The organism is Cyclobacterium plantarum, from assembly GCF_011290685.1.
Taxonomy (GTDB): domain Bacteria; phylum Bacteroidota; class Bacteroidia; order Cytophagales; family Cyclobacteriaceae; genus Cyclobacterium; species Cyclobacterium plantarum.
The window spans coordinates 173015-230685 of record NZ_JAANYN010000002.1 but is presented as its reverse complement, the minus strand read 5'-3'; the positions used below and the strand labels follow the sequence as shown (position 1 = coordinate 230685).

Here is a 57671-nt window from a genome sequence, read left to right as displayed (position 1 = left end):
TGGTATTTAGGACGTGATGGATTGGAGGATTGGCCCAGTCCTGATGGGATCACTCATTTTGAAACCAGCAAAACGCCGGGATGGTCATTGGATGGAGATTTTGATGATCCCAGGACCTGGCCCTATGGACCAATTCCAAAAAAGCAAGCGCATTACAAGGGGCTTTATATCAATGGCGATAAGGTTCTTTTTTCCTATTCGGTTGGTAATAGCGATGTTCTCGAATTACCTGGATTCGAGCTGGTTGATGGTCATCCTGTGTTTACCCGAACCCTAAATTTGAGTCCCACTAAGGAAACGATCTCCTTGCGGGTACTACAGGTACCGGAAAATGCAGCAATGGAGATCGTTTCGGTTGCTGATTCAAAGGAACATATCAGCTTAAAGGTAGGCAACAATACCCGTGTCGTAGGTTTGCAAGGCATTTTTGATGTTAAACCAACATGGAGGGTAGCCAATCGTCACCTTATTTTGGATCTTCCTGTGTTACAACAAGCCGTAAAATTCAAGCTTTCAATCGGCCCGGTACTTTTCGGCCAGGGATCGACTTATATGGCCTCCTACCTGGATCAGGCCAGGATTGTATCCGATTTGTCCAATTTTAAATCCCCTGGGCCTGATCAGTGGGAACCCGTACAAACGGAAGCAATGATGGGAGAGGAAGAAGGACCATTTAAGGTAGATCAGCTCACCATTCCTTCAGATAATCCCTGGAAATCTTTTATCCGCTTGATGGACGTAGATTTTCTTCCCGATGGGCGTGCCGTAGTGGTTTCACTGAGTGGAGATGTATGGTTGGTCGATGGAATAAAGGAAGAGTTAGGCACATTAGAATGGCACCGGTTCGCAACCGGTTTGTTTCAGCCCAGCGGCGTAAAAGTAGTGGATGGGCAGATTTATGTGATCGGGCGTGATCAAATTACCAGGCTTCATGATGTAAATGATGATGGATTTGCAGATTATTATGAGAATTTTAATAATGAGCTCATGGCTTCCACCAATTTTCATGCGTTCACATTAAATCTGGAAACCGACGCAGAGGGAAATTTTTATTTTGCCAAATCAACTCCCTGGCCACCCTACCTCAGGGGAGAAGGGCCCGCTAAAAATGCAGAAATAACGCCCCATCACGGCGTGCTTTTTAAATTATCTCCGGATGGAGAGCAACTGGAAATTATTGCAAGAGGACTTCGTAATCCCAATGGAATGGATGTGGGCCCTGATGGTGAGCTGATTTACGCAGATAATGAAGGCAATTGGGTACCTACAAGCAAGGTGCACCGGATTAAACAAGGGGGCTTCCACGGATTTGTACCATCCGCCCATCAGACTGAAACTCCTGATTCCTTTGAGCCCCCTGTTGTTTGGACGCCCCATTATATGGACAATTCTCCAGCAAAACCCATGTTTATCACAAGCGACAAATGGCCGGAAGAACTCAGGGATGACCTCTTATTGGCTTCCTATGGTCGTGGAAACCTCTCCCTGATTCTAAAGGAAGAGGTGAATGGTGTGTGGCAGGGGGCCCATTTAAACCTGCCGCTTTTGTTTAAATCAGGTCTGGAGCGAGGCCGTTTTCACGATGACGGACATTTATACATGGCAGGGATGACCAGTTGGCAATCCATTGGTGAAGACTGGGGTTCTTTTCACCGGGTTAGGTATACCGGGCAGGCATTAAATGTGCCCATAGCCGTGCAAACCAAAGCAGGAGGTATTGAAATAAAATTTTCACAAGAATTAGATTCTAAACTTGCTGTTGATATAGAAAATTACCAATTGCAAAAATGGACCTATCCCTGGACAAGTCAATATGGTACGCGGGGTAAGCAATATTCCGTGGACAATCCCGGAGAAACCAAACCCGACCAGGTACAGATTGAAGCAATTCGCTTATCCGATGATAAAAAATCAGTATTTATAGAAATTCCTGCCTTGAAACCAGGTGCGGTAAATACCTCGCTTGGTACACTTGAAGCCTTGCCCGATATGATTGACGCTTCATTGGGATTGGTCATGTCAATAAGTTATCAGATTACTACAGCAAAAGGGGAGGAGTTAAATCACATGATTCATAAAACCATTCACAAAGTACCTGCTGAAGAATTTGAAAATTAGGTTAAAGATGCACTACTTCAATAATTTTGACCCATTTATTCCTTGGTTCATTAAACTGAGCATGATGATAGCTTCACGCAAGTGGATGTCCCGGCAACTACCTGGACAAAATGTAAGCCCCTCACCAAAGTGTGGGATGGGCTATACCACTATTCGGTGCGGGCAAATTGTGGTTTTAAAAAAAAATACAAGCACATGAAAATTCGGATTTTAGTTTTAAGCCTGTTTTTATTGGCTGCCTGTGGACAAGCTGCGCATCAAGAAAATGCTGAAAAGGGTAGCGTGGAAAATGTTCTGGTGATTGAAGCGAAGCAATTCGACTATGTGACATGGAAGATCAATGCGGCAAATGGCACCTGGCACTTTGAAAAAAGACATGCCGAAACGGGAGCTCCATCGACAGGATTTAATTCAGCGATCGATGAGCAAGGCCTGGATTGGATTAGCAATAACTGTGTGGATAAGCGGGAATGGAGAGGGTGGCCCAACTTTGCTTCAGATGGTTTCGGGCATCCTTGCCGTGGAGGAGGGGGATCCTCCTACTGGATTGGCGAGGATGGAAAACCAATCGATTTTGCAGATACGCTTCAAGGACGCCATATGGTATTGGCATCAAGCAATGAAAAATATAAGATTCGCTACCATTTCTTCCCGAGCCATGCTGCCATCGAAGTTTTGGAGGCGAATGATTTATTCGCCTTCCTTTGGGAAGGGCCTGTTGGTGGGGAAATGGATATTGATCAGCAGTATTATGTATTAGAAGATGGGGTTCACCGAAAATTTGAACACGGTAAAGGGCTTGGTTATCTAAACCCGGATTTTGGCAACAACTTCCCTTCTCCATTCTTTTATTTTGTAGATGAAGATGCCGATCACATTTTATATGTAGGTGCCAAAGGAGTAAGTGAAGGCGGAGACGAAGGATGGGTACAACCTGATAACATGGCCATATTTAGCTTTGGAAGGGATGATGATAAACACGCCCTGAGTAATACAGAGGCTGTCGCTGTTTTTGGTTTTTTAGATAAGGAGATGGGACATGAAAAAATCAGTAGTTTTATCAAGGATCGCCTCGCCGACCCTTTTAAACCAATAGAAAATCTTTAAACGCACGATAAACGGTAAAATTTAATTTTAAAATATTCCGATGAATCCTGGTATTAAATATCTTATACTCTTTCAGCTTTTCCTTATAAATGTTTATTGTTTACAAGGAAAACCAGGTATTGATAGATACATCTGCGAGGATAATAAAAGACTTCCTGAGGATACGCTAAAAGTGAGGGGAAATGTAGTATTCCCGGGAGAGAAATGGGAGGTAACCACACCGGAATCACAGGGTCTAAGTTCTTCTAAGTTAAAAGAGGCGATTCAACTTTTAGAAGATAATTCCGGGCATGACGGTGTAAAGGAGGTGATGATCATTCGGAATGGGTACCTCATTTGGGAAGGTGAGGATGTGGACAAAGTTCATGGGGTGTGGTCAGTAACCAAATCTTTTACCAGTACCGCTTTAGGCCTGTTGATAAGTGACGGTAAGGCCAGCCTCAATACACCGGTAAGTGATATTGTACCTGAAATGCGAGAAAATTATCCCGATTTGACTTTGAGACATTTTACCACCATGACCTCCGGGTACAGGGCTCAGGGTGACGAGGCCAGGGGAAATTATACCCATGGTCCAAGTGCTACCCCCTTTATTCCCGGAGCACCCTTGTTTAGACCACCAGGTTCAAAATATGCCTATTGGGATTCAGCCATGAATCAATTCGCCTTTATTTTGACCTTGATTGCAGAAGAGCCTTTGGAGGATCTTCTTAAAAATCGCGTACTGGATCCGATTGGAATCAACCCCAAAAAGTGGCAATGGGGTGATTTTGGTGATCACAAGGGCTACAAAATCAATGGAGGTGCAGGCAATAATAGTAACCACATTTTCATTTCAGCACGAGAAATCGCCCGTTTTGGATACCTATTTTTAAATCAAGGTAATTGGGACGGTAAACAGTTAATCCCAAAAGATTGGGTTCTCCAGGCAAGTGCTGTTCAGGTACCAAGCTCAATTCCTTTGGGTCATTTTGATAGTGGATTGCAAGGCAGTGGGGTATATGGATTCAACTGGTGGGTAAACGGGATCCTACCTAACGGGGAGCGGAAATGGCCTGATGCCCCACCTGGCACCTTTGGAGCATGGGGCCATAACAACAACAATATATTCATTATCCCTGAATGGAACATGGTGATTGTAAGATTGGGCCTTGATCAAAGCGATGGGGAAATTACCGATAAAATTAAAAGTCAATTTATTAAAAAAATTAGTGAGTCGTTTAATTAATGAATACAAGTGAGAGGAATACAAACCAAAATAACCTAAACCCAAAAAACATGAAGAAATCAACATTGGTATTAATTTTAGTGCTTACACTTTTGACCAGTCCGAATTTATTATTTGCCCAGGCAAATGTTTCTGTAGATGGAGAGTTAAAAAAATGGCACCCGGTCACACTCACTTTCGATGGACCTGAGGCCAGCGAAACCGATGAATACAATCCCTTCAGTGGCTACAGGTTAAATGTTACCTTCAGGCATGAAGATGGAACGGATGCTTTGGTCGTACCGGGGTACTTTGCCGCAGACGGAAATGCCGCAGAAACAAGTGCTACTTCCGGAAACAAATGGAGAGTGCATTTTACCCCACCTAAAACCGGTCAATGGACTTACACGGCATCCTTCAGAATGGGAGAAAATATTGCAGTGAGTACCAGTTCCAGTGCGGGAGAACCCGTTTCTTTTAATGGAGCAAGTGGAACAATCTCTATTTCCGACACGGACAAAAGCGGGGCAGACCACAGGGCAAAAGGAATGCTCAGATACGTGGGAGAGCATTATTTGCGATTCGATAACGGGGAATGGTTTATGAAAGGCGGAGCCGATGCTCCGGAAACGTTATTGGGGTATGCTGATTTTGATGGCACTTATACCCATTCCGGCCTTACAAAAGATTATGGCGACAATTTGATTTGGGGAAGCACTCAGCATAAAGATGGCCGTGGAGCCACTCCATTGAAAAAGTATGAAGCACATATTCAGGATTGGAAAGCGGGAGATCCTACATGGAAAGACAACAAGGGGAAGGGGCTTATTGGTGCCCTGAATTACCTGAATGCCAAAGGGATGAATGCTTTTTCATTTTTGACTTTATCGGCAGGTGGAGATGGCAAAAATATTTGGCCCTGGATCAATCATCAGGAGGTGGACCGCTATGATGTCTCCAAGTTGGCCCAATGGGAAATGGTCTTTACCCATGGAGATCACTTGGGCATGTTCCTTCATTTCAAAACCCATGAAAATGAAAATGACCAGTTGCTAAATGGCGGGAAATTGGGACCTGAGAGAAAACTTTATTACCGGGAACTGATTGCCAGATTTTCCCACCATCATGCCCTAAACTGGAACCTGGGAGAGGAACACGATCTTTGGGAAGAATTGAATGACCCGGATCAGTTGAATGCCAAGTCAGATGCCCAGTATATTCATAGCCTGGACCCCTACGATCACCCTGTAGTTACACATACTTTCCCAGGCCAATATCAACAGGCCTATACTCCCTTATTAGGATTTGAATATTTTGAAGGCCCCTCCATCCAGACCAATAGCATGCGTCCCTGGCATAATTTTGATGTGATTTCTTATTGGGTCAATGCCTCCCGTCGTGCAGGAAGAAAGTGGAATGTGTCTATGGATGAAGCCGGTACCGGAGGTCTTGGTGTGACTACTGATGACTACGATGATAACTATAACCAGGATGAGGCCAGAGCCACTTATTGGGCCACCATCGCTGCCGGAGGAGATGGGGTAGAATGGTATTTTGGTTATTCCGAAGAACAAAATGACCTGAATATGGAAGATTGGCGGAGCCGGGATGCCCTGTGGGACTATACCCGTCATGCCATGGATTTTTACAAAAACAACAATATTCCCTTTTGGGAGATGGAAAATGCCAATGGTCTGACCCGTAGTGAAAAAGATTTCGTGTTCACCGACAATGGTGAACTGTATGTCATTTATCTCCCCGCAGGAGGTGGGGCATCACTTAACTTGCAGGGCAGTAACGGTACCTATACGGTGGACTGGTACAACCCCAGAACAGGGGGTGAACTTCAAAAAGGAAAGGAAATGATAATCGAAGAAACCTATTCCCGTGAACCGGCTTCGGTGCTTTCAGCACTGCCTAATATCAAAAAGCCAAGGATACAGGGAGGCAATGTCACGGAGGTCACCGGTCCCGGATGGGTAAACCTGGGCATGCCGCCTGAGGATGTGAAGGAAGATTGGGTGATTTTGGTACGGAAAAAGTAAAGAATTGGATTTGTAAAATTCCATAAAAATCCCTGATAGCAAAGGGAATACGTAAAAATAATGCTATTGAAGTTCCTTATCCCTTTAAATTAAATATCATGAAAACACCACATTATTTCACACTGACGCTTATTATCACCTGTTTGACTGGGTTTTTGGCCACACAATCCATCGCACAAAATACGGTTGTTACGATAAAGGGAGAGGCCTTTTACGTGAATGGAAAGCCTACCTACGAAGGCCGGACCTGGAAAGGCAACAAAATAGAGGGGCTACTGATGAATTCCCGCATGGTGCAGGGGATTTTTGATGACCTGAATCCGGAAACCAGAAAACTTTTTGGTTATCCGGATACAGGAGAATGGGATCCGGATAGAAATACTGCTGAATTTGTGGCGGCCATGGATGAGTGGAAATCATATGGAATGAATGCATTTACCATCAATATGCAAGGGGGAAGTCCTACCGGTTATGGGAATAAGGAATGGTACAATTCACCTTTCCATCCGGACGGTGAATTGAGACCGGCCTATATGGATCGGTTAAAGCGCGTCCTGGACAAAGCCGATGACCTGGAAATGGTGGTCATGTTGGGTATTTTCTATTTTGGGCAGGACCAAAATCTGGAAAATGAACAAGCGGTGATCAATGCGGTAAAAAATACGGTAAACTGGGTTTTAAAGGAGGGATACAGAAACGTGTTGATAGAGGTTAACAATGAGTGCAATGTCAAAGCATATGTGCACGAAATTCTCATGCCGGACAGGGTACATGAGCTCATTGAACTGGTAAAAACCATGGAGAGCAATGGGTATCGGCTTCTTGTAAGTACCAGTTATGGAGGAAATACCGTTCCCAATCCCAATGTCGTCAAAGCTTCTGATTATATCTTAATTCATGGCAATGGTGTGAATACACCGGAAAAAATGGAGACCCTGATCAAAAATACCAGGAAGGTAGAAGGGTACCGCCCCATGCCGGTGGTGGTCAACGAAGACGATCATTATGATTTTGACAAAGAGAGAAACAATTTCACCGTGGCAGTAGAACATTATGTTTCCTGGGGATTTTTTGATTACAGAAGAGATGGAGAGCCTTATGAAGAGGGATATCAAAGTGTGCCTGTTGACTGGGGCATCAACTCCGAGCGTAAACAAGGTTTTTTTGACCTGGTGAAGGAAATAACCGGGGGAAAATTTTAATGTAGATTTGACTCCGTTTATGTATTTGACATACTATAGAAATTTTATATGAAATCTTTTATCATTTATTCCATAATAGCAAATGTTTGTTTGTTTTCAGGAATAACGGACAATTTTCATTCTGCTCTTGGGAAGCAAACAGACTCGCAGGAGGCATTTGATGCTGCATTGGTTGCGCAGCTGCATGGTTGGCATTCAGGTTTGGAATACGAATGTCAAAGGAGTCTGCCTCTTCAAGAACCGGCAGCATGGGACCTTTCAGTAGAAGGGTTTTCCCCTGCTTACTACGACAAAGCCAGAAATGCCATCGCAGTAAATACTGTGGAGCAACCTACTGACCAATGGGCAGCGGCCACCACTACCTTTAAACAGCCTTCTGGAGTATACTCTATCCATTTTACCTCTCTGTTGGAATCGGATGGGGAATGTTTCTATGTTTTAAAAATTGGGGGCAAAAAGGTAATGAATTTTCAGAATCCCAGCATTTATGGAAAGGATATTGAAGAGTACGCACCGCATGTAGTGGAGGTAAAGAACATTACCATAGAAAAGGGAAGTTTAATCCAGGTGGAGTTCCTTCCACATTCCAATGGAAAGGTACCCGAGGGTGACGGCTTTGGTTTTGCACGGGGCAGGTGGAAAAGCCAAATAGGGTTTATACCCCAACAATAATAATTAGTTAAAAAAAAGAATTAAATCAGTAATACAATAAATTAATTTTATGAAAACGTATCGATTAGCAATAGTCCCAGGCGATGGCATCGGCCATGAGATTATACCTGCAGCACTTAAAGTCTTGGAGGCGGCTGCCAAAAAATTTGATTTTAAACTGGATTACACTTTTTTTGACTGGGGAGCAGGAAGGTATCTCAAAGAGGGTGCGTTTATGCCGGAAGATGGTTTGGACACCCTAAAAGCATTTGATGCTGTATTTTTTGGTGCTGTCGGTCTTACAGAAGTAGATGATACCTTGCCGGCAAAGTTGTACACTTTTAAAGTGAGGACAGCATTTCAACAATATGTAAACTTCAGACCGGTCAAACTTTTTAAGGGTTTGGAGAGTCCGTTAAGGAATAAGACTTCCAAAGAGATCGATTTTGTCGTCATCAGGGAAAACAACGAGGGGGAATTTGTGCAGTCAGGAGCTTTCTTTAGACCTGAAAGCCCGGAAGGCTTGGCTACGGACACCAGTATCTTTACCCGCAAGGGAATCGAGCGGGTAGCCCATTTTGCGTTTAAACTGGCTCAAAAGAGAAGAAAAAAGGTCACAAATGTCACCAAATCAAATACCTTGATTCATAGCCTGAAATATTGGGATGCAGTAATCAGCGAGGTATCGGAGAAATACCAGGATGTAAAGTTGGAAAAAATGTATATCGATAACGCCAGTGCCAATTTTATCCTGCACCCTGAATATTTTGATGTCATCCTCACCACCAACCTGTTTGGAGACATACTGAGTGACCTGGGAGGCGGAATAATGGGAAGTCTCGGTTTGGGTGGAAGTGGCAATATCAACCCCGAAAAGGAATTTCCTTCCATGTTTGAGCCCATTCATGGCTCAGCGCCGGATATTGCGGGAAAAGGTATTGCCAACCCGGTGGGTACCATTTGGTCCGGTGCCATCTTGCTGGAAAATCTTGGTGAAACAGCGGCAGCAGGCCAAATAGTGGATGCTATTGAAACTGTATTTCAGCAGGGGGTAAAAACCATAGATCTTGGAGGTACTGCCAGGACAGAGGACTTTGCTGCTGGAGTGATTAAAGCACTGAATGCATAAACATGGATTGGATAGACCTTACACAGACCATTGATGCCTCCATGCCCGGAGTTCAGATCCGGGAAGCCAAAAATCTTGAGAAGGACGGTTGGAATGCGGTTAATATTGACATGTATAGTCATTCCGGGACCCATGTGGATGCTCCAATACATTTTGGGGTAGAGGGTCCTACCATTGACTTAATGCCTTTGAGCAGATTGATTTGTAAGGCCGCCATATTGGATTTGACGGGGGTTCAGCCTTCCTATCAAATTGATGTCCATGATTTGGGCAATTTAAAAGATGATTGGATTAAGGGCGAGGGTTTAATCATTAAAACCGGTTGGAGCAAATTTTCAATTTCAGATCCCCATAAATACAGGAATCAGTTGCCCCGGATCAGCGAAAACCTAGCCCAATGGCTGGTAGATATGGGTTTGAATTTATTGGCCGTAGAACCGCCCTCCGTTGCCAATGTCAATGATTTGAAGGAAGTGACCCTGATTCACCGCATCCTGTTTTCAGGCCGGGTCATTATAGTGGAAGGGATTTGCAATTTAGATGAAATAAAAACAGAAAAAGTGGAATTAATGGTATTGCCACTGAAAATAGGGGGTGGAGATGGTGCTCCAGCCAGGGTTTTGGCAAGACCATTGGAAAATACATAACGCATGACGGAAAGCAACAATCCCCTGGACAGACCTTACGAGAAGGAGATAAGGAAGCTGTTTTATGAGCAGCAACTAACATTGGTAATTGTGGATGACGACCCTACAGGCACCCAAACGGCTCATGATGTACCGGTGCTGGGGCATTGGACTGAGCAGGCATTTTTGGATGAATTTATGAATAAAACGCCATTGTTTTTTGTTCTGGCCAATACCAGGAGCCTTACCCAACGGGAGGCGACAGCAAGGGCCAGGGAAATCGGGCAAAATTTACGGAAAGCCGCTGAACATACAGGACGCAGGTTTTTGGTAATCAGCAGAAGTGATTCCACCCTGAGGGGTTATTACCCATCTGAAGTGGAGGCTTTGAGCCATGGCGCAGGAGCTGGCAATCTGCCTACCCTGCTGATTCCTGCTTTTTTTGAAGGAGGGCGGATTACCGAAGACAATGTCCATTATATTGTGGAAAAAGGTGAGAAAATACCTGTGTCTGAGACGGTATTTGCTCAGGACAAAAGTTTCGGATATTCGAATGCCGACCTGACCAAATGGGTAGAAGAGAAAACCGGAGGAAGAATACCTCAAGAAGCGGTTAAAAGTTTGTCCATATCGGATATTGAACAGGGCGAAAAGGCCATTTTTGATAGGTTGGATGCGCTTGGTGAGGATGATGTAATGGTGATCAACAATACGACCTATCGGCAACTGGAAAAAACCTGTTTGGCGCTTCACCGGTTAATTAAGAAAGGCAAGGGCTTTAACTTCAGAACAGCCGCTTCTTTTGTTTCTGCTTTTTCGGGTATGGGACCTTTGGCCTGGCATCCTCAAAACAGACCGTCATTTTCTGGTTTGGGAGGTTTGATCATTGTAGGCTCCTATGTAAAAAAATCTACTTCGCAGCTTGAGCAGCTCCTGAAAAAGCAAGGGATTAAAGCCATTCCTGTTGCTGTAGAGAAAATCATTGCAGCAGTAATTTCAAATGAAGCCTATCTGCAGGAGCTGGTGAAAAATATTGAGACTTGTTTGACTTCCGGAATTCATCCGGTGGTGTATACCTCCCGAAACCTGATCTCAGGAGATAGCCCGGAGGAAAGCCTGGCCATAGGAGAAAAGGTTACCGGGTTTCTGGTGAATCTTGTCAAAAATATCAACATACAACCGGCATTCTTTATTGCCAAGGGCGGCATTACCTCCAATGACATCGCCGTGAAGGGTTTACATATGAAAAAAGGCATGGTGTTGGGCCAAATCATCGCCGGGGTGCCTGTATGGGAGATGGGAGAAGAAACCAGGTTTCCAGGAATGCCTTATGTGGTATATCCCGGGAACGTGGGAGATGCGGAGAGCCTGGCCCGGGTTTATGATTTGTTTACTGCAAACCCGACAAAATGATGAAGAAACTAAAAGGGGTAATTGTAGGCGCTGGATATTTCAGTCAATTCCATGGGGATGCCTGGTCCAGGATGGAAAAGGTTGAACTAATGGCAATATGTGACAAGGACATTCAAAAGGCCAGGTTATATGCAAAAAACTTCAAGATTCCAGGAGTGTACGCTGATTTGGAAACCATGCTGGACAAGGAAAAGCCAGATTTTATTGACATTGTAACCCCTCCGGTGACTCATAGGGCCATCATTGAAAAAGCCATATCCAGGGGGATTCACATCATATGTCAAAAACCACTCGCTGATACCTACAAAGAAGCCAGGGAAATCAGGAATCTGGTAAAAAATGCAGAAGTCCGCTTTATGGTGCACGAAAATTGGCGTTTTCAGCCATGGTATAGAGAAATAAAATCATTGATTAAAGCGGGTAAAATTGGAAAAAAAATATTTCAGTATACCTTCAAAATGAGGCTTGGAGATGGCTGGGGGGAAAATGCCTATCTGGACAGGCAGCCCTATTTCAGGACCATGCCCAGGTTACTGATTCATGAGACAGGGGTACATTTTGTGGATACCTTTCGTTTTCTTGAAGGAGAAGTGAGCGAGGTTTTCGCCAACCTGAAAACCCTCAATCCCATCATTCAGGGAGAAGATACCGGAATGGTTTTTTTCCGTTTTAAATCTGGGTGTACTGCCCTTTTTGATGCCAATCGGTACAATGAGCCCTTACACGAAAATGCCCGATTTACCTTTGGAGAAATGTTGGTGGAAGGGGATCAGGGAAGCATCATCCTGCACACCAATGGAGAAATATCCATCAAACCTCTGGGAATGCCGGTGCATAAACTCTCTTTTAAGCCTACTGAGACTGGATTTTCCGGAGACAGTGTGTATGCCTGTCAGGAACATTTTATCAATGGAATTATCAACAATACACCCTTTGAAACGGGAATTGAGGATTATCTCAAAACCCTGAAGGTGGTTGAAGCCATCTACCAGTCAAACCGTACAAAAACTAATTTTCCGGTAAGCCAGATAAAATGAGCATAAATTCCTATTTTAGTATTTTGTATACTGTATACTAAAAACATTTATAGCTTATCAAAACCTTAAGAAAATGCTGAAAAACGATGAATTGGGCATTCAAGCCTACCGGGAGCTTCGAAAAATGATTATAAACGGGAAGCTGGCTCCCGGTCAGAAAATTATTCAGGAAAAACTGGCTGCGCAAATGGGCATCAGTAGGACACCGCTTCGCGTCGCCCTGCACATGCTTGAATCCGAAAACCTTATTGAACCCAAGAATAAAACAGGATTTAAAGTCAAAACCATAGACAATAAAGAAATACTTGAAATTTTTGATTGCAGGATAGCACTGGAATCCACAGCTGCCGGTATTCTGGCGAAAAATATTACCCCTGCCGATGCCCAAAAGCTCAGACAATTTTTTCAACCCTATGAAAACAGCAAAAAGGGAGAATATGAAAGTTACAAAAAAACCGATACCCAGTTTCATGATTTCATTGTCGAAAAGTGCCGGAACAGGTACTTGTACAAACTGTTCAAGCAAGGCAATCTGATCACTTATATTGAGAGGATAGGCTTGATCCGCCCCCCTGAACATACCCTTCAGGACCATTTGGATATCGTTGCCGCAATTCTGGATGGAAACCCCGATGCAGCCGAAAAGGCCATGAAATCTCATCTGATCAAGTCCAAAGAAGTCATTGAAAAAAAACTGAAGGAGGAATTGAAAGCATGAGGGATTAACCATTAATAATATCAGGACGCTAAGTGCTGCTATTTAAACTGAGTACAGTCATTTTACAAAAAACCCAAAATTAAAGTGAGTAATCTAAAACAAAAACCAATCATCCCAAGCCGGTATTTTATGGTGGGGGGAACATTTCTGTTATCCATGCTGGTCTACGTAGACCGGATTGGCATCTCGGTGGCCAAAGAGCCCATGACAGATGCTTTGCAATTAAGTGATAAACAATTTGGTTGGGTATTGTCCATGTTTGCATTGGGATATGCTCTTTTTCAAACCCCTTTGGGCATTTTATCCGACAGATTTGGTCCCAGGAGGGCATTGGCTGCTGTGGTTAGTTTATGGTCTCTTTTTACCGCCTTGACGGGTGCAGTCACCAATTTTATCAGCTTGTTTTTTATCCGGTTTTTCTTTGGTGTAGGGGAGGCCGGAGCTTATCCCGGCATATCCAAGGCGGTTTATCATTGGATACCTATCAGCGAAAGGGGCATTGTCAATGGGATCAATTTTTCCGGGGGAAGGTTTGGTGCTGCATTTGCTCTGCCTTTGATAGCCATTGTTATTGATTCGCTCGGATGGAGGAACACTTTTTTTACGCTGGGGCTTCTGGGCATAGTATGGGCACTTGCCTGGTATTTTCTGTTCAGGGACAATCCCGAAGACCATCCCCTGGTATCTGAATATGAAAAGGAGGAAATTGTGCTGCAAAGGTCAAGGCAGCAAAAGGAAGAAATTTCCGCATTCTCCGTCCTATCCCTGGTCAGGTCCAGGAATTTGTGGCTGGCCATGGGACAATATTTTGCCAGTAATTTCACGTTTTTCTTTTGCCTTACCTGGTTGTTTCCTCATGTCAAGGAGCAATTTATGCTGGACAATATCGAGGCCGGCCTCTATTCTTCCCTGCCCCTGGTGGCAGGAGCTTTTGGCAACATGTTTTCCGGATGGCTCGTGGACCGGATTTACAAAAGTGGCCGGTTCAAGTGGTCCAGAACCATCCCGGCAGTTATAGGATTCGGTCTGGCTGCATTTGGGCTGTTGGCCAGCTTGTATTCCGGAAACATCATGTCTTCTATCTTCTTTTTGTCCGTTGCTATTTTTGGAGCAGACATGACCATCAGTCCCTCCTGGACCTTATGCAATGATATTGGAAAATTACATTCCGGAGCTGTTTCAGGTACCATGAACATGGCTGGAAATATAGGTTCCTTTATCACCGCATTGGCCTTTCCCTATCTAAGGGATTGGACCGGATCCGTTACTCCATTTTTTATCATTGGAGCCCTGTTAAATATCCTGGCCATTTTCATGTGGTTGAAGATTAATCCTGATAAAACCATAGTTTTTAAGCCTTTAAGAAGCAATTGACACCAAGGTTTTAAAGGAAATTACTGCTAAAGCAGGCATTTTCATGGCGAGGCTTGTCTGGCGGGTTCCAATGTAGAACAGATGGATTGTTTACAAACATTTAAGCCGGATAGCATTTAATTCGATTTTTGAGTTAATTCAATGATGATTAAATGTTAATTTCAATTTAATAAAAATATATCCTGGCATCTAATTCTAAATAGTTCTACTAAAAATAAGCGTACTTTGCTAAAAATCAGATAAATAGTGGTTTATTTAGAATAAAGTTTTGTTTATAGTTTAATTTTTGTTTTAGGTAAAATTTTGTATCGCTATAAATTGTTTTTACTTTTGCAGAGCAAAATGAAAGGTTACAGTTTAAAAAAATACAGACCCACTCCGCCTTAACCAAAGGTAATTTGCTGCGTTTTTTATTTTATCGCCCGAGATATCCTTTTACGATCTTTCCCCTTATTTACGATTTATTCACCAAAAAATCAGCGTAGCTTATGACGCAAATGTTTTACCGTTTATTTCGGCCCAAGCAATACAATTTAAAAGATGAAGTATTGTCAGGATTAACTGTTGCCTTGGCTTTGGTGCCAGAAGCGGTTGCTTTTTCAATTATTGCGGGCGTTAGTCCTCTGGTAGGCTTGTATACTGCTTTTATAATTGGTCTTGTTACATCAATTTTAGGGGGCAGGCCGGGCATGATTTCAGGAGCTACTGGGGCAGTTGCAGTGATTGTTGTGGCTTTGGTAATTAATCATGGGATAGAGTATCTTTTTGCGGCTGCCGTTTTGATGGGTTTGATCCAGATAGTGGTGGGTTTGCTCAAACTGGGCAAGCTCATTCGCCTGGTGCCTCACCCTGTGATATTTGGATTTGTAAATGGTCTTGCCATTATCATATTCATGTCTCAATTTAGTCAGTTTAAGGAAATCAATGCATCGGGAACACTGGTATGGATCAGCGGAAGCAAGTTGTATGTGATGCTTGGACTGGTATTGCTGACCATGTTCATCATCAAGTTTTTGCCAAAGCTGACTAAAGCTGTACCATCATCCCTTACGGCAATTTTGGTAATCTCGGTCATTGTTATTTTTGGCGGAGTAGATACAAAGACCGTAGGCGATATTGCCTCCATCAAAGGAAGCTTGCCGCAGTTCCATATCCCAATGATTCCTTTTACCTGGGAGACTTTATTGATTATATTTCCCTACTCTGCCATCATGGCCGGAGTAGGGTTGATTGAATCCCTGCTTTCCCTTACCTTGATTGATGAGATAACAGAGACCCGGGGCCATGGCAACAAAGAATGTGTAGCCCAGGGCATCGGTAATGTTGCAACCGGATTCTTCGGCGGTATGGGAGGCTGTGCCATGCTGGGACAAAGTCTGATCAATGTAAACGCCGGGGGGAGAAGCAGGATTTCGAGCGGGTTGGCCGCAGTAACCTTATTGTTGTTTATCCTCTTTTTTTCCGAATACATAGAGATGGTACCCATGGCCGCTTTGGTGGGGTTGATGTTTATGGTGGCCATCGGAACATTTGAATGGGCCTCTTTGAAAGTATTTGGGAAAGTACCAAAACCCGATATGCTCGTTATGGTGCTGGTCACCCTGATCACGGTAATATTGCATAATCTTGCGCTCGCAGTGCTGGTTGGTGTCATCGTTTCTGCTTTGGTTTATTCCTGGGAAAATTCCAAAAGGATACGTGCAAGGAAAAGGGTTGATGAAAACGGGGTAAAACACTACGAAATGTACGGTCCTTTGTTTTTTGCTTCAGCTACCACCTTCAGCGAAAAATTTGACCCCATCAATGATCCGGATGAGATTATTATTGACTTCAGAGAAAGCAGGGTAGTGGACCATTCCGGAATAGAGGCTATTAACAAGGTTACAGAGCGTTATGACAAACTCGGAAAAACAGTGTATATCCGACACCTGACCAATAGCAGCAAAATTCTGCTGGAAAACGCAAAAAAAATCATCAATGTCAATTATGCGGATGATGATCCGAGCTATAAGGTTGTACTAGAGAAGAATTGATTTTGGCGTTGGTATAAGTACCTCCTTTAGAAGCCATTTATTTTACTAGTCACTCCTTGCAATAGGGAATTTTTTGGGTTTCCTTATTTAACGAATACAAGGTTTAATTATTCATTCATTATTGGATATGGTGAAAATCCGGATTACTTTTCCCATAAATTAAACAGCTACTTTTATGGAAAGCCCCATCCCTGAGGATGAATTCAACAGGCTATTGCAATTGGCCGATTATGACCTGGATAACAGCGAGTTGGAGAACAGCCTGAAAGACCTGACCAAATTGGCAGGGAAAGTGGCCGGAACAGATATCTCCCTGGTCAATCTGGTAGATTCTTTTACCCAATGGACCGTGGCCAGTGAAGGTATTTCTTTGAAACAAATGCCAAGGGAGGATTCGGTTTGCCAATATACCATTATGGGCAACCAACCCTTTGAAATTAAGGATTTGACCAAGGACGAAAGATTCAAAGACAAATTTTATGTGACCGACGACCCCAACCTCAGATACTATTGGGGGGTCCCCTTAAAAAATGAATCTGGTTTTAACCTGGGTGCTCTTTGCGTTATGGACAAGGAGACCAAATACATCAGCCCTGAAAAGGTGGAGTTGTTGGAAATAATTGCTGATGAAATCGTTAACAGGTTGAAAGTCATCAAGGCTCTAACCTTACTGAAGGCGGAAGTTAAATCCGCCAAAGAAAAGCAAAAGCAAGTGGCTCATGATATCAGGGGCCCTATTGGGGGCATTATTGGTCTGGCCCAGATCATCAAGGAAAAAGGAAATACCAACCAACTGGAGGATGTGTTGGATTTTATCAAAATCATCCAGAAAAGTGGTAAATCATTACTGGAATTGGCAGATGAAATTCTGTCCTCCCGGGAGGAAGATAAGAAGGAGCTTCGCTTAAATCCCGATAACGAATACAATCTGATGACCCTGAAGGAGAAAATCATCAATCTGTATGGTGTGCAGGCTGAACAAAAAAAGGTGACACTGGAGGTATTGGTAGAAGGGAATCATAAGGAAAAGCCATTTCCAAAAGCAAAATTGCTTCAGATTTTGGGTAATTTGATCTCAAACGCCATCAAATTCACAGCTTCAGGAGGAAAAGTCTATATTAGCCTTAACCTGGCCGAGAAATCTCAAAATAAGGAATTGCTGTTGGTGGTTAAAGATACTGGTGCCGGAATGACTGCTGAACAAATAGAAGCTATCATGAAAGGCGAAGGCCAAACTACCCAGGGAAGTGCCGGGGAAAAAGGGTATGGCTTTGGTCTGCCACTGGTCAAACACCTGGTTGATGGCATGAATGGTGTTCTGAAAATTGATTCCAAATTAGGAGAATACGCGAGGTTTGAGCTGCGGTTGCCGGTTTGATTTTTTGGGTTTTTAGTTTGATTTTGGCAACAAAATTCCTTTTTTTGACGGATAAAATAACAGGATATAGCCATGGAAAAATATGTATTGCCCCACAGTTCGTTGGAAATTTCCCGATTGATTTTTGGCTGCTGGGCCGTTGTGGGGGGCTTCAACTGGGGTCCACAGGATAAAAGAGATTCCCTGGCAGCGTTAAAAAAGGCTTATGATCAAGGGATTACTACCTTTGATACAGCTGAAGCGTATGGAGCAGGGGCTTCTGAAAACCTGCTGGCAGAAGCCTTGGGAGCCGAAAGAAAGCAGATAGAAATTGCTTCCAAGGTGGGTCCCGGAGATTTTTTGCCGCAAGACCTTATCCGGGCCTGCGAAAGAGGATTGAAAAATCTCCAAACGGATTATATAGACCTGTACCAGTTGCACTGGCCCAATCCGGAGGTTCCCCTTGAAGACACCTTGGGAGCACTGCAACAACTCAGGGAACAAGGTAAAATCAGGGCTTATGGGGTGTCTAACTTTGGTGTGAAAAGCCTGGAAACCTGTAAACAATCGAAATATCGTATCAGTAGCAATCAGATGGCTTATAATCTGCTTTTCAGGGCCATTGAGTATAGCATTTTACCCAAATGCATTGAAGATGAGGTGCCGGTACTTTGCTATTCCCCCATCATGCAGGGGCTCCTTACCGGAAAATTTTCCGCTGAAAATGACGTGCCCGATGACAGGGCCAGGACCAGGCATTTTACCAAAGAAAGATCCCAATCCAGACATCAGGACAAGGGTTGCGAGGCATTAACTTTTGAGGTTATCGGACAAATCAAGGCTTTTGCCGATGAGCTGAATATCCCTATGGGCAACCTGAGCCTGGCCTGGCTACTAGAGCAGCAGGGTGTGGCAGCTACCATTGTAGGTGGCAGAAATGCGGAGCAGGTAAAGAAAAACATGGGTGCCCTGGAGGTCAAGCTTACTCCGGATATGGTCAGCAGACTCAATAAAATCACCGATCCGCTAAAGAAGGAACTCGGGGCCAATGCAGATCTTTGGCAGACGGAGAGCAGGGTGTTATGAGGGGTCCTTTAATTGTGCTGAGGTTTTTCCTATTTATTGTTGTAATGTTTTGAGATTGAAGGGGGGGATGATTCCGAGTTCGGTACTTTCTTGGTGTAAACAACCTTTCCCACCCTATTAATGTGGTCTTTAAGTGCTGTATTGGTGATTTGGAGAAAGTTGACCAAATCAAAATTGTAAAGCAATTGCAAGTCCTCCAAGGCAGCTTCAATATCCAATAAATCATTTAGAGCTAAATTATCCCCTTTTACTGCCAGATCAATATCCGAACCTTCCCTAAAATTTCCCATTGCCCGTGACCCAAATAGGATTACCTGATTTATTTTAGAAAAATTTTCGAAAACGTCAGAGATTTCATTCCAAACTTCTCCTGGTATTCCTGTTTTCATGAGAATAAATTTCCTGTCTTTCCGCTTTTAAGCTTGTCTAGTTTCTCCCAAAGAAACGTAAATAGACCATAATATTCTTTGATGATAGCATCTGCAATGATCTTGGCAGTTTTACTGTCGTAAGTATGAGATGTCAGCTCCCTGCTTTTTTTCAATCTTCTCCAGCTTTGTGGATTGTTAATCAGACCCATTTCAAACGCTTGATTTAAAACCTGACCAGGACCGTTTATTTCCGTATAGCCTTGCTGCTTGATAAAATCCTGAAGCGTTTTCCAAGCTAACTCATAAGTGTATTCAAATCGCTGGATCAATCCTTCAACCTCCAATTCTGAAAGTCCCTTATCCCCTGCCTGAGTCACAGCTTGGGACAGTTTGTTTAATGCCTTATCATAATTTGAAAATCTTTGCTCCCAACGAATATCTTCAGTCATTAGTTAGTTTTTAATAAATATAAGGAGTTACAAGCATCAAAGTAAATTTTTTCAAACTTTTTAATCGTTGGAAAATTTCCTTCAAAAAAAGATAGAAATCCTTGAGTTTTCCATTCGTCTGCAAATCGATAGCTTGGATCATGTCTAATTTCAGTAGAAATTATAAGTTTCATTAAAGTACCGATGCAAGTAAATACTGGCATCATTTATGGTAGAAATTGGAGGAATTGATTCCATTTTTTAAATTTCTAAACTTATAAAAATCATGTTTGAATTGGGAAAAAACGAAATCAAATTTCTTTACAACAGCAATAAATTAGAAGACAGGGAAGCCTATGCCTATGTTTTGACGCTTCACAAGCATGTGATCAATGAATTGGATATTTCCAAAAATGACATGACCCCAACGCAGGTTTTAGAGTTGGCAAAGAAACTAAACAAAAACATAATTGATCTCTTTGATAAGGGGTCTCAATATTTCAAGGAAAACATCCAGGGAAAAAAAATAGAGGAAACAGATCTGTTGACATTACTTGTCAAAGAAAAATCCGCTTTAAAAACGCCTATTTTGGTTTCAAAAAATAAGACACTGGTTTTGGAATACCCAAGGGATACCATTAAAATAGACATGGTGTTCAATGAAATAAAAGAGGATTAGCCAATTCCCTTATGCCTTATACTAAATGGTTTTTAAAGATTTAGAGATTTCTCTTCCTGAGGTAATTTTTTTCAAACACCTGAATAGCAATAAAAGGCAAAAAATTTCAAATACGGTTAATATCACCAACCCGGGTAAAGCCAGTACAACACTGAGAAAAGAAAGGCCCGTAGCCACTCCCAGGATGCCACATGCCAGGGCAAGTTGTCCTAGTACAGATTGATATTTTAGCAGTCCGATACCAAAAATCAGGTATAAAGCACCCATTCCAATAGATTGACTAACTAGTATAATTTCGACAGAGGCTTCAATTTGCTGAAACCAATACAGGTCTGTGGCTATACATATCACCGTTCCTATTCCCAATAGGGCAGATCCAAATTTGATCCATTCGTTACTCCAAATTCGTGAAATCAAATAAAATCCAGATATAAAAACACCAAAGAACAAGATTACGAAAATTTTTACCAGATAATAAGTGATGGCAGGCACATCCCTTTCCCCAGATGTCCAAAGGGAATAGTCCAATATCCCTTCCCAAAATGCCAATATCAAGTAAATTAGTCCGCTTAGTATAGCTGCCATCATCCAATATCCTGATTTAGAATCAATTGATAAATTGATTAACCCTGGATCAGGTTTTTCTTCCTTATAGTCCAGAGCTGAAAAAATAGCCCTGATGGTATAGCTTCTGGGGCTTACTTCCCCGGCTTCAATTCGCTGAATTGTGCGCACATTTAATGCGCACTTTTCTACCAGTTCTTCTTGAGTGAGTCCCCTGGCCTTTCTAAGTTCAAGGATTTTTTGGCCCAATGCAGGTTGTTTCATAGCTGATTTTTGATTTGATTTCTCAGGCAATAAACAGCGTTTTTTTTAATTCGGCTTGAATAAATCTTGATTTTTTCCCGACATTCACCCGACATTTAATGTTTAAAACCGAGCATATCGTCTTCAGACCATTAATAACTGTTGCCTATCAAAACATGTATTTTTTGTTCATCCAAAATCTTCAAACGAAAAATTGTTGTCATATATTTCAAAATTACGGCCAAGCATATTTCAAAATTTTCAGTAAATTATGAGTAGTTTATTTTCAATCGCTCATATTTTTTATATATTTGAAAATGTATTTCAAATCCTTAAAAATGAAATACAAAATAAAACTACCCAAATTCAATTAACTAACTGAGAATCAGATTTATTTCATTTCCAGTGTACCAACCGCTGGTTTTGAAAATGGGTTGATTCTTTTTGGTGATGAAGCCCTACAAGAAGATTGGAGGAAATGTCGCATAACCAAGGTGCTGTATTTCAACCCCAATATAATCCTATTCTGGGATTTGTTTTCTCTTCTTTCACTTTATTGATTTAGCGCAATGATAAAACCAACCACCGCCTTATTTTGCTTGTTACTAACCGCTTGTTCCACCAGTTATCCAATCTTAGAACCGGAAGCTAAAGTCTTTAAAAAGCAGGGCAATGATGTCATGTTTATCTTTAACGAACACCAGGGCAAACGAACGGGATACCAATGGTTTAGAGTAGACAACCCGGAGGATTATAAAATTGATTCTGTCTATTATTTAAGTCCAAAAATGCAAAATAGAGCTTTGAAATAAATTTAGATTTAACCTGATTAAATGGTGCAAAAACAAAAAAATTTCAAACGGGATGCTATTTTTCCTGTGGCTTTGTCAAGATAATGTAATCTGCCAATGGCTTAATCGCTTTAAAATCCGGGTTTTGGAAATCCTGTGAAGGGTAGGAGGATATGGTCATAATGCTTAGATTTTTTTTTCTTTGTTTTAATTCATTGACCGTTCCTAACCCCTCATCGCTATGGAATCTGCCGGTAAGGTGCAGGATTTTAATTCTTCGGTTTTTGCGCCAGGATTGAAGGATGCTTGTCGCCATGGTAGCATCCCTGAGCAGTTGGGCATGAAAATATTGGGGTCCCATATGCTGACCGTGGCCACCCATGGCATCATTGAATTTCTTTAAATAGGGATCATCTTCTTTAGGAAGACTAAAAGTGGAGTAATAATCTGCTGCTTTTCGGTCCAATAGTTCCAAGGTACCCAATCCTTTCCTGCTGACCATATTGGCATACCTTCCCGGCACATTGGAAGCCAACACTGCCTGGCCTTCCTCCTTCGCAAGGTACAGCAAGGGGGCATAATCCGGGTAATTGCTCCATGCCCGGCCCTCTTCAATCAGCTTATCTTCTGAAATCAACCCGGAAAGGTATTCATCCATGATGAGCTGTACATCTCTTTCAAACATTTCCAGACTAAGGGTTGCATCTCCGTATTTTTCGATCATTCCCCTGTAAAGCTTTTCCTGCACCACATGGGCAATGCTGTCATTGTGCTCCTCTCCAAATACCAAAAGTTGAACCTCATTTATCGCTTTCAGGACTGCGGGAATATCAGTGGTTTCTCCGGAAGATGTTTCAATTATTTTCCAGGGATAATTGTTATCCTCCTGTGCAAAACTAAGAGAAGGAAAAATAAAAGTGAGTAGTATAATAATTGATTTTTTCATGTGTCTATAATTGTTTTTTATTTGCCACATGGAAGCTCGCATGGTTGTTAGTCATCCCACTGTGTGACGGCTACGTCATGCTCGATTTCATATCATGTACCCCTGTTAATGTCCGAAATTTAAGCATTCTGTCATGTATTAACCGAAAGCCTGGATCTTTTTAAAGGAATAAAGTTTAAATCATAAACCCACTTGACTAAATTAGCAGCCATGTGTCCATATCTTATGAGCAACAAACCATTTAGCAGGCAAATAAAGCAGCTGCATCCTGAAAAGGACCATGAAAAAATAGCCTTTTTGCTATCTTTTCACTGTTTTCCCTGGGATATGGAAAAAGCCCTGGAATTTGCCCTCTTCAGGACTTTTGCTGTGCCTTCTATTTCAAGGCTACTGGTTGCGACCGGTGAATTTACAAAAAGGACCCGTAAACGCTATGACGATACCGAATTGATCTTGTACGAGATTTTGGAAAATGGAAAGGCTAGTGAAAGAGGGAAAGCGGCCATTGGCCGCATGAATGCCATGCATGGCCGTTTTCATATTCCCAATCAGGACTACCTCTATGTATTGTCTACTTTTATTTTTGAACCCATTAGGTGGATGGATAATTGGGGCTGGAGACCATTTACCTCGAAGGAAAAAGAGGCAATTTTTATCAATTACAGGGAGTTGGCCAGGCTTATGGGGATAAAGGACGTTCCTGATACCCTTTCCGAATTTGAATCTTTCAACATGTCCTACGAAAAGGAACATTTTGCATTTCACCCGCACAATAGGCTTCTGGGGCAAAAAACACTGGATTTGTTATTGGGCTTTTACCTTCCGCATTGGTTATTTGTGCCAGGAAGGCATGTCGCTTTCTGTCTGATGGATGCGCCGCTAAGGAAGGCCATGGGCTTCCCTGATCCACCAAGGGCATTACAACTACTGGTAAGGACAGGATTGAAAATCAGGGCTTTTGGTTTAAGCATAATGCCGGAAAGGAAAGTACCACGCTTAGGAACCCAAAGAAAACGGGATACCTATCCGAAGGGATACCAAATACCAGATTTAGGAACTTTTAATTCTTCCAAATAATTCCTATTACTCTTTTTCTTTCTTTATTTCCCGGTATGGACAGTTCCTGCAGGCATTGTTGCAGCAATAGCCCCTGAGCAAGTGGTACTCCCTTGTAAAAACCATAAAAGGACCCTCATAATAATAGTGAATACCTTCCTGTAGTAAATGAGCTGGTGGAATACGGTTTTTGCTGCCCATCGCTATTTGATACGGTAGTCCAGTTTCATGGTTATGGAGGCAGTTTTAGCTTTTGAAGAAGTATTAAAAGTACCTCCCCAGGAATAATCTTCTCCAGAATTTTGTCCCGTAATCTGAAAAATTCCCATATTGGCGGTGATAAGACCTCCCAGGGTAGTACCGGAATTTTCAGCGATTTTTTCAGCCCTTAACCGGGCATCTTCAGTCGCCTTTGAAATCAATTCAATTTTCAGGTCCGCCAATTGGGTAAAATAATACCGGGGGGCCTGGGAATAAAATTGTATCTCCTTATTGAGCAATTCGGTGATTTCACGGGCCATTTTTTCCACCTTTTCTACCTCTTTGGATTCTATGCTGATATTTTGGCTTAAAATATACCCCAGAAATGTTTCCCCCATATACCTTCCCTCATTGTTGTACTCCGCACGGGTATTTTGCCGGGTCTGTACGGCACTGAATACGATTTCTTCAGAGGCAATCCCTTTGGAATTGAGGTATTCTGTAACGGCTTTTCTGTCCTGTTCCAAACCCGAATAGGCTTCTCCTAAAGAATTGGCTTGCTTTTCGAAAAGACCTTCCCATACAATGAGGTCAGAAATAAAATCTGTCTCACCCAGTCCGGTAACGGAAATTTTGGTCTCTTCAAGGCTTCTTTTCCAGTAAGCATTGCCCAAAACAATTGCAGATCCCAGAATGGCCAGGGCGAAGATGATAGCTGTAAGGTGTTGTTTCATTTGCGAAAACAGTTTTTTGTAAATCTCGATAAAAACTAACGTATTTGGAATTTTTTCCCGGAATTAAATCTCTCTGAGGGAATTAGGAACTTCCTTTTGAATATAACATGACATTTATCATGTTTGAGCCTAACCATATATCACTATTCTCTTTCTTCCCGTGATATAGATTTGTAAAAAAAAGGAAGGGCTCATGCAAACAAAGCTGGACACACAATTTTCTTTCCCCGGTGAAATCATTACCCCACATACTCACCTCCCTATGGGTCAGAACTTTGAAGCGGATATGGTAAAGGAACTTGTGGGGAAAAAATTAATACCCAATAGTTCTATTCAATTGTATACGGCTCATTTACCCAAAGTATTGGATTGGCTACATGGTTTGGATCATCCCAAAGCTCTGGAAAATGAACCCTGTGAAGTTCCTGTGCTCCTTTATGACCGGGAATTGTCTTTTGAACGCCTGCTTTTTCATTATGACGGAAGTCCGGCCTCGGCAAAGATCATCAGGCATTTTTTGACGCTTTTTGAAAATAATATCAAAAAAAGCAAGGCTACAATTATCTCACCGGCTTTTATCCCCAAATCCAAACAGAAAGAGGAGCAGGAAATCATACAGGAAGTAAATACCCATACTTCAGAAACCTCCTTTATCAAGTTTAACTTCAATAGAATAGGAGATTTTTGGTCTTACGCCGTCAAGCACCAATGCACCATTTTGGTCACCTCAAAAAATAATCAGGCGGATCTGGCCAAAGTACTGTTCCATTTTTACAAGGGAGGCATGTGGTATGACAGGCTTTCATTTTATTTGGCCATTTAAATCACTATATTAAATGATCTTTGTCATGTTTTTAGCTTTGAAGGTGAACTAAATTGCCGCCAAATGGAGAATACCTCTACCGAAAAGGAAAAAAAGCAACAAACAACCTGCTATCATTGTGGAGAACCCTGCGATAATGATGGACTTTACCATGATGGGAAGGATTTCTGTTGTTCCGGATGCAGGACGGTCTATGATGTACTGTCCGAAAACGATCTTTGTGATTACTACAATCTGGCAAATACTCCGGGCAACAATCAAAAAAACCGGGCAACAAGAGATAACCGCTTTGATTATCTGGATGATAAGGAGATTTCAGAGAAATTGATTGATTTCCGGGACGAGGACCAAACCCATGTCACTTTTTATGTACCCATGGTCCATTGTGCCTCCTGCATATGGCTGCTTGAAAATCTTAACCGTCTGGATCAGGGAATCATTTCCTCCAGAGTGGATTTTATCAAAAAAAAGGTGCAGGTCAAATTTCAGCAGGAATATATTGGACTGAAAGATATTGTGGCCCTTATGGCAGGAATAGGTTATGAGCCAGCAATAAATCTCTCTGACCTGAATGTAGGAAAAAGACCAAAAATGGACCGGAAGCTGATTTATAAATTGGCTGTAGCTGGTTTCTGTTTTGGCAACATGATGTTTTTCAGTCTTCCGGAATATTTTTCGGAGGCAGAACTATTGGGGCCTGGTTTCAAGAATCTATTTCGTTACCTGAATGTATTGCTTAGCTTACCGGTCTTTTTTTACGCGGCTACCGATTATTACCAATCTGCCTGGCTGGCGTTTAAAAACCGAACAGTAAATATGGATGTGCCCATAGCCATGGGAATCATTACCCTATTTGTATACAGTCTGGTTGGAATTTTCCTATTGGGCCAGGAAGGCTATTTAGATACCCTGGGAGGCTTACTTTTTTTCCTTTTGCTTGGAAAATGGTACCAGCAGAAGACTTTTGATACCCTTTCATTTGACAGGGATTATACCGCTTATTTTCCCATTGCGGTGACCAGATTAAAAAAGGATCAGGAGGAAGTAATTCCCCTTACAAAGGTTCAAGTGGGTGATATCATCAGGGTCAGAAATGAGGAGTTGGTGCCGGCCGATAGTATTCTATTAAACGAAGAGGCATCAATAGATTATAGTTTTGTAACAGGTGAGGAGGTGCCTGTCGGCCTGAAAAAAGGCTCACTGATTTATGCTGGAGGAAGGCAAAAGGGTCCTGCGATCAACCTTGCGGTGCAGAAATCCCCTTCCCAGGGTTATTTGACGGATTTGTGGAACCACGAAGCTTTTTCCAAGAGGGAGCAAAAAGATTCCCTTGCCTCTTTGGCCAACCGAATCAGTGGTAAATTTACCTTTACCGTATTGTTGATTGCCTTCAGCACTTTGCTGTATTGGAGCATGTATGACTTTTCCATGGGGATCAGGGCTTTTACAGCTGTTTTGATCATTACCTGTCCCTGCGCATTGGCCATGTCAACGCCATTCACATTGGGAAATATCATGCGTATTTTTGGAAAAAGTAGTTTTTATCTGAAAAATTCACAGGTAATCGAAAAACTTGCTGCGGTGGATACACTGGTTTTTGATAAAACAGGAACCCTCACTTCACCTGCCAATGCCAAAATAAGGTATGAAGGGGAAAAGCTTTCAGATGAAACACGAGGGGTTTTGAAAGCTTTGGTGAGTTATTCGGTTCACCCTTTGAGCAACCGGATAAACCGTTACCTGGGGCAGGTAAGCCCTGCTGATTTGGAGAAGGTGGAAGAAATTCCCGGTAAAGGCCTGACGGCCACCTATAAATCTCAGAGCATAGCGCTGGGAGCGGCGTCCTTAATGGAACTAAAGCCCGACGACGCTGTAAATTCCAGGGGCAATAAAGTTTACTTTTTTGTTGAAGGCGTTCATTTGGGCACCTTCTTTATAGACAGCGGTATCAGGAATGGTATGGGTAAAATGGTGCAGGAGTTAAAGAACAGATTCGACCTGCACCTGCTTTCAGGAGACCTGGACCATGAAAGACAAATCCTGGAAAGGGAGTTGGGCAATGAAATCCATATGTATTTTCAACAAAGCCCTGCTGATAAGCTGAGCCATATTGAACGTCTGCAACATTCCAGTAAGCAGGTGTTGATGGTAGGAGATGGATTAAATGATGCCGGAGCACTAAGGGTAAGCCAGGTGGGTATTGCCGTCACCGATAATATTTCCCATTTCAGTCCGGCCAGCGATGCCATTCTGGATGGAAAAAAACTCAGCCTTTTGCCTCAATTTCTGGATTTTGCGGATACCGGCAGGAAAGTTATAAAAGCCAGTTTTGTGCTTAGTTTTGCTTACAATGCGGTAGGTATTTACTATGCTGTTCAGGGTTTGGTAAGTCCTGTATTATGTGCTATTTTAATGCCTGCAAGCAGTATATCAGTGGTGTTGTTTACCACGGTGGTGACCAACTTGCTGGCATTCAGGAGAGGTATGAACCAAAAAGCCACTGAAAAATGGAAGTGATTTTTATATTGATAGGAATAAGTTTAGTAATGGCCGGATGTTTTTTATGGTTGTTTTTTAAAGCAATGAAAGGAGGTCAGTTTGACGACCAGCATACCCCGGCCATACGGATATTGTTTGAGAACAAAACAAAAAATAAAACAAATAAAAAAACACCTAATAAATCGGAGTGATATGTCAGGAACACTTGAACAATTTAGTTACGATAACAAGATCGTAAAGTACTTTGGTGCAGCTACCATAATATGGGGATTAGCAGGAATGCTGATCGGTGTGCTTGCTGCCACGCAGCTATTTCTGCCTGAGGCCAACCTGGGGAATCCCTACACAACTTTTGGCAGGCTCAGGCCATTGCACACAAATGCTGTGATTTTTGCATTTGTTGGGAATGCCATTTTTGCCGGTGTTTATTATTCCATGCCCCGGCTTCTGAAGGCTCCCATGTGGAACAAAACCCTGAGTTGGTTTCATTTTTGGGGCTGGCAGGCCATTATTCTTTCAGCGGTCATCACTCTTCCTTTGGGATTGACTTCTTCCAAGGAGTATGCAGAACTTGAATGGCCCATTGATATTGCCATTACCGTTGTCTGGGTGGCTTTTGGTGCCAATATGATTGGTACATTGATCAAGCGCCGGGAAAAGCACATGTATGTGGCCATTTGGTTTTACCTGGCTTCCTTCGTAACGGTGGCAGTGCTGCATATTTTCAATTCACTTGCCTTACCAGTCTCGCTATTCAAAAGTTATTCTGCCTATGCGGGTGTACAGGACGCTTTGGTACAATGGTGGTATGGACACAATGCCGTTGCGTTTTTCCTGACTACTCCCTTCCTGGGACTTATGTATTATTATCTCCCAAAGGCAGCAAACAGGCCGGTTTATTCCTACAAGCTTTCCATCATACATTTTTGGTCCCTGATTTTTATTTATATCTGGGCAGGTCCCCATCATTTGCTTTACACGGCCTTGCCGGAATGGGCGCAGGTATTGGGTGTGGCCTTTTCAATCATGTTGATAGCTCCTTCCTGGGGAGGTATGGTGAATGGACTCTTGACCCTTAGAGGGGCTTGGGACAAGGTCAGGGTAGACCCGGTATTGAAATTTATGGTGGTAGCCGTTACGGCTTATGGTATGGCGACCTTTGAAGGCCCCCTGCTTTCCCTTAAAAATGTCAATGCCATTGCCCACTATACCGATTGGATAGTAGCCCATGTGCACATTGGTGGATTGGGCTGGAATGGTTTTCTGACTTTTTCCATGCTGTATTGGTTATGGCCAAAAATGTGGAAAACCAATTTGTATTCTGTCAAATTGGCCAATACCCATTTCTGGTTAGGTACCATGGGCATCCTTTTTTATGCGCTGCCCATGTATGTGGCTGCATTAACACAAAGTTTGATGTGGAAAGAGTTTGGAGATGCGGGTCGGTTGGCTTATCCCAATTTTCTGGAAACAGTCATTCAAATTGTTCCGATGTATATGCTACGTGCTTTTGGGGGACTCCTTTATTTATCAGGTGCCATTTTGATGGTTTACAATTTGGTCAAAACGGCCGCATCCGGTTCCTTCCAGGAAGAAGAGGCCGATGAAGCGCCTGCCCTGGCCAGGCACGTTTCCACTAAGGGTGAGTTTTGGCACAGGGCCTGGGAAAGAAAGCCTGTGTTTTTTACCATCCTGGCAACCGTTGCGATTCTTATTGGCGGAGTAGTGGAAATCATTCCAACGATTCTGATCAAATCCAATGTGCCTACCATTAGTAGTGTTACACCTTATACACCATTAGAACTGCAGGGGAGGGATTTGTATATCTCCAATGGTTGTGTGGGCTGTCATTCTCAAATGATCCGGCCATTTCGATCTGAAACGGAGCGTTACGGAGAATACTCCAAAGCGGGTGAATTCGTATATGACAGGCCGTTTCTATGGGGTTCAAAACGTACTGGTCCTGATTTACACCGGGTAGGAGGTAAATATCCGGACAGCTGGCATTACCACCACATGGTGGACCCAAGGACCATGTCACCAGGATCCCTAATGCCTCCCTATCCATGGATGACCACCAATATCATGGATCACAGTAATATCGGCGCAAAGATCAGGACCATGCAAAAATTAGGTGTGCCCTACCCTGAAGGATATGATGAAACGGCCATCAATGATCTTCAGCAGCAGGCCGGCGAGATTGTAGCAGGCCTTCAGGAATCAGGAGTGGAAGTATTGCCTGATTCCGAAATTGTAGCCCTTATTGCTTATTTACAGCGGCTGGGTACAGATATCAGTAAAAGCACAGCCACAAATCCTTAAACCTTAATTATCATGCAAAAAGAAATTTTAAGATCTATAGAAAACATTGAAATCTATCCGATCATCTCCCTGCTGATATTCGTGATTTTCTTTGTCAGTATGTTTTGGTGGGTAATTCGCGCAGACAAGGGATACATTGACAAAATGAAAGAGATGCCTTTAAAAGATGAACATCAAAAAGATAAAAGCTATGAAAACGTTTAAATGGATTGGAGCTACTTTGACAGGCATGCTTTTGTCTTTTCCCGGTTTGGCTCAGGAAGCAGAAGGAAGCTGGACTGCCCAGATGCAGCAACTGGATAGTAGCCAAATGACATTGTTACTGATTATCGGCGTGGTGCTGTTGTTGATTGTCATCATCATGGGGGTCATGCTGTACTTACTTTCTTTTTTAATGACTGTTATCAGGCAGGACAATCCTGCACTGGCGGCACAACCTTCCTGGTGGGATAATTTTAAGGAAAAATTTGTCACCGGCAAAATGAAGCCCATTGAGCAGGAAGCAGATATACAGCTGGATCACAGTTATGACGGAATTGTAGAACTCGATAATTTTATGCCTCCATGGCTGGCCTATGTATTCTATTTAAGCATTGGTTTTGCGATAATTTATTTTGTCAACTACTCCGTCCTGGGAATAGGCAAAACACAAATGGAAGAATATGAAGAAGAGTTGGCCATTGCCGCCATGGAAGAAGAGGCCAGGGGAGAATCCATGTTGGCTTCCATTGATGAAAATACCGTAGAATTTGATGCCACTACATCCAGCATTGAAGCCGGAGCAGAATTGTATGCCGGTAATTGTTCCGCCTGCCATGCCATGGATGGAGGAGGAGGAGTAGGCCCAAATCTGACAGATGAGTATTGGATTCATGGAGGAGACATCAAGGATATATTTTCAGTGGTAAAATACGGCGTGGTGGAAAAGGGCATGATCCCCTGGCAGGACCAGCTGAGCCCGGAACAAATGCAGCAGGTATCAAGCTATATACTTACCCTTAAAGGCACCACACCGGCCAATCCCAAAGAGCCGCAGGGAGAAAAATATGAACCTGTCATAGAGGAGCCGCTGGACGCGCTTGGAGAAGATGAACTGGGTGCAGAACCTGCAGAATAATGATTAAACCGCTGGACCAGCGTTTAAAAACCTGATCCAGCGGTTACCTTCAATGTTGAAATTGCGTTAAATAAAATGGCAAATAAGAACGAAAATCTCCAACCGGAAAAATTCAGAGATTCCCTGGGTACTGTCAATAAAGAAGGCGGTCGAAACTGGGTATATCCCAAGAAGGTTTCCGGTAAATTTTACCAATGGAGAACGTATTTTTCCTGGTTGTTGCTGGGTATTTTATTTGCTGGGCCATTTATTCAGGTAAATGGTCGACCCTGGTTGTTGTTCAATATATTTGAGCGTAAGTTTATTATTTTTGGTGCCGTCTTCTGGCCTCAGGATACCTATCTGCTGATTTTTTTACTGCTGATCTTTGTGGTCTTTATCATTTTATTTACCGTGGTATTTGGTCGTGTGTTTTGTGGCTGGGCCTGCCCGCAAACCCTGTTTATGGAGATGGTTTTCCGCAAAATCGAATATTGGATAGAAGGAGATGCCAACCAACAGCGGAAACTTAATGCCATGCCCTGGAATGGCGAAAAGGTCAGGAAGAAATCCCTGAAAATGTCCATTTTCATTTTGATTTCACTGCTCATTTCCCATACTGTGATGGCCTATCTGATCGGTATAGATCAGGTGAAGGAAATTGTCATGCAGCCTCCCACAGAAAACCTGGCGGGTTTTTTAGGTCTGATAGCTTTTACGGGGATATTTCTTTTTGTCTTCTCCTGGTTCCGGGAGCAGGCCTGTATCGTGGTATGTCCCTATGGCAGGCTGCAGGGGGTCATGCTGGACAACCAATCCATCAATGTAAGCTATGATTATGTAAGGGGTGAACCAAGAGGACCAATAAGGAAAAACAAACAAGAAGACCAGGCATTGGGAGATTGCATAGACTGTACCCTATGTGTTCAGGTTTGCCCCACAGGTATAGATATAAGGAATGGTGTACAAATGGAATGTGTCAACTGTACCGCATGTATGGATGCCTGTGATGAGGTAATGGAAAAGGTGGAGCGACCAAAGGGTTTGATCCGCTATGCTTCAGAAAACAGCATACAAAAAGGAACTTCTAAATTGATAACGGGAAGGGTAAAGGCTTATTCAGCCATATTGCTCTTATTGATCTCCGGATTTGTTGGATTGCTAAGTACCAGGACCGATCTTGGTGCCACAGTGACCCGATTCAGAGGAATGACCTATCAGGAGCGGGAAGGTGATAAAATCAGTAATCTCTATGAACTGACGCTGATCAATAAAACCTTTGAGCAACAAGCGGTGGACCTGGTACCAGAAGATCCAACCATTACCCTGGAGAGAGTAGGGGATACCGACTGGAATCTGGAAGGACAGACCAAATTTGAAGGGCGGTTTTTTCTGGTCAAAGCTCAGGCTGACATGCAGGTGCCCCAGGAAAGTATCGTGCTTTTACTACAGCAAAATGGAGAAACCATAGATGAAATTGAAACCAATTTTATGGGGCCCGTAAAAAAATAGTTTAACTAAAAACCAAACAAAATGAATTGGGGAAATGGAATAGTATTGGTCTTTGTAGTATTTGTAGCGATCATGGCAACCATGGTGACCATCTGCATGAAGCAAGATGACCTGCACCTGGTTACAGAGAATTATTACGAAGAAGAAATAAAATACCAGGAACATATAGATAAAGTCAGTAATTCTCTGGAGTCCTCCAAGGAGGCCATGAGCTTTGATGCCCAGGCAAAAATGCTGGATTTAAACCTTCCGGTAGGAGCAAAAGGAGAACTTCACTTGTTCAGGCCTTCCGATGCCAGAATGGATAAGAAGATAGATGTCAATATTAAGGATACCGAAGTCAATACCGTGGATTTAAACAGCCTTTCTCCGGGTTACTGGAGGGTTAAATTAAGTTGGGAAAGGGATGGAGTTGGTTTTTTTGAAGAAAAGAAAATAGACCTGTAGCATGCTTTGGACAGCCTTTTTATGGGGTTTTTTGGGGTCTTTTCACTGCATAGGTATGTGTGGTCCCATCGCTTTGGCATTGGCTGGCAAAGACAGGAACAAATACCTGCTCAACAAACTCCTTTACAACTCAGGCAGGACCCTTACTTATTCTTTATTAGGAGGATTGGTAGGTTTGCTTGGTTTTTCCCTTGCCCTGGCAGGAATCCAACAATGGCTCTCTATTCTTATGGGGGCGGTGATTATTGGGATGGCTTTTTTTTACAGAAAATCTGAAAAATGGGTCTCAGGTTCATGGCTTGCCGCTGGCATGATTCGGTTGAAATCCAGGCTAGGAAGCTCCATTAAAAGAGGAGGCCCCAAAGCATTTTTTATTTCCGGTATTCTGAATGGTTTTTTGCCCTGTGGTATGGTTTATATGGCTTTACTCGCCTCCCTGGCCATGCAGGGTCCGGTTTCGGGTATGGTTTACATGTTGTTTTTTGGATTGGGCACTATTCCTGTAATGGTGCTTTTGATGCTGTCCAAAAACATATTTTCTTTTGGATTCAGACTGAAAATGAATCGGCTTCTACCTTATTTTGCGCTGTTTATTGGTGTTCTATTTGTCATCAGAGGAATGGGTTGGGGCATACCTTTTTTAAGCCCTGCTTTGGGTTTTCCCAAAACGGAAGTTACAGAAATGCTTGATGGCAATATCACACATTGCGACTGATATTTGATTCATTACCAAATATTAACCTTGTCATCGGGTCCCTTCTCATTTTTTCTAAACAGGTGATAGACCAGTGCAAATTCATGGGTTTGTCCCGGTAGCAAGTAACTCCGGTTTGCCGGGAATTCAAAAATATATCCAAGCCGGATTCTATCAAATAACACTCCAAATTGAAGGTTACTGGCATAATCAAACCGATGTCCTCCTCCAATCCAGATTTTATCCATGAGTAAGGTCTTGACGTTAAATTCAAGGTTATCCGGTAAACCTTCCTGGCTGCGATAAAATCCATTTATAATTAGGGATGCCTGAGGAGATAATGCTTCCCTAAACCCAGCCTGAATGATATAAACCACTGGTTTTCCATCCATGAACTCTTCACCCCCTGAAATGCGACCCTTATTCACATTGTGCATCGCATAGGAGAGATAATAGGATTTATGGGTCAATGCCAAACCCAAATTAAAATCGAAAATCTGCATGTCCGAAAACCCGCCCAGATACTGACCAATCAAAGGATCCCCTGCTTGTTCACTGGTTAGCGCATTGCCATCCAGCCGGATGGTTTGATAATTCAAACCCGCACCTAATCTCAACTGATGACTGGATGTCAGTCTTACCCTGCTGGCATAGGCTGCTAAAAATTCAGTTTCTTTGAATGCCCCATAAGTATCGTGCAATAGATTAATGCTGTAAGCATTCTTGCCCATTAGAGCGGGATCCTCTATTCCTTTCCCTTCAGAAAAATCCATTTCAGCACTGATGAAATAGGTCTTTGGCGCTCCTTCCATACCCGACCACTGGTTTCGGACATAACTCCTGATGGTACTACCTTCATATCCAGTCAATCCGGGGTTGAAATAACTTTGAAAATGACTGAACTGACTGATGTATTTTCTCGATTGTGCCTGTAGCTGTAATGTTTGTGAAAATAGGAAAACAAATGTCAGGTAAGCTATGGACTTCATTTGAATCTTACTCATAATTGACTTGGTTAATCTCTAAAAATAGTTAATACACCCCTACGTACTTCGCCGGATTCTCCGGTACTGATTACCCAGAAATAAGTACCTGTCGGCAATGCATTGCCGAAAAATGTACCATCCCACAATTCATCCGGATTTTCAGTATAAAAGACCCTTTTACCACTTCTTTCATAAACGGCTACTTTCCCGCCCTTAAAGTATCTCAAACCTTTTATTCCCCATGAATCGTTGAAACCATCTCCGTTTGGAGTAAAGGTGTTTGGCACGTTGATTTCCCTGAGGGCAACCCGAAGTCGGTTCAAAGTGAAGGTTTCGTAAATAATATTTCCAGCGCGGTCCGTACTGCTTACTTCCACGGTAAATGTGGTTTTTCCCGGTAAGGCATCCTGACTGTTCCAATAAAGCTCATTACCTGAAATACCGAAGTACTGGTTATCGGCTGCTGAGCCCGACAACCCATACACATGCACATTGTCCTGTGGATCCTGGGTGCTTAAAGTGCCAACGGCTGTGCCCGGTTCAATATTGGCTGGAAAATCTTCCGTCGAAATATTAATCCCCAACGGAAAGGCTTTGTCTTCCACCAGAATGCTAAGGCTCGGCTCCAATTGATTAGGGTTTTGAATATTGCCCAGTTCAAGGCTGCCTTTGTACTGGAACAATCCTGCTACCCTGGTATCCAATACAGGAATGATCCATTCAACCGGAATAGTTACTTCCTGCCCGTTACTCAGGTGGACGGCAATTTCTTCCGGTAATGCCAGGCTTTCCAACGGGCTGTTCCAGGGGATGGATATCAGGTCCGGATCATCAATCGCCAACAGATTTAAATCTAAAAGATTGATTTCAAATCCGGTACTACTTTCATTGCCTTCGGCATCTGTTGCCAGCAATTGCACCTGTATCTTTTCCGCCTGGTCAAACCTTGTTCCGGCAGCGGGAGATTGAATAAACCGGACCAAACTACAATTATCCTGGGCGGTTGCCACCTGGGTAAAATCCGGCAATTGGTAGGAGCCGTTCAAATATACGGTTTCGTCTTCAGGAACCCCTTCAATAATGGGGGATGTGTTGTCTTTGATGATTACTTCCTGCGTCTGGCTGGTAAGGTTTCCACCCAAATCCACAAAGGTCCAGGTAACCAGGGTATTTTCCCGGATGGGGAGATTTCTGTCTGGTGTTCCAATAATTATTCCTCCACAATTATCTTCAGCTGTTGGGGTTTCCCATGATTCCAATTGGCATTCAGAATGCAATACCGGAAGAGTGGGCAGCATGGGTATAGGTGGAGTTTGGTCCTTCACAGTCAAAATGGTATTGGAAGTAAATGTGTTTGCGTTCACATCCACAACACTTACCTCAATTTCCTGTTCTCCCAAATCGGTACAGTCGAAATTTACCTTGTCAAGATATACCATTTGTCCTGCTGCCAGGGTTTGATCAAGCAAGTTCGCAGGGTCTGCCATCGCATTTCCTGTTTCATCAAGTATCAAAATATGGGGTTTGACACGCGGAAGAATTTGGAAAGGCGCTCCGGAAAAAAGGACTTGATAATTGTCACCGGCACTCAGGTCGCCTTCCGTAATGGCATAGCTTCCCACATTTTCACCCGGCTCCCTGTTCAATGAACCGGTAAGCAATGTCTCGTCATCTCCTGCTACAAAACCGCTGCTGGCAAAACTGAAATCAGGATCGGCCTGTCCATAAACTTTTGCCTGACCGGCATTGACAGTAATAATCAAAGTCTGCGGGCTAATGGCAAAATCCGCAGCAGTAAAGGCTATAGTATAATTGACACCGGCACTCAGGTTTCCTGTTGTGATGGCATAGCTTCCCACATCTTCACCAGGCTCCCTGCTCAATGAACCGGTAAGCAGTGACGCATCATCCCCGGCTACAAAACCGCTGCTGGCAAAACTGAAAACCGGGTCGGCTTGTCCATAAACTTTTGTCTGATCGGCATTGGCCGTGATAGACAAGGTCTGAGGGCTAATGGCAAAATCCGCAGCAGTAAAGTCGATTGTATAATTGTCTCCGGCACTCAGGTCGCCTTCCGTAACGGCATAGCTTCCCACTTCCTCACCGGGCTGCCTGCTTAATGAACCGGTAAGCAGTGACGCGTCATCTCCGGCTACAAACCCGCTGCTGGCAAAACTGAAATCCGGATCGGCCTGTCCATAAACTTTTGCCTGACCGGCATTGGCAGTGATAATCAAAGTCTGCGGGCTAATGGCAAAATCCGCAGCAGTAAAGTCTATGGCATAATTGTCTCCGGCACTCAGGTTGCCTTCCGTAATGGCATAGCTTCCCACATCTTCACCAGGCTCCCTGCTCAATGAACCGCTAAGCAGTGACGCATCATCTCCAGCCACAAACCCGCTGCTGGCAAAACTGAAAACCGGGTCGGCCTGTCCATATGATTTTGTCTGACCGGTATTGGCACTGATAAGCAAGGTCTGTGGAGAAATGGTAAAATCCGCGGCAGTAAAGGCTATAACATAATTGTCACCGGCACTCAGGTTTCCTACCGTAATGGCATAGCTTCCCACATCTTCACCAGGCTCCCTGCTCAATGAACCGGTAAGCAGTGACGCATCATCTCCAGCTACAAAACCGCTGCTGGCAAAACTGAAAACCGGGTCGGCTTGTCCATAAACTTTTGTCTGATCGGCATTGGCCATGATAGACAAGGTCTGTGGGCTAATGGCAAAATCTGCGGCAGTAAAGGCTATGGCATAATTGTCACCGGCACTCAGGTTGCCTTCGGTAATGGCATAGCTTCCCACATCCTCACCTGGCTCCCTGCTCAATGAACCGGTAAGCAATGTCTCGTCATCTCCTGCTACAAAACCGCTGCTGGCAAAACTGAAAACCGGATCGGCCTGTCCATAGACTTTTGCCTGACCGGCATTGGCAGTGATAATCAAAGTCTGAGGGCTAATGGCAAAATCTGCGGCAGTAAAGGCTATGGCATAATTGTCTCCGGCACTCAGGTTTCCTACCGTAATGGCATAGCTTCCCACATCTTCACCAGGCTCCCTGCTCAATGAACCGGTAAGCAGTGACGCATCATCTCCAGCTACAAAACCGCTGCTGGCAAAACTGAAAACCGGGTCGGCTTGTCCATAAACTTTTGTCTGATCGGCATTGGCCATGATAGACAAGGTCTGTGGGCTAATGGCAAAATCCGCAGCAGTAAAGGCTATGGCATAATTGTCTCCGGCACTCAGGTTGCCTTCGGTAATGGCATAGCTTCCCACATCCTCACCTGGCTCCCTGCTCAATGAACCGGTAAGCAATGTCTCGTCATCCCCGGCTACAAAACCGCTGCTGGCAAAACTGAAAACCGGATCGGCCTGTCCATAGACTTTTGTCTGGTCGGCATTGGCCGTGATAATCAAAGTCTGAGGGCTAATGGCAAAATCAGCAGCAGTAAAGTCGATTGTATAATTGTCACCGGCACTCAGGTTTCCTACCGTAATGGCATAGCTTCCCACATCCTCACCTGGCTCCCTGCTCAATGAACCGGTAAGCAATGTCTCGTCATCCCCGGCTACAAAACCGCTGCTGGCAAAACTGAAAACCGGATCGGCCTGTCCATAGACTTTTGTCTGGTCGGCATTGGCAGTGATAGACAAAGTCTGTGGGCTAATGGCAAAATCAGCAGCAGTAAAGTCGATTGTATAATTGTCACCGGCACTCAGGTCGCCTTCCGTAATGGCATAGCTTCCCACATTTTCTCCCGGCTCCCTGTTCAATGAACCGGTAAGCAATGTCTCGTCATCTCCTGCTACAAAACCGCTGCTGGCAAAACTGAAAACCGGATCGGCTTGTCCATAAACTTTTGCCTGACCGGCATTGGCCGTGATAGACAAAGTCTGTGGGCTAATGACAAAATCTGCTGCAGTAAAGTCTATGGCATAATTGTCACCGGCACTCAGGTCGCCTTCCGTAATGGCATAGCTTCCGACATTCTCTCCGGGTTCCCGGCTCAATGAACCTGTAAGCAGGGTTGCGTCTTCACCAGCTACAAAACCGCTACTGGTAAAGTTGAATGGCGGCTCCGGTTGCCCATAGATTTTCGAAATACCTTCCGAAGCAGAAATAGAGAGGGCTTTGGGAGAAATTGTGGCCAATGCACTTGGAGCTCCGGTTAAACTTAAACTGTAATTTCCTGCTGCTGTGCCGCTTAAATCGGCCGAAACGATGGTAACTACCTTGTCATTTCCCCTTTGAGGATCTGAAAACTCAATTACCAAATTGCTCAAAACAACATCATCTCCGGGCAGGGGACTTGTAAGTATCAGCTCATTACCAAGTATAAGGGCATTGTTGGTTCCGTCATATATTTTGTTTTCAGCAGTGAATGATCCTCCTATAGTCAGCTCTTGTTTTTCCGTTGTAAAGCTTTCTTCCTGACCAAATGAAGTTCCGGCTGCATTGCTTGCATATGCCCTGACATAATAAGTGGCATTTGGATTCAGGCTGGAAACCAGACTGGAGAATACTCCTGTACCACTACCCAGGAGTATTTTGCTGTCTGAAAGATCCGGGTTGCCTGAAGTGTTGTATACAAGTCCTCTTTCGGTAACAGGGCTGAATTGCTCGCTACTCACTTCCCCTCCTAAACTGGCAGCATTCGCTTCTATTCCAGCAGGTATTGCAGTGCTTACCAGCGGAAGCGTATAAACGGGTCCCTGGTAATCAGATTTTACCGGATTCCCCGTGTTGATGCCATCTCCGGGGGTAATTTCAAAACTTATAAATCGGCCAAGAAAAGCCGGAATAATAGTCAGGTTTATACCGTTTTCTCCGGCTATAACTTCCTCGTTTGTCCCAGCCGCATCATCTGCCAACCACCATTGGATGCTGCTGCCTGATTCAGTGTCATTTTCAGCATCGGAATAGGAGTATTGCCCCAATAGATTACCCCCTTCGATAAGGGAACCGGTAAAACTTACATTGGAAGCAAGGGGTGGAGCATTGGGAGCAATTACCTGTATGGTCAAAGTGTTGTTTGCTGTCAGGGACCCTCCACTTCCGGTATTACCCTGGTCATCAATTTCGATAGAAAGAATAGCTTCACCAACAAAATCTGTGGTACTCGTGAATACCATCCCTTCCAATGCATTGTTAATGGAGGCCAGGTTTCCGGAGAATTGCATGTTGGAATTATCCGTACCTGAACCCAGCACAAAGGTCAATCCTGAAATATCAGCCAGATCCAAAGTGCCATTGCTGACCGTCAAATCTACCATTAATGAATTGTCGCCCACATCTGCATCACTTACTGAAATGGCGTTTCCATTTGTGGCATTGAAAGTCAAAGGCTGATTGGAAATGACTTCATCGTTTGATGGAAGAACCACTTCGGGAGCATCATTGACAGCTTCAATGGCTAACTGCAGGTTGTTTATCCCATTGGCAGGTTCAGATAGTCCCCCATTTTCATCTTCTACTATGATGGATATGATCCTTACATTTTCAATTCCCCCTAAAGTAGGATCTTCGGAATCAGAGCTAAAGGAAAGGGTCCTCAAAATGGAAGTATAGGTGCCGGCATCTGCTGTTCCCGTTAGCTCAAGGGTATTGGCGTCAACTTCCTGCAGGCTAAGGGGAGAGGGATCTCCAAGGCTGAGATTGTCTCCAGAAATCACACCTGTTCCCCTAATCTGAATAACGGCGCGAACCAATTGGTCTCCGTCAGCATCAGAAATCGCTATCGTTTCCGCAATCAAAAGGCTGGACGCATTTTCCTGATAAGGGGGTGAATTGAATACATCCGGGCTGACTTGGGGGATGGTATTGATAAATTTTGTACTTTGAGCAGTTGCCTCAGCACCCTCATTTCCCGAAATATCAGTTAAGGTCACACTCAAAGTAACCGTTCCATTGGACAGGCCTGTTAAATCAATCCCGTTTACCATTTCTTCAGCACCAGAAATTGTTCCAGAACCGGTTACGACTGTACCCCCGCCTGAGCTTGTAAATGAATAATTATAGGTACTTCCCAATTCAGCCCCGGAAAAAGTAAAACTAACCTGATCCTGATTGGTCTCTCCGATAGCATCCTGATCAATTTGCACTGTATACCCTGCTGGAGCAGTATTATCCGTACAAAAATCAAAGTTGTCAAGTGCGAGATAGGTAAAATCTGCTCCTGGTTCGAGTATTAATTCATCAATCAGTACATCTGAGAAATCTGAAGCACCCGCCGTTTCAAAGTCAAGTGTGAAATAGCCACCTGTGGATCCGAAATCATCAGGAAATCCGGTGGTTTTCTGGAACGTGTATAATGTATTGCCATTCAGTTTTCCTGTTACTGTCAGGGTACCGTCGTTGGTAGGGCTTACTCCGGATGGGAATGAAGATAGGTAAAGACCTATTCTATTCACTGTTACCGGTGTTGCTGTCGACTGTATTCCATACGGTCCGGTTCCGGAATTTTCCAGATATTTGGCGGAAGCATTTGCTCCAAAACCTATGCGGTTCTTCACTGCCCAATTTCCTGTTAGACTGAAATTAAGACCGTTTCCGGAAAAGGTTACGGCGCCGTCGGTTTCATCCTCAAAGGACTCCGAAAAGCAGGCTCCAACCAAATGAATTTGCCCGTTCAGGTATTCAAGCGGGCCAGAATTGTTTAGGGCATCAGCGATATCTGTTCCACCATTTAATTGCAGCTGCAAGGATCCCTCCCCTGAAATCCCCGTTACCTCTACCTGAAAAGTACTTCCCGTGCCATTAATTTGATTCAAAGTCCCGGCAGCTATTCCCGTGCGCACTAAAGTGAAATCATCCAGACTTACATTCAAGGCGTTTTCATCAAATTGAACGATATAAGTTATCGAGGTTGCTGTACTACCTGGATTTCCATCCAGAAGTATACGTTGTACTGCCGGAGCTGCAGTGTCGGTATCTGGTACTTCCTGGCAAAAGTTGAAATTATCTATCAATAATTCCACAAATCCATCTGCTATGGTAAATTCAACTTCATCTACATTGGTGTTTCTGTAATTTTGATCCCCAGCTGTGGAAAAGTCAAGGGTAAAAAAACCACCATTTTGAGTCGTATTTACAGGAAATCCGCTTGTTTTTAATATTGTAAAGACCGTATTGCCATTGTTTTTTCCGGTGATAGTTAATGTTCCGGATGCGGTTGGATTATCGCCATTGGACAAATCGGACAAAAACAGGTCTACAGTATTCATTGTGAAAAGGCTGGAAGAACTGATGGAAAAAGTCCCGGCCATACTGTTGTTTTTGATAAAATCATTTGAGTTTCCTGCGCCAAAGCCCAGGCGGCTTTCACTCTCCAGACCCGTACTTAATGAGAATGAAAGACCATTGCTGGAGAAATTGCTGCTTGCATCAGGGAGGCTTTCCATATTTTCTAAAAAACAAGCACTTACAGAATGGGTATTGCCGGATGAAAATGCAGGGACACCGCTGGTATTGTCCTCATTTGTAATATTGGTGCCTGATTTCAGATCCAACCGTAGGAATCCCTCTCCGCTGATGGCATTGACGGTTACCTGGTAACTGTTGCCGCTACCACTGATAGCTGCCAGGCTTCCGGTAGTTCCGGAAGTGATCAGGGAAAAGTCATCCAGACTGACATTAAGTGCGGTTTTAGAAAAATTGACTGTGAAAGTGACGGACTCCGAAGTGGTGGGAGGAGCCCCGTTCAGCGTTATTCCTGTAACAAGGGGTGGATCTTCATCCAAAGGTGAAAAAGGAGGGCCAGTAGTTACATGGTCAAGAAAGTTGTAGATGTCATCTGCATTGATCCGGATTTCATCCACTTCATAAAAATCCGGGTCGTTATCGAATGTTTTCAGCCCATCTGTTGCTGAATTGAAAGCAATGGGTTTGGGAGAACCTATAAGACTTCCGGCTCGATAGGCACTAATGGTACCGGTGGTAGAAGCACCCACGCCACCTTCCTGAAGAAAAATACTGATAAACTGAAATAGTGAGCCGTCGGTTTTTTGAATGGACCATTGTTTGATCCCTCCCGGCTGAATGTTGGAATCATTTAAGGCAACAGTGCCTTGGTATCCTTCTGTTTCGGTGGCTTTTATACCGGAATTGGGCGTAGCATTGGCTTCTTTGGTAACCGAAAAGCTCAAACCGCCATTGTCATACGTTTCTCCAAATGTTCCAATGTAATTTGTGATCTCATTGAAGGTAACTGTTGTACTTTGGGCCCTGATTTGTTGGCAACTAAAAAATAACAGTATAAGAAGAAGTAAATTCTTTAAAAGTAGCTTCATGGCAGTAAAAGTTTTGAATCAAAAGAAAAGAATTCCCCGAAAAAATGTACGGGGAATTCTTTTCAGGTTAACTAGCTTCGGGAAGGAAAGATACCCTGTATGCAGATAATAAAGTTTACTCCGGAATAAGGAGGCGTATGATCAAATGCCTGGCTTTGACCCGCAATACCAACCGCTTGTGCATTCATGGTGGTGTTGGCGGAATTATCATAGGCATTTACAGCCACTGGAGGATTCGACCGGTCTATTTGTACCTGACTCAAAGCAGGAAATGTATTCTGTGGTGTGTTTGTGTTGCCTGCACCTGAATTGGCTGAGAGGGTATGGTTATGAGCAGGCAAATTTGCTACTGTTAGGGTGGTGGTTTCCCAGCCCCCTTTCTCGCCCAATTGCCTGGTGGATAGCCCCGGTCCCTGACCAGGCCCTATAGGAACCCTTCCCCTAAGATCTGGCAAAGCAAAAGTGGTTCTTCCATCTCCACCGTAAGTTGTTCCTAAGATGGAAAATAAAGCCTGGTTTTGATTGATGGGTAAAAGTTGTCCATTACAGAAAGCATAGCCTCTGGGAGCGAAGTTTCCGGCGAACATTTTAATAACGCCAATTAGTTCTTCCATGGTAATATTTTGAATTTTAGTTAATGATTATTATGAAACTAAAGGTAAATTAAAAAATTAGAATTTTTATCTATTTAATTTGCTAATTTTCACATATTTAATTTTGTATCTAAGAAAAGGCTTTTCAAAATACTTAAAATGTTAAATATATTTAAAAAAATTTTTTAAACTAATTTTAATATTTATTATATCCTGTATAATGTAGTGTTTATTTTGAGTATATATAATTAATCAAAATTATGAATGGTTGTTTTTAGCTGTGTTTGCGTAATCACGAACGAAAAATAATTAACTGGGAAGATGGCCATTTTGTAAATGGGAATGTATTTGTTTTCAAAGAGCCCCAATACCTGACTTCGATTCTGGTTGCCATTTATTTTGCCAGGCAATACCTTACTTAAACCCGAAAATTAAACAACTAAAAGGCATTAGATTCTCTTTTGTGTGTTTAAAACGCTTTAAATTCAGCCACTTTTCTTCCCTCTTTGTGTTCACTGAAGGGTTTGCTGCAACTTGCTTTCCAAAGTGATTTCCCTGGGTTTCGAATCCTGATACTTAATCCGGTGTAAAATGGACACAGGAAATTCAGGTTCGTCTTAATTTTTCAGGTAAAAGGTTAAGGGATAACAGTTTACAGATCCAGAATAAGTACATATGTTCACGCACCAGTTCCTTCCCAAGTATAAAAAAGTATTATCCGTTTATGGATGGTTAGCATAGATTTAACGAATCATCTACATGCTTTGGTGTCAGAGCAGCATGTTCATTATTTGGCTGTCCAGCCTCCATCCACCGTAAGCATTGATCCCGTCATGTAGCTGGCGGCTTTACTGGCCAGAAAAATGGCGGCTCCCTGAATTTCGTGTAATTCTCCCCACCTGCCAAATGCTGTTGCTCCAATGATAAACTCTTTGGTCGCAGGATCATCCGCAACTGGAATATTCATTTCAGTCAGGAAAGGACCGGGGCAAATGGCGTTCACATTGATGTCAAAGGGTGCCAATTCCAGTCCCAGTGCCCGTGTCATTTGCACCACCGCACCCTTACTTGAAGTATAAGGCGTCCTATTGGCCAATCCAACCAGGCCAAGTGTGCTAGCCAAATTGATGATTTTACCGGATTTGGCCTCCTTCATGTGAGGGACCACTGATTTGACGCACAGCCATGTTCCCGTCACATTAACGGCCATCACCTGATTAAAATCTTCTAAACTAACATCATTTATTCCTCCCCGGATATTGATCCCTGCACTGTTGATCAATATATCGATTTTGCCAAAGGATTTTAAGGCAAAATCAGTCATGGCTTCTACCTGTTCTTTATCTGTGATATCCGCAGCAAATGAAAGCGCTTCAACGCCAAATGCCTCTTTTAGGGCATCAGCACTTACCTGCCCATCTTTTTCCTTGCGGTTGACGATGAGCAAATCTGCCCCTGCAGAGGCCAATCCGGCAGCCATTGCCAAACCAAGCCCCTTGGAGCCGCCGGTGATTATGGCTTTCATACCGCTCAAATCAAACAATTTTATTCCCGGGAGATTTTCTTTCATAATGGTGATTATTTATTCAAAAAGCGATTAAAATGAACAGGCTTGTTGCATTTGCCCCGGTTTAATAAATAGTGTATTGGCCCTGTTTTGACAAATGAACGAATAAGTACCTTGTATGCTGACTAAATTTACTAGGGGAAAAGTTAAGCATTTTATCCCCAAATCCATAAAACAAGTACATAATCAGCTGGTCTTAAGGTTGAGTACCATTACCAAAAGATTTCATTAACAAGCTGTTAATCAAAAAAAACTGATTCGTTTCAGTCGATCGGGAGCGCATCAGACCGATTGACAGGCCAGTTAAATTTGACTAAAGAAAAAAGTATTAAAGCTTCAAAAAACATAAACTTTCCTTAATTGTTGTTTAAAAAAACTATTTTTGCCAGTCTATATGGTGTAGTAATTGTATTTATCAGTCTTAAACTTATGATCAAATTTATTTCCTTTAAACAAATATGCGGGTGGCTATCAGCAGGTTTTTTTATTTTTAGCCTGCAAGTTCAGGCGCAGGAGCTTTTCAGTTTTGAAAACTTTGATGGGTTCGAAAAACCTGGAAAAACCTGGGCAATAGTTGGGGATGTTCAGGCAGATATACATCAAACAGGCCAATTAGCAGTAGACAAAGGGCAGGGTATTCTTGCAAATATCCCCACACAGAAGAACAAGGGAGAAGACTTGTTTACAAAAGCCTCTTTTGGAGACATGGACCTGGAGGTGGACTATCTGGTGGCAAAAGGGTCCAATTCCGGCATTTACCTGCAGGGCATGTATGAGATTCAAATTCTGGACAGCTGGGGAAAAGCCATTCCCAGTTCGGGTGATAATGGGGGGATTTACGAACGTTGGGACGATTCAAAGCCAGATGGTCAGCAGGGCTACCAAGGCTATGCTCCCAGGCAAAATGCCAGCAAAGCCCCTGGTCTTTGGCAAAACCTCAAGGTGTCTTTTCAGGCAGCCCGATTTGATGCTCAAAACAATAAAATAGAAAATGCCAAAATTCTTTCGGTGGTGCTCAACGGGGTTAAGATTCATGAGGATGTGGAACTTTTTGGACCCACCAGGGGTGCTATGGCAGCAAAAGAAATGGCAAGGGGACCAATCAGGATCCAGGGAGACCATGGCGCAGTCGCCTTTCGGAATTTAAGGATTACTGCCTACGACAAGGCATTACCGGGTATTAAAGACATTACTTATGATCTTTATAAAGGAAGGTTTGAGGAAGTTCCTGATTTTTCCAAACTGACTCCTGAAAGAAGTGGGCAAATGGAAAAACTGACAGCGAATATAAGGGGAGCGGATGAACAGTTTCTGATCAGGTACAAGGCCTTTTTGGAGGTGGAAAGTGATGGCATGTTGAAATTCAACCTTTCGGCTCCCGGAGGAGCAGGTGCTTTGTCGGTGGGAGATGAGCAAGTAATCGCAGCTTCCATGGGTAATCTTTCAGGAGAGCTGGAACTTACAGCCGGTAAGCATCCGGTAGAAATACTGTATGCCAAAGTACAGGATTGGGTGCAGCCGGGAATTGGTTTGGAAGTTTCTGGTCCGGGCATCCGGCCTGTTCAGCTTTCGGATAGAACATTTACCAGTTCTTCCGGACCCGACCCCATACTGGTTGACCCAAAGGATAGACCAGTATTAAGAAGCTTTATGGATATACCCGATGGTCAGAGGGTCACCCATGCGGTGTCTGTGGGATCTCCCTACAAGGTTCATTACACCTATGACATGGATCAGGGGAATCTGGTACAAGTTTGGAAAGGAGGTTTTTTGAATGCAACCCCCATGTGGAATAGTAGAGGAGACGGCTCCTCCAGGCCGATGGGGGCGATTACACGTTTTGGGACCCCTGCTTTGCCCATTGCCCGGCTTCAGTCTTTGGAACAATCCTGGCCGGTCGATACCCTTGGAACAGGCTATAAAGTCCATGGGTACAAGATCCTTTCCAACGATCACCACCTTCAATTTATGTTTGAAGGGTTTGGGGCCGAGGTTGCCGATGAGCTGGAAATTCTCGCTGACGGGAAGGGTTTAAAAAGGAACCTGACTATTAAAAATGCCAGGGAAAATACTTATGTGCGATTGGCAAACGGAGATCAGATTGTGGATTTGGGTGAAGGACTGTTTGTAATCGGAGATAAATCCTATTACTTGAAACTGGAGAATCCTGATCAGTTCAAAGCTGAGATCAGATCAATCGATGGAAAGAAGGAATTATTGATTCCTGCCCGTGAAAACATGGCGTATTTTTTATTGTTTTAATAGCTAGAAACAGAAGTCAAATGAAATTATACAGAAAACAAATGCCCCTTTTATTGCTCTTTCTGATTGGGATCATGGTATTGCAGCCTTCCATGGCTCAGGAATCCCCTATGGAGGAAGATTATTTTAAAATTTTAAAGGTAAAGGCTCCTGAGGGCACCTTACTGGAAGTAGGAGGCCTGACCGTATTGCCTAATGGAAACCTCGGGGTAGCCACCAGAAGAGGAGAAATATATGTGGTGGAAAATCCTACGGGACCCAACCCCTATTTCAGAAAATTTGCTTCCGGATTGCATGAGGTACTTGGGTTGTTGTATAAGGATGGGGCTTTTTATTGTTCTCAAAGAGGCGAGCTAACCAAATTGGAAGACATTAATCAGGATGGAGTTGCAGATCATTACGAAACCGTTTATAATTGGCCGGTGTCGGGGCATTATCACGAATACAGCTATGGTCCGGTAATGGATGAAGCAGGAAATTTTTATGTTTCAGGAAACGTGGCCTTTGGCAATGAGGAATGGTGGAGAGGTGAAAGCCGGGTCCCTTTCAGGGGCTGGATCATGAAAATCAGTCCTGATGGGAAGATGGAGCCCTGGGCCACGGGCATGCGATCACCGGCAGGATTGGGATACATAGATGGCAAGCTTTTTTACACCGAAAATCAGGGCGATTATATGGGATCAGGTGGCATCTGGCACATTGAAAAGGGATCCTTTGCCGGTCATCCAGCCGGATTAAGGTGGACTGGGTTGGAAAACTCCCCCTTAGACCTGAGCACAGAAGAATTTGATGCGGTAGTAGATCCCAGAAAGGTGAAAAATGAGCAAGGCAGGTATATCAAACCTGAAAATGTGATCAATGAGGACTACCTGACCCTTTACCAGGCAAAGGAGCAATTGCCTCAAATTACCTTGCCTGCAGTCTGGTTACCCTATGGCATTCATGGGATTTCTACCTCCGAACCGATAAAAATCCCGAAAGGAAATTTTGGCCCTTTTGGAGGTCAGTTGCTGGTGGGTGATCAGGGTCAAAGCAAAATCATGCGGGTTATGATGGAGGAGGTTAGAGGCGTGCTTCAAGGTGCAGCCATTGATTTCAGAAGTAATTTTCGATCGGGAGTTCTTCGGATGGCCTGGGGGAATGATGGCTCCCTGTTTGTAGGTGAGACCAACCGGGGCTGGGGTTCAGCCGGTGAGGCAAATGAAGGATTGGAGCGATTGGTATGGAATGGGGAAATTCCTTTTGAAATGAGAAATATCAAAGCCATGCCAGATGGTTTTGAAGTGGAATTCACCCAACCGGTGGATAAGCAATCGGCTGAAGACCTGGCCTCGTACAGTGTGCAAACTTTTATTTACAAATACCATCCTGTTTACGGCAGCCCACCTGTGGCCAATAAAATGGCGGAAGTAAAGGGTGTACAGGTATCAGCCGATTTGATGCGGGTAAGAATAAAAATTGATGGGCTTACCCAATACCATATTCACCACATTCGGTTAGATGGGATTCGGGAAAGGGATAACTTTTACTCATTGGTACATCCTTCCGCCTACTATACCTTAAATGAAATCCCGGAAGGAGAAAAGTTGGCGGAAAATAGCATGAGAACCTATAACTCTGCTGCTCAAAAGGAGCAAGCCAAGCCCGCCAATGTAAGTCCCAAGGCAGTATCGATGAGCGAAAAGGAAGAAGGTAAACCGGCTGCTACTTCGGACAAAATTGATGAAGCCCTGGTAACTGCTTTACTTTCAAAGCATACCTGCATTGCCTGTCACAACAAGGACACCAAACAAGTGGGCCCTGCTTACAAGGATGTGGCCAAGAGAAATTATACAGCTCAGGAGATCGTTGCTTTGATCCATACGCCAAAACCTGAGAATTGGCCGGAATATGCTACACCAATGCCTCCTATGCCCCATGTCCCCGAAGCTGATGCCTTGAAAATAGCCCAATGGATTAATTCTTTGAAATGAGAGCATGAAATAACAGCCTATTACCTGGCTGTTATTTCATTTTAATTATTATTAGATTTTTAGATTACAGGAGAATAATATTTTTCATAATTAATTAAATACATTATATAAAATTTCTAAAGAGAAAATTTTTATATTTTATTAAATTATTCTTTATCAGGTTTTTATATGGAATTGAGAATTGTTTTAGAAAATTTTATGTTTTTGATTGATTTCAGTTCAATTTAATTTTTTCTTCTAAAAAAAAATTGTAGAATTGCTCAAACATTTAAGGTCACAATCAGTTTTTTAATTTGATTTAGCCGCTACATGTTAATTAATAAACCTAAACTAAACCAATTATGAAAAATCATTCTACTCCTTACTTTTTGGAATGTGCCTCTTTCCTCAAATGCTGTAAAGCATCAGTTCCGATAAAAATATCCTTTATTTAGGTTTTCTCACAACTTTCTGATTACCGATTTTAAATTCAATGTTATTTCTTTGAAAAATATAATTGATTTAATCAAGTAATCTTAACCGGGTTTTGATTCAATCTATTTGAAAAATGATCTCAATTTTAAACCAATTTAATTTTACACTTTAAACTCAATAATTTGCTTATGTCAAAAATTTACAGGTTTTGCAGTATGGCATTGTTGGTTCTTATGGTAAATACGGCTGCCGTTTTTGCCCAGATAGAAGTAACAGGTACTGTTTCGGATGATTTAGGAGATCCATTACCGGGTGCCGCGGTTTTGGTTAAGGGTACTTCAAATGGTACCGTTACGAATTTAGATGGTGAATACACCATATCTGTTCCCAATCAGGAGGCAACTTTAGTTTTTTCCTTTTTGGGATTTACCAATCTGGAAGAAGTCGTTGGAAGCAGAACCACTATCGATGTTCAACTGGAACAAGGTGTCAGTGGTCTGGATGAAGTTGTGGTGACTGGCTATGGTTCTCAATCCAGGAGGGAGATTACCGGTGCGGTAACTTCCGTTGATTCGGAAGAATTGCTGTCCATACCCGCTACCACCTTTGCACAGCAATTGCAAGGTAGAGCAGCCGGTGTGACCATTGTCAATGATGCCACTCCGGGAGGAGGAGCAACAGTTAGGATTCGGGGTTTTGGTACGATTAACAACAATGACCCTTTGTATGTGATTGATGGTGTGCCTACCCAAAATCAAGGCAATTTGAATCCAAATGATATCGAATCTATTCAGATTTTGAAAGATGCCTCTGCTGCTTCCATTTATGGTTCAAGAGCTGCAAACGGGGTAATTATCATTACTACTAAAAGAGGTAAAGTAGGTAAACCTTCCATTTCTTTTGATGCATTCTACGGATCTCAGACCGCAGAAAGAGGTCCTGACCCATTAAATGCCCGCGAATTAGGTGAGTATTTATATTTGGCCAATGTGTATGCGGGTAGAACTCCCAGTCATGGCCAGTATTCCTGGGGACCAAATGGTGAAGTCCGTATACCTGACTATGTGTTTCCTAGCGGTGCAATGGAAGGTGATCCCGGTGTAGATCCCAGCTTGTATGCGCTTGAGCCTGGAAATATTTATCCAATCACAAGGGCTGCCGATACCGACTGGTGGGCAGAGACAACCAGATCGGCACCCATTCAAAGTTATCAGATTACTGCAAATGGGGGAACAGAGAATGGAAGATATGCACTTTCTCTAAACTATTTCAATCAGGAAGGGATCGTTAACGATATTGGTTATGACAGGTATTCAGTTCGTGCCAATACCGAATTTAAAGCATTAAATAATCGATTAACTGTAGGAGAAAACCTTTCTGTAACAGTAGGCAATCGAAAAGGTGGATTCGGAAATGGATCTGCTGGTAACAATGCAGAACAAAATGCAGTATTCAGTTCCTCCTTGCAACACCCATTGCTTCCAGTTTATGATATCATGGGAAATTATGCAGGAAGTAGGGGTGCCAATCTGGGTAATAACTTCAACCCTGTTGCGGTTTTGGGTAGAGCCAAAGATAACAGAAACCTTTCCTTAAGGGCTTTTGGTAATGTATACGCACAAATAGATCTGACCGATAATATTAATGTAAGATCCAGTTTCGGCATAGATGCCAATAACAGGCGTGCCTTATATATTGGAAGGCCACAACCCGAATATGTGGAAGGTAACTTTGTAAACAGTTCAACTTCTGAAAACGAGTACTCATATCAGTGGGTATGGACCAATACCATCAGTTATACCAAAACTTTCAATGAAGTCCATGCTTTTGATGCCTATTTGGGTATAGAATCCATTAAAGAATTTGGAGAGATTTTTGGTGCAGCCAGACAGCGATTTGCCTTCGAAACAGTTCCGATTATATCTTATCTGGATTTAGGGGACCCGAATACCGCTACCAACTTTGGAAGGGTAGTTAGTGATTACAGGTTATATTCTCAATTTGGAAAAATAAATTATTCTTACGATGGCAAATACCTGGTACAGTTTATCTTGAGAAATGATGGTTCATCCAGGTTCCTTGCTGCTTCCAGAAATGCAACCTTCCCGGCCTTCAGTCTGGGTTGGAGATTATCTGATGAGGCAGCCGTTGCAGAGGCACTACCTTTTGTGTCCGACATGAAATTGAGGTATGGTTGGGGTAAAACAGGTAATCAGCTGATTGGTGATTACAATGCTTACACCACCTACAGAACGAATATTTTCAATGCGGGATATCCGATTGATGGATCATCATCATCACCTGCTTTGGGTTTTGATGCACAGCGATTTGGCAATCCTAATGCGCGGTGGGAATCTACTACTTCAAACAATTTAGGCTTGGATGTTGAATTCCTTGATGGCAAATATTTCTTTGAATTGGATGTGTGGAACAGGGTGACATCGGATATGCTTTTTGAGATTCCGATTAGCTATGGGCATGGTGATGCTACGCCGCCTTTTTTCAATATTGGCCAAATGACCAATAAAGGTATAGATTTGAATCTGGGTTTGAATGATACTGCTTTGGGAGGTGAATTGAGGTACGGTGTTTCTGCCAATTACTCCATGTACAGAAACAATGTAGACAATTTAGCTGAAAATGAAGATAACGTTCTTTTCGGTGCCTCAACAAGGGTGCCGTCCGTAACCATCACCCAATCTGGTTACCCTATTTCTTCTTTCTTTGGTTATAACAACCTTGGTATCTTCCAAACTCAGGAAGAGGTAGATGCTCATCCGGCCTATGGTACCTACAATGCAGTAGGTAAGTTTAAAGTTGAAGATGTAAACGGAGACGGTGTTATCACAGATGGAGACAGGACCATTATTGGAAATCCTCATCCGGACTTCGTTTATGGTATCAACCTGAACCTGGGCTACAGAAATTGGGACCTTACCTTGTTTGGAAATGGTTCTGTAGGAAATGATATCTTTAACTACATCAATTACTGGACTGATTTCAATACCTTCCAGGGTAATAAATCAAAAGCAGCATTGTATGATGCCTGGCAGCCTAACAATACCGATGGCACGCTTCCCATCATGGATGCCAACGACCAAATCAGTAGCCGTCCTTCCAGTTATTTTGTGGAAGACGGATCCTATTTCAGGTTGAGAAATGCACAGCTAACTTATAACTTACCAGAAACTACTTTGAGTAATCTGGGGATGAGTAGAGCTTCCATTTATTTTCAGGGACAGAATCTCTTTACTTTGACCAAATACACCGGCACAAATCCGGAGATCCAAACTGGAAGTAACAATACCGTTGGGTTTGACGGTGGTTACATGCCAGTATCCAGAAACTTGATTTTGGGCGTTAATGTCACGTTTTAATCAACCAAAACTTAAAGAAGCAATCATATGAAAAGAATATATTTTAAAATAGCAACTGCTGCTTTGGTAACGGGAGTGATGACGACTTCCTGCCAGGAGGAATTTCTTGAAACAATTCCCCAAGGACAGTTCAGCACCGTGGGCCTTGAGAATGCGCAAGGTGTGGAAGGAATTTTATTAGGTGCCTATGCCATGATAGATGGCTACGGCCTTGACGGACAATCCGGTTGGAATGGAACCATTGACAACTGGGTTTATGGTGGAGTGGTATCCGATGATGCATACAAGGGAACAGATGCCGGAGATCAGCCGGAACAGTCCTTTTTGGAAGCATTTGACTTTCAACCAACCAATCTGCATTTGAGGAATAAGTGGAGAGCCGTTTACAAAGGGGTAGCCAGAACCAATGATGTTTTGAATACCTTAAAGGAGGCTGAAGATGTCACAGATGCCCGAAGAGCTCAGATAATCGCTGAGGCCCGTTTTTTAAGAGGGTTTTTCCACATGGAAGCTAGAAAAATGTGGGAGAGAGTTCCTTATATAGACGATGAAACCTTCGAGCTATCTGATTTGGAAAGTAGTAAAGTTCCCAATGACAGCGAAATCTGGCCGGATATCGAGGCGGATTTTGAAGCTGCCATGAACGTTCTGCCCGAAGTTCAGTCAGACCCGGGAAGGCCTACCAAATGGGCAGCTCAGGCATTCCTTGCCAAATCAAAAATGTTTCAGGGCTGGGATCAATCTACCGGAGTAGCGAATACAGCAGTATTGCAGGAGGCCAAAACGCTTCTGGATGATATCGTAGACAATGGTCCTTTCACTTTAACCCCTACCTTTGAGGAGAATTTTCTGGTAGGAAGAAGAAACAATGAAGAGTCCATATTTGAAATCCAGTTTTCGATTTCCAGTGCGACCACCGCTGCGGCGAATGAAGGTACTACCTTGAATTACCCTTATACGGATCCATGGGGATGTTGTGGTTTTTACCAGCCGTCCCAGAACCTGGTAAATGCCTATAAAACATCTGCTGATGGTTTGCCTTTGTTGGATACCTTCAATGAAGTAGATGTACCAAACGATCAGGGTTTGGCATGGAATGATCCCTTTGACGCCTATGATGGTCCGTTGGACCCCAGGTTGGATCATACTGTAGGTCGCAGGGATATTCTCTATAAAGGATATAAAATTCATGGCAGTGACTTTATCCGGGATCAAAACTATGCAGGTCCCTATTCTCCGAAAAAGCACGTTGCTGAACCAGAGTTCTTCGGAATAGGCGCCAACCCACGATTGTCTGCCAATAATTACAGGATCATGCGTTTAGGTATGGTAATACTATGGCTGGCCGAAGCAGAAGTGGAATTGGGCAATCTGGAAAGAGCGCGGGAATTGGTCAACATTATCAGGGAAAGGGCTGCTAATCCGGCAGGATTTGTCCCAAATGCCATTCAGGGAGCTGAAAGGAATGATTTTACCATCGTTGAAGGAGAACCAGCCGCCAATTATGTAATTTCTACCTATGATCAACCCTGGACAGATGAAGACGTAGCCAGAAAGGCCGTTAGAATGGAAACAAGATTGGAATTTGCGATGGAAGGGCACAGGTTCTTTGACTTACAACGTTGGGGAATCGCAGCAGAAACCATGAATGAATATCTGGAAGAAGAGGCTACAAAGAGAACTTATCTTGGTAACGCTTCCTTTGAAAAAGGTGTTCATGAATATTTCCCTGTTCCATTGGAAGCAATTGAAAGGTCCTTTAGAGAAGGTTCTCCTACACTTACTCAGGACCCTGCTTTTGATTGATTTTTATTAACAATGAATAATTTAAAAGGTGAGGCTTATCCCTCACCTTTTTTTATTGGGAAAGATTTTAGGTGAATAGACAGGTATATCCTAAATTAGATTTATGAGCGGTGTTGATATATTTTTATAAATTTCGGTTTTTTGGATATCACTTTCTTTTTTTCCCTCCTGCCATCAGGAAGAATCTAAACTGTTCTGGCTGCTTCCTTTGGTGTCTCTGACATGGGATGCAGCATGTTGGCCATATTTCTTGAACCTGGCCAGGATGGGTTTTTAGGCCTTGATGTTTTTTTGCACAAACTGTTGGTCCGCTCCTTTCCTGGTGTTAAAGACATATTCAATAGGATGCTGCAGGTAACAAGGACGGGCTGTACCGGGGGAACGAAGATCTGTATTATTTGCTCAATAATATTGACCAGATATTTTCAATTAAATGGCCTTTTAGGCATACTTTTGGATTTTACTGCTCGTTTGTAATGTTGAATCCGTCTTTATCCGGGAGAGATTATTTAAAATTTTTACCGATTTAAAAGGTATATTTGCACTTTTAATTAACAAAACAGCTGAATGCCAAAATTAATCAGGATAACTACCGTTCCTCTTTCCTTAAAACTACTGCTCAGGCAACAGATGCATTTCATGTCAGTGGCGGGGTTTGAGGTGTTGATGGTCAGCTCAGAAGGAAAAGAATGGCATGATGTTTTAAAAAGTGAAAAAAATGTCCGCAAGGAGATTATTCCCTTTACCCGTAAAATCACTCCGTTTAAGGATTTGTATTGTATATGGCGCTTGTACCAATTGTTTAAAAAGGAAAAACCGGACATCGTCCACAGCCATACACCAAAAGCCGGTTTATTAAGCATGATAGCAGGATGGCTATCCGGTGTCCCTGTGCGCATTCATACCCTGGCTGGTTTGCCTTATGTTTCCAGGTCAAAAGGGCAAAAGAGTCTCCTGGTATTCATGGAGAAGCTGACTTTTCGTTTTGCCCATGAAGTTTGGCCCAATGCACAATCCCTGAAAAATTTTATTATCAAAGAAAAATTAGTAGATCCGGGCAAGGTGAAAGTTATTGGGCATGGTTCATCCAATGGAGTGGATTTAAGCGTTTTCAACAGGGACAACCTACAGGAAAACCATTTGGTTGCAGCGACAATGAGACTTACCCCCGGAGATGATGAATTCCTGATTTTGGCTGTGGGTAGGTTGGTGAAGGACAAAGGTATTGCCAACCTGGTGGAAGCCTTTATCCAATCCAAAATTGTGAACCGGTCAAAACTGGTATTGCTTGGAGATTTTGAGCAAGACCTTAACCCTCTGGAAAAAAAGACCATTAATCAAATCAGTGACCACCCAAAAATTGTCCATGTACCCTGGACAGATCACGTGGCCTATTACCTGGCATTGTCTGATGTATTGGTACATCCTTCCCACAGAGAAGGTTTTCCGAATGTCTTACTGGAGGCTGGTGCCATGTGTTGCCCGGTAATTTGCTCTGATATAGCCGGTAACAAAGAGTTGGCCGTTCACATGAAAACGGCTTTGGTTTTTCCCGTTACTCAGGTAGCGGCATTGAAGGAAGCAATGGAGTTTGCTTTTGTAAAAAGGACGGTGATGCAAGGCTTTGCCGAAAGGATGTATGAACGGGTGAGGCTTGATTTTGACAGGAAAAAGGTCCATTCCGAAATTTTGAACGCATATAAGCGTTTGTTGGACAGAAAATAGTGTCGATTAAATTAATTGCAGGCTTTAATTTTCTAAACGTCCATATTTAATTAATTTTGAGCGCATCTAAATTGAATTTTTATCAAATGAGGTTGATTTCCATTGTGCTGTTTTCTTTGTTTATCACTTCCTGTATCAGTAACAAGAGGATCAACTACTTGCAAA

The 57671-nt window shown here is 43.1% G+C and carries 43 protein-coding genes (2 of these 43 running past the window's edge); 33 read left to right on the top strand and 10 right to left on the bottom strand.

Annotated elements, in window-relative coordinates:
- The 15 genes from G9Q97_RS05030 to G9Q97_RS04960 form a co-directional block, all read left to right on the top strand.
- Positions 1-2118, top strand: the 3' portion of a protein-coding gene (locus G9Q97_RS05030) for a DUF6797 domain-containing protein (protein ID WP_222851921.1). Its footprint begins 183 nt before the window's first position; 2118 of the gene's 2301 nt are visible here — the last part of the coding sequence; its start codon lies off the left edge, out of view; its stop codon occupies positions 2116-2118.
- 195 nt (positions 2119-2313) lie between these two features.
- Complete coding sequence (locus G9Q97_RS05025) at positions 2314-3225, top strand: hypothetical protein (RefSeq protein ID WP_166143785.1); 912 nt, start codon at positions 2314-2316, stop codon at positions 3223-3225.
- A 40-nt stretch (positions 3226-3265) separates the two neighbouring features.
- Positions 3266-4453, top strand: a complete 1188-nt coding sequence (locus tag G9Q97_RS05020; protein WP_166143783.1) for a serine hydrolase domain-containing protein — start codon at positions 3266-3268, stop codon at positions 4451-4453.
- Positions 4454-4503: 50 nt separating this feature from the next.
- Entirely contained in the window at positions 4504-6477 is a 1974-nt protein-coding gene (locus G9Q97_RS05015; protein WP_166143781.1) for a DUF5060 domain-containing protein, read from the top strand.
- Between the two features lie 98 nt (positions 6478-6575).
- Positions 6576-7679 (top strand): hypothetical protein, encoded by a 1104-nt coding sequence (locus G9Q97_RS05010; protein ID WP_166143779.1) that lies wholly within the window; start codon positions 6576-6578, stop codon positions 7677-7679.
- 48 nt (positions 7680-7727) lie between these two features.
- Positions 7728-8351, top strand: a complete 624-nt coding sequence (locus G9Q97_RS05005) for a hypothetical protein (RefSeq protein ID WP_166143777.1) — start codon at positions 7728-7730, stop codon at positions 8349-8351.
- A 49-nt stretch (positions 8352-8400) separates the two neighbouring features.
- The gene (locus G9Q97_RS05000; protein WP_166143775.1) at positions 8401-9459 is read left to right on the top strand and encodes an isocitrate/isopropylmalate dehydrogenase family protein; all 1059 of its coding nucleotides are present in this window, start codon (positions 8401-8403) and stop codon (positions 9457-9459) included.
- 2 nt (positions 9460-9461) lie between these two features.
- Positions 9462-10106 carry a cyclase family protein gene (locus tag G9Q97_RS04995; RefSeq protein ID WP_166143773.1) on the top strand — a complete coding sequence of 215 codons (645 nt, stop codon included), beginning with the start codon at positions 9462-9464 and terminating at the stop codon, positions 10104-10106.
- Between the two features lie 3 nt (positions 10107-10109).
- The gene (locus G9Q97_RS04990) at positions 10110-11498 is read left to right on the top strand and encodes a four-carbon acid sugar kinase family protein (protein WP_166143771.1); all 1389 of its coding nucleotides are present in this window, start codon (positions 10110-10112) and stop codon (positions 11496-11498) included.
- The gene (locus tag G9Q97_RS04985; RefSeq protein WP_246255424.1) at positions 11495-12535 is read left to right on the top strand and encodes a Gfo/Idh/MocA family protein; all 1041 of its coding nucleotides are present in this window, start codon (positions 11495-11497) and stop codon (positions 12533-12535) included. Before G9Q97_RS04990 ends, G9Q97_RS04985 begins: the two co-directional genes overlap by 4 nt.
- A 73-nt stretch (positions 12536-12608) precedes the next feature.
- Entirely contained in the window at positions 12609-13253 is a 645-nt protein-coding gene (locus tag G9Q97_RS04980) for a GntR family transcriptional regulator (RefSeq protein WP_166143770.1), read from the top strand.
- Between the two features lie 84 nt (positions 13254-13337).
- A complete protein-coding gene (locus tag G9Q97_RS04975) occupies positions 13338-14627 on the top strand; it encodes an MFS transporter (protein WP_317168719.1) in 1290 nt (429 codons plus the stop codon).
- A 488-nt stretch (positions 14628-15115) separates the two neighbouring features.
- Positions 15116-16660, top strand: coding sequence for a SulP family inorganic anion transporter (locus tag G9Q97_RS04970; protein ID WP_166143768.1), 1545 nt, complete (start codon positions 15116-15118; stop codon positions 16658-16660).
- A 175-nt stretch (positions 16661-16835) separates the two neighbouring features.
- Positions 16836-18038, top strand: a complete 1203-nt coding sequence (locus tag G9Q97_RS04965; protein WP_166143766.1) for a GAF domain-containing sensor histidine kinase — start codon at positions 16836-16838, stop codon at positions 18036-18038.
- A gap of 72 nt (positions 18039-18110) precedes the next feature.
- On the top strand, positions 18111-19103 hold the full coding sequence (locus G9Q97_RS04960; RefSeq protein WP_166143765.1) for an aldo/keto reductase: 993 nt from the start codon (positions 18111-18113) through the stop codon (positions 19101-19103).
- 29 nt (positions 19104-19132) lie between these two features.
- Here the strand turns inward: G9Q97_RS04960 and G9Q97_RS04955 are convergent, their stop codons facing one another.
- The gene (locus G9Q97_RS04955; RefSeq protein WP_166143763.1) at positions 19133-19492 is read right to left on the bottom strand and encodes a nucleotidyltransferase domain-containing protein; all 360 of its coding nucleotides are present in this window, start codon (positions 19490-19492) and stop codon (positions 19133-19135) included.
- The gene (locus tag G9Q97_RS04950) at positions 19489-19923 is read right to left on the bottom strand and encodes a nucleotidyltransferase substrate binding protein (RefSeq protein ID WP_166143761.1); all 435 of its coding nucleotides are present in this window, start codon (positions 19921-19923) and stop codon (positions 19489-19491) included. Before G9Q97_RS04950 ends, G9Q97_RS04955 begins: the two co-directional genes overlap by 4 nt.
- Before the next feature lie 265 nt (positions 19924-20188).
- On the opposite strand from G9Q97_RS04950, the gene G9Q97_RS04945 reads away from it, so the two are divergent.
- Positions 20189-20581 carry an arsenate reductase family protein gene (locus G9Q97_RS04945; RefSeq protein ID WP_166143760.1) on the top strand — a complete coding sequence of 131 codons (393 nt, stop codon included), beginning with the start codon at positions 20189-20191 and terminating at the stop codon, positions 20579-20581.
- Between the two features lie 21 nt (positions 20582-20602).
- Here G9Q97_RS04945 and G9Q97_RS04940 read toward each other — a convergent pair whose 3' ends face one another.
- Positions 20603-21409 (bottom strand): helix-turn-helix domain-containing protein, encoded by an 807-nt coding sequence (locus tag G9Q97_RS04940; protein WP_166143758.1) that lies wholly within the window; start codon positions 21407-21409, stop codon positions 20603-20605.
- A gap of 548 nt (positions 21410-21957) precedes the next feature.
- Here G9Q97_RS04940 and G9Q97_RS04935 point away from each other — a divergent pair.
- Positions 21958-22200, top strand: a complete 243-nt coding sequence (locus tag G9Q97_RS04935; RefSeq protein ID WP_166143756.1) for a hypothetical protein — start codon at positions 21958-21960, stop codon at positions 22198-22200.
- A gap of 55 nt (positions 22201-22255) precedes the next feature.
- Here G9Q97_RS04935 and G9Q97_RS04930 read toward each other — a convergent pair whose 3' ends face one another.
- Positions 22256-23125, bottom strand: a complete 870-nt coding sequence (locus G9Q97_RS04930; RefSeq protein WP_166143754.1) for a ChaN family lipoprotein — start codon at positions 23123-23125, stop codon at positions 22256-22258.
- A gap of 192 nt (positions 23126-23317) precedes the next feature.
- Between G9Q97_RS04930 and G9Q97_RS04925 the strand changes: the two genes are divergently transcribed.
- Positions 23318-24202, top strand: coding sequence for an oxygenase MpaB family protein (locus G9Q97_RS04925; protein WP_246255423.1), 885 nt, complete (start codon positions 23318-23320; stop codon positions 24200-24202).
- Positions 24203-24208: 6 nt separating this feature from the next.
- Here the strand turns inward: G9Q97_RS04925 and G9Q97_RS25170 are convergent, their stop codons facing one another.
- Both G9Q97_RS25170 and G9Q97_RS04915 read right to left on the bottom strand, forming a co-directional pair.
- Entirely contained in the window at positions 24209-24382 is a 174-nt protein-coding gene (locus G9Q97_RS25170) for a DUF5522 domain-containing protein (RefSeq protein ID WP_166143752.1), read from the bottom strand.
- 2 nt (positions 24383-24384) lie between these two features.
- Positions 24385-25116: an SIMPL domain-containing protein gene (locus G9Q97_RS04915; RefSeq protein WP_166143750.1), complete on the bottom strand. Its 732-nt coding sequence runs from the start codon at positions 25114-25116 to the stop codon at positions 24385-24387.
- A 193-nt stretch (positions 25117-25309) separates the two neighbouring features.
- On the opposite strand from G9Q97_RS04915, the gene G9Q97_RS04910 reads away from it, so the two are divergent.
- The 9 genes from G9Q97_RS04910 (at position 25310) to G9Q97_RS04870 (ending at position 34530) form a co-directional block, all read left to right on the top strand.
- Entirely contained in the window at positions 25310-25939 is a 630-nt protein-coding gene (locus G9Q97_RS04910; protein WP_166143748.1) for a hypothetical protein, read from the top strand.
- Between the two features lie 63 nt (positions 25940-26002).
- A complete protein-coding gene (locus tag G9Q97_RS04905; protein ID WP_166143746.1) occupies positions 26003-28456 on the top strand; it encodes a heavy metal translocating P-type ATPase in 2454 nt (817 codons plus the stop codon).
- Entirely contained in the window at positions 28447-28629 is a 183-nt protein-coding gene (gene ccoS, locus G9Q97_RS04900) for a cbb3-type cytochrome oxidase assembly protein CcoS (protein ID WP_166143744.1), read from the top strand. Before G9Q97_RS04905 ends, ccoS begins: the two co-directional genes overlap by 10 nt.
- Position 28630: 1 nt before the next feature.
- Positions 28631-30760 carry a cytochrome-c oxidase, cbb3-type subunit I gene (ccoN, locus tag G9Q97_RS04895; RefSeq protein ID WP_166143742.1) on the top strand — a complete coding sequence of 710 codons (2130 nt, stop codon included), beginning with the start codon at positions 28631-28633 and terminating at the stop codon, positions 30758-30760.
- Between the two features lie 12 nt (positions 30761-30772).
- Complete coding sequence (locus G9Q97_RS04890; RefSeq protein WP_166143740.1) at positions 30773-30964, top strand: cbb3-type cytochrome c oxidase subunit 3; 192 nt, start codon at positions 30773-30775, stop codon at positions 30962-30964.
- The gene (locus G9Q97_RS04885) at positions 30951-31877 is read left to right on the top strand and encodes a cbb3-type cytochrome c oxidase N-terminal domain-containing protein (RefSeq protein WP_166143738.1); all 927 of its coding nucleotides are present in this window, start codon (positions 30951-30953) and stop codon (positions 31875-31877) included. The genes G9Q97_RS04890 and G9Q97_RS04885 overlap by 14 nt, the downstream gene beginning before the upstream one ends.
- Before the next feature lie 75 nt (positions 31878-31952).
- Positions 31953-33368: a cytochrome c oxidase accessory protein CcoG gene (gene ccoG / locus G9Q97_RS04880; protein ID WP_166143736.1), complete on the top strand. Its 1416-nt coding sequence runs from the start codon at positions 31953-31955 to the stop codon at positions 33366-33368.
- 21 nt (positions 33369-33389) lie between these two features.
- Complete coding sequence (locus tag G9Q97_RS04875) at positions 33390-33815, top strand: FixH family protein (protein ID WP_166143734.1); 426 nt, start codon at positions 33390-33392, stop codon at positions 33813-33815.
- A 1-nt stretch (position 33816) separates the two neighbouring features.
- Positions 33817-34530 (top strand): sulfite exporter TauE/SafE family protein, encoded by a 714-nt coding sequence (locus G9Q97_RS04870; protein ID WP_166143732.1) that lies wholly within the window; start codon positions 33817-33819, stop codon positions 34528-34530.
- A gap of 11 nt (positions 34531-34541) precedes the next feature.
- On the opposite strand, the gene G9Q97_RS04865 is transcribed toward G9Q97_RS04870, so the two are convergent.
- The 4 genes from G9Q97_RS04865 to G9Q97_RS04850 form a co-directional block, all read right to left on the bottom strand.
- Positions 34542-35513 (bottom strand): PorP/SprF family type IX secretion system membrane protein, encoded by a 972-nt coding sequence (locus G9Q97_RS04865; protein ID WP_166143730.1) that lies wholly within the window; start codon positions 35511-35513, stop codon positions 34542-34544.
- A gap of 11 nt (positions 35514-35524) precedes the next feature.
- Positions 35525-43789: an MBG domain-containing protein gene (locus tag G9Q97_RS04860; RefSeq protein ID WP_166143728.1), complete on the bottom strand. Its 8265-nt coding sequence runs from the start codon at positions 43787-43789 to the stop codon at positions 35525-35527.
- A gap of 71 nt (positions 43790-43860) precedes the next feature.
- Positions 43861-44403, bottom strand: a complete 543-nt coding sequence (locus tag G9Q97_RS04855; RefSeq protein WP_166143726.1) for a phage tail protein — start codon at positions 44401-44403, stop codon at positions 43861-43863.
- A 766-nt stretch (positions 44404-45169) separates the two neighbouring features.
- Positions 45170-45952, bottom strand: a complete 783-nt coding sequence (locus G9Q97_RS04850) for an SDR family NAD(P)-dependent oxidoreductase (RefSeq protein ID WP_187357709.1) — start codon at positions 45950-45952, stop codon at positions 45170-45172.
- 426 nt (positions 45953-46378) lie between these two features.
- Between G9Q97_RS04850 and G9Q97_RS04845 the strand changes: the two genes are divergently transcribed.
- The 6 genes from G9Q97_RS04845 to G9Q97_RS04820 form a co-directional block, all read left to right on the top strand.
- Complete coding sequence (locus G9Q97_RS04845) at positions 46379-48211, top strand: 3-keto-disaccharide hydrolase (protein ID WP_166143724.1); 1833 nt, start codon at positions 46379-46381, stop codon at positions 48209-48211.
- 41 nt (positions 48212-48252) lie between these two features.
- Positions 48253-50184 carry a c-type cytochrome gene (locus G9Q97_RS04840; RefSeq protein ID WP_166145157.1) on the top strand — a complete coding sequence of 644 codons (1932 nt, stop codon included), beginning with the start codon at positions 48253-48255 and terminating at the stop codon, positions 50182-50184.
- Positions 50185-50786: 602 nt separating this feature from the next.
- Positions 50787-53975, top strand: coding sequence for a SusC/RagA family TonB-linked outer membrane protein (locus tag G9Q97_RS04835; protein WP_166143723.1), 3189 nt, complete (start codon positions 50787-50789; stop codon positions 53973-53975).
- A 27-nt stretch (positions 53976-54002) separates the two neighbouring features.
- The gene (locus tag G9Q97_RS04830; protein WP_166143721.1) at positions 54003-55781 is read left to right on the top strand and encodes a RagB/SusD family nutrient uptake outer membrane protein; all 1779 of its coding nucleotides are present in this window, start codon (positions 54003-54005) and stop codon (positions 55779-55781) included.
- A 567-nt stretch (positions 55782-56348) separates the two neighbouring features.
- Positions 56349-57506 carry a glycosyltransferase family 4 protein gene (locus tag G9Q97_RS04825; protein WP_166143719.1) on the top strand — a complete coding sequence of 386 codons (1158 nt, stop codon included), beginning with the start codon at positions 56349-56351 and terminating at the stop codon, positions 57504-57506.
- 86 nt (positions 57507-57592) lie between these two features.
- Positions 57593-57671: the beginning of a polysaccharide biosynthesis/export family protein gene (locus G9Q97_RS04820; RefSeq protein ID WP_187357708.1), read on the top strand. It continues 737 nt past the right edge of the window; only the first 79 of its 816 coding nucleotides appear in the window; its start codon is at positions 57593-57595; its stop codon lies beyond the right edge, outside the window.

Excerpts from the sequence above, each read along its gene's own strand:
- G9Q97_RS04885 (WP_166143738.1), top strand. The coding sequence starts at position 30,951 with ATGAAAACGTTTAAATGGATTGGAGCTACTTTGACAGGCATGCTTTTG.
- G9Q97_RS04995 (WP_166143773.1), top strand. The coding sequence starts at position 9,462 with ATGGATTGGATAGACCTTACACAGACCATTGATGCCTCCATGCCCGGA.
- G9Q97_RS04950 (WP_166143761.1), bottom strand. The coding sequence starts at position 19,923 with ATGACTGAAGATATTCGTTGGGAGCAAAGATTTTCAAATTATGATAAG.
- G9Q97_RS04840 (WP_166145157.1), top strand. The coding sequence starts at position 48,253 with ATGCCCCTTTTATTGCTCTTTCTGATTGGGATCATGGTATTGCAGCCT.
- G9Q97_RS04865 (WP_166143730.1), bottom strand. The coding sequence starts at position 35,513 with ATGAGTAAGATTCAAATGAAGTCCATAGCTTACCTGACATTTGTTTTC.
- G9Q97_RS04860 (WP_166143728.1), bottom strand. The coding sequence starts at position 43,789 with ATGAAGCTACTTTTAAAGAATTTACTTCTTCTTATACTGTTATTTTTT.
- G9Q97_RS04940 (WP_166143758.1), bottom strand. The coding sequence starts at position 21,409 with ATGAAACAACCTGCATTGGGCCAAAAAATCCTTGAACTTAGAAAGGCC.
- G9Q97_RS04945 (WP_166143760.1), top strand. The coding sequence starts at position 20,189 with ATGTTTGAATTGGGAAAAAACGAAATCAAATTTCTTTACAACAGCAAT.
- G9Q97_RS05005 (WP_166143777.1), top strand. The coding sequence starts at position 7,728 with ATGAAATCTTTTATCATTTATTCCATAATAGCAAATGTTTGTTTGTTT.
- G9Q97_RS04955 (WP_166143763.1), bottom strand. The coding sequence starts at position 19,492 with ATGAAAACAGGAATACCAGGAGAAGTTTGGAATGAAATCTCTGACGTT.
- G9Q97_RS04890 (WP_166143740.1), top strand. The coding sequence starts at position 30,773 with ATGCAAAAAGAAATTTTAAGATCTATAGAAAACATTGAAATCTATCCG.
- G9Q97_RS04980 (WP_166143770.1), top strand. The coding sequence starts at position 12,609 with ATGCTGAAAAACGATGAATTGGGCATTCAAGCCTACCGGGAGCTTCGA.
- G9Q97_RS04970 (WP_166143768.1), top strand. The coding sequence starts at position 15,116 with ATGACGCAAATGTTTTACCGTTTATTTCGGCCCAAGCAATACAATTTA.
- G9Q97_RS05020 (WP_166143783.1), top strand. The coding sequence starts at position 3,266 with ATGAATCCTGGTATTAAATATCTTATACTCTTTCAGCTTTTCCTTATA.
- G9Q97_RS05025 (WP_166143785.1), top strand. The coding sequence starts at position 2,314 with ATGAAAATTCGGATTTTAGTTTTAAGCCTGTTTTTATTGGCTGCCTGT.
- G9Q97_RS04915 (WP_166143750.1), bottom strand. The coding sequence starts at position 25,116 with ATGAAACAACACCTTACAGCTATCATCTTCGCCCTGGCCATTCTGGGA.
- G9Q97_RS04825 (WP_166143719.1), top strand. The coding sequence starts at position 56,349 with ATGCCAAAATTAATCAGGATAACTACCGTTCCTCTTTCCTTAAAACTA.
- G9Q97_RS04960 (WP_166143765.1), top strand. The coding sequence starts at position 18,111 with ATGGAAAAATATGTATTGCCCCACAGTTCGTTGGAAATTTCCCGATTG.
- G9Q97_RS05015 (WP_166143781.1), top strand. The coding sequence starts at position 4,504 with ATGAAGAAATCAACATTGGTATTAATTTTAGTGCTTACACTTTTGACC.
- ccoS (WP_166143744.1), top strand. The coding sequence starts at position 28,447 with ATGGAAGTGATTTTTATATTGATAGGAATAAGTTTAGTAATGGCCGGA.
- ccoG (WP_166143736.1), top strand. The coding sequence starts at position 31,953 with ATGGCAAATAAGAACGAAAATCTCCAACCGGAAAAATTCAGAGATTCC.
- G9Q97_RS04845 (WP_166143724.1), top strand. The coding sequence starts at position 46,379 with ATGATCAAATTTATTTCCTTTAAACAAATATGCGGGTGGCTATCAGCA.
- G9Q97_RS25170 (WP_166143752.1), bottom strand. The coding sequence starts at position 24,382 with ATGGGCAGCAAAAACCGTATTCCACCAGCTCATTTACTACAGGAAGGT.
- G9Q97_RS04850 (WP_187357709.1), bottom strand. The coding sequence starts at position 45,952 with ATGAAAGAAAATCTCCCGGGAATAAAATTGTTTGATTTGAGCGGTATG.
- G9Q97_RS04830 (WP_166143721.1), top strand. The coding sequence starts at position 54,003 with ATGAAAAGAATATATTTTAAAATAGCAACTGCTGCTTTGGTAACGGGA.
- G9Q97_RS04990 (WP_166143771.1), top strand. The coding sequence starts at position 10,110 with ATGACGGAAAGCAACAATCCCCTGGACAGACCTTACGAGAAGGAGATA.
- G9Q97_RS04905 (WP_166143746.1), top strand. The coding sequence starts at position 26,003 with ATGGAGAATACCTCTACCGAAAAGGAAAAAAAGCAACAAACAACCTGC.
- G9Q97_RS04985 (WP_246255424.1), top strand. The coding sequence starts at position 11,495 with ATGATGAAGAAACTAAAAGGGGTAATTGTAGGCGCTGGATATTTCAGT.
- G9Q97_RS04935 (WP_166143756.1), top strand. The coding sequence starts at position 21,958 with ATGATAAAACCAACCACCGCCTTATTTTGCTTGTTACTAACCGCTTGT.
- G9Q97_RS04930 (WP_166143754.1), bottom strand. The coding sequence starts at position 23,125 with ATGAAAAAATCAATTATTATACTACTCACTTTTATTTTTCCTTCTCTT.
- G9Q97_RS04835 (WP_166143723.1), top strand. The coding sequence starts at position 50,787 with ATGTCAAAAATTTACAGGTTTTGCAGTATGGCATTGTTGGTTCTTATG.
- ccoN (WP_166143742.1), top strand. The coding sequence starts at position 28,631 with ATGTCAGGAACACTTGAACAATTTAGTTACGATAACAAGATCGTAAAG.
- G9Q97_RS05000 (WP_166143775.1), top strand. The coding sequence starts at position 8,401 with ATGAAAACGTATCGATTAGCAATAGTCCCAGGCGATGGCATCGGCCAT.
- G9Q97_RS04875 (WP_166143734.1), top strand. The coding sequence starts at position 33,390 with ATGAATTGGGGAAATGGAATAGTATTGGTCTTTGTAGTATTTGTAGCG.
- G9Q97_RS05010 (WP_166143779.1), top strand. The coding sequence starts at position 6,576 with ATGAAAACACCACATTATTTCACACTGACGCTTATTATCACCTGTTTG.
- G9Q97_RS04870 (WP_166143732.1), top strand. The coding sequence starts at position 33,817 with ATGCTTTGGACAGCCTTTTTATGGGGTTTTTTGGGGTCTTTTCACTGC.
- G9Q97_RS04855 (WP_166143726.1), bottom strand. The coding sequence starts at position 44,403 with ATGGAAGAACTAATTGGCGTTATTAAAATGTTCGCCGGAAACTTCGCT.
- G9Q97_RS04965 (WP_166143766.1), top strand. The coding sequence starts at position 16,836 with ATGGAAAGCCCCATCCCTGAGGATGAATTCAACAGGCTATTGCAATTG.
- G9Q97_RS04910 (WP_166143748.1), top strand. The coding sequence starts at position 25,310 with ATGCAAACAAAGCTGGACACACAATTTTCTTTCCCCGGTGAAATCATT.